Raw genomic sequence first — 57,671 nt, 5'->3', positions numbered from 1 at the left:
CAACAACAATCGAGTCCGATGCAAAGGCAAAACCAATTATAAGCGGTGGAATCGAAATTAAAAATTGGAAAAAATCGACAGTTGTCATTAACGGATTAAAAAAAGGTTCAGTTTGGGTAGCAGATGCTCCTAAAAAAGCAGGAATTTTAATTGATTTCAGACAATTGTGGGTCAACGATAAAAAGGCAGTTAGAGCTAAAAATACGACTGGAAATTTGATGGAAAGAATCTTATCGTGGAATCACGAAGAACAAACTTGTTGGATTCCGTTTAAAGATAAATCGGTTAAGTTTGAACCGGGAATGGAAATGTTTATTGTGCAATGGTGGTCGAATGCGAATCTTAGAATTAAAAATATTGAAGTTCAAAAAGACAGCGCCAGACTTTCGTTTGAAGAACCTGAAAGCCGAATCCAAAGCGAGCATCCTTGGCCAGCTCCGTGGATTTCTAAAAACAACGGAAATTCAGCTTATTTCTTAAACAATGCTTTTTCACTTTTAAATGAACCGGGCGAATGGTATTTAGATAAAAAAAATGCGAAAATCTATTATATTCCAAGAGCGGGAGAAGATATTAATACAGCAAAAGTTACCGCTCCGTTTTTAGAAAATCTTCTTGAAGTAAAAGGAACCATTGATTCGCCTGTTCATCATTTTCAATTTAAAGGAATTTCGTTTCAGTACAGCAACTGGCTTCGTCCTTCACAGCAAGGTCATGTGCCGTTGCAGTCAGGATTATATTTATTAGACGCTTATAAATTGAAACAGCCGGGAACGCCGAATCAGGCGAGTTTAGAGAATCAAGCTTGGGTTGGAAGACCTCGCGCTGCGGTTGAAGTAAATTATGCTAATAATATTCAGTTTGAATCTTGTCGTTTTGAGCATTTGGCTTCGACTGGTTTAGATTTAAATAAAGGAACAAATCACAATACCGTAAAAGGAAATTTATTTAAAGATATCGGCGGAAGTGCCATCAACGTTGGAATTTTCTCTGAAGAAGCTTTTGAAGCGCATTTGCCTTTAATCATAAAAGATGAAAGAGAAATGTGTTCGGATGAAGTAATCGCTGATAATTTAATTACAAACGTAACCAATGAGGATTGGGGAACTTTGGGAATAAGCGCTGGTTTTGTTCGAAATATTACGATTGAACACAACGAAATTTCGGATGTATCATACTCCGGAATGGCAATGGGCTGGGGTTGGACGCATACGCCTAATGTGATGCAGAACAATAAAATTCTAGGAAATAAGATTCATCATTATGCGAAACATTTACATGATGTTGCTGGAATTTATACGCTTTCGGCTCAGCCAAACAGCCGAATTGAAGAGAATTATATCGACAAAGTTTACAACAGTCCGTATGCGCACGATCCGTTTTTATGGCTGTATTTATACACGGATGAAGGAAGCGAAGGTTTTACGATTAAAAACAACTGGATTGCTGAAAAGAAAATCCTTAAAAATCATAACGGACCAAAAGGAAATATTTGGGAACATAATGATCCTTATGTAAGTTCAAAAATTAAAGATGCAGCCGGAATTAGAGCACCTTACAAAGATTTAGAAAAAGAGGTCGTAATCGATGAAAAATGGGGATTGCAGGAAATGCCAAAACCGTATGCAATCGAATTAATAGGTTCTGATTTTGATATTGAAAAAATCAAATCGACTTTAACTGGATTTAGAATTGTAGGTCAGGAATTGTACCAATGGAAAAATCATTTGGTGATTTATGGAAAAATGAATCAGCCGGAAAGAACGAAGCGAAAATTGGCGGGCGCTTTTCCATCATTACAAATTAAAATCTATGAAGATCTGGTTTACGATTTCCAAAACTTCGAAAGATGTAAAGATTCAAAACCAGCATCGGATTGGGAAAATGTAGTTTTAACAGCGAATCTTCCTGCTGATGAAAAGTTGCAAAAAGAATACGTGGAGTATCATAAAACGCAATTCGAGAAATGGCCAGAAGTTGCCAAAGGTTTCTGTAATGCCGATTTCCAGCAATTGCAAGTTTTCAAAAAAGACAGACAATTAATCTTGGTAATCAGTATTCCGAAAGGAGAAAATCTGGACAAACTAAATCCGAAAACAACACAAAATAATCCTCGTGTAGATGATTGGAACGCTTTAATGAAAAAATACCAATCTGGAATTGAAGGCGCAAAACCAGACGAAACTTGGATTTTCTTAGATAAGGTGAATGTGGAAGAGAAAAAATAGAAGAAAGAGACAAGAAGAAAGATTTTCTGGAGAATCAAGAAGAAAGAAAATCTGCCCAATCTGCTGAATCTGCGTCAAAAAATAAAACTAACCTCAGAGAAGATTTCGGAAATAATCTAAACTCAAAAATCTAAAATAATATACCCATGTTAAAAATAGCCATTCTAGGACTTGGAGAAGGACGAAGCACAATGTCGGCTGCAATAGAAAGTTCAAAACTAGAACTCGTTAAAATATGCGACCGAAACGAAGAATTGTGCAAACAGCGCGCAAAAGAATTCGATTTTCATTCGTACACCACCAATTACGACGATTTGTTAAACGATGCATCAATTGATATTATCGCGATTTACACGCCAGATCATCTACATGCGCAACACGTAAAACAAGCTTTATTGAGCGGAAAACATGTCGTTTGTACAAAACCTTTTATCGATGATCTTTCGGATGCAAAAGAATTGCTAGAATTAAGCAAATCAACTGGAAAAAAAGTTTTTATTGGTCAAAGTTCTCGTTTTTTCGAACCAGCCAAAAGACAAAAAGCAGATTACGAAGCAGGTTTAATAGGAGATTTAATTACGATTGAAGCACAATATCACGCCGATCACAGATGGTTTTTAAAGAAAGAATGGTCATTATTACAATCATTTAAATGGCTGTATGGAGGTTTGAGTCATCCTGTAGATTTTATTAGATGGTATTTGCCGAATATTCAGGAAGTAATGGGTTACGGAATGATCAGCAGTAACGGACAAAATGCAGGTTTAAAGAATGAAGATACGATGCACTTTATCTTTAAAGCAACTGACGGAAGAATTGCACGTGTAAGCGGTGTGTATACGTCTCCGACTCAGCCAGCACAACGCGACAGCGGAATGAGTACAATTCTGCGTGCTACGGAAGGAGCAAGTCAGGCCGATTATCATGAATTGCGTTATGCTATTACAGACAAAACTGGAGAAGAAAAAGTAATTACTTGGGGCGACAGTACGATAAAATATTATTTCCGTTTTGAAGGACAAAGTCATCATGGCGGAGAATATCAGAATTATTTAGAATATTTTGTAGACAGTATCGAACAAGGTTTTGAAGCGTATCCAAACATGGAAGAAGGAATTGGAACCGTAGCTTTATTACAAGCAATGGATAAATCGCTGCAAACTGGAATGCCGGTTAAAATTGCCGATATTCTTAATGAATACGGACTATGAACAGCATCTACGATAAATTAACCACGCTCGATTTTGTTATTGTTGCGGGTTATCTGGTGGCTTTATTAGTCATTGGATATGTGGTGAGTATGAAGCAGAGAAAGAAAAACGAAACGCTTTTTCTTGCCGGAAACTCCTTAAATTGGTACAGCATCGGGTTTAATATGTGGGGAACAAATGTTGGACCTTCGTCATTATTGGCTTTTGCAAGTATTGGTTATGCAACGGGAATTGTAGCTGGAAATTTCGAATGGTACGCTTTTGTGTTTTTACTGCTTTTGGCGATGGTTTTTGCACCAAGATATATTGCGAGTAAAGTAAGCACGATGCCCGAATATATGGGAAAACGTTACGGTGACAGTACACAGAACATCTTAGCTTGGTATGCTTTGGTAAAAATATTAGTAAGCTGGCTGTCTTTAGGATTATTCAGCGGAGGTGTTTTAGTGCGTCAGATTTTAGGAATTCCGATGTGGCAAAGTGTTACGGTTTTAGTGATTTTCTCTGGAATTTTCACTTTTGCAGGAGGATTAAAAGCTATTGCTAAAGTAAATGTTTTCCAAATGATTCTGCTGATTGTGGTTTCATTAACCCTTTCGTATTTAGGATTGCAGAAAGTGGGTGGCATCGAAGCTTTAGCAGCAAAAACGCCATCAAACTTTTGGAATTTAGTTCGCCCTTCTGATGATGCGAGTTATCCGTGGCCGGCTATTTTGTTGGGATATCCCGTTGCTGCAGTGGCGTTCTTTTGTACCGATCAATCAATGGTGCAGAGTGTTTTAGGAGCAAAAAACCTAGAGCAGGGACAACTTGGCGTGAACTTTATCGGATGGTTAAAAGTGATGGCGCTTCCGTTGTTTATTTTACCTGGGATTTTGTGTTATGCATTATACCCAGAATTAGGAAGCAATTCAGATTTGGCTTATATGACCATGGTTACAAATCTTTTTCCAAGCGGAATGAACGGTTTGGTAATCTGTGTGATGATTGCGGTTTTGGTAGGAACAATTGGTTCTTCATTAAATGCTTTGAGTACCGTTTTTACAAATGATATTTATGTAAAGAAAATCAATCCGACGGCGACGATTCAGGATCAGATTAAAATTGGTCGTTTAACGATTGCTGCTGGATGTGTTTTTGCGATTCTGATTGCAGTTGCGATTGATAATATCAAAGGACAGAATTTATTCAACATCTTTCAAGCGGTTTTAGGTTTCCTGGCACCTTCGTTATCTGTTGTTTTCCTTTTGAGTGTTTTCTGGAAACGCACAACCAAAAAAGCCGTAAATGCAACGCTTTCTTGGGGTTCTGCCTTTAGTTTGTTTGTTGGGGTTTTATACTTGTGGATTTTTCCTGCGGATAAATATCCAGTTTGGCCTCACTTTTTGTTGATTTCCTTTTACATTTTTGCTGTGCTTTTAATTACAGCAGTAATCATTTCTTTAACCGATAAAAATCCTGAAGTGAATGTTTCAGATGAAACGGATATTCCTAAAACTAGTAAAAAGGTTAAGCTTTTGTTTGGTTTGTTAGGGTTAACAATTTTCATTTTATATTTGGTTTTTAATGGGAATTAATAAACTCAAAGAACCTCAAATATAGCCCGTGGTTTCAACCACGGGAACGCAAAGAATATAACATTTCATTTGTCAAAATATGTTTCCTGTGGTTGAAACCACGGGCTATGTTTTGAAAAAGATTGTAAATAAAGCAAATCTATTTTATAAGTTGCCTCCAGTTTTAACTGGAGGTGTATTTAGTAAAAATAGAAAAGGCTTTAGCCAAATTGTAGATATTTTGGCTAAAGCCTTTTGAGCTTTGTATTTTGTTTACATCCCGATTTATCGGGACGCAATTGAAACTTTTTTAAAATAAACCTTTGTGTCTTAGCGTCTTTGTGGCATAAAAAAATTACTCAGCCTTTTTTCTCCCTTCAATATTAGGCAAGAACCCAGTAATTACCCCAATCAAAGGCAGGAACGCACAAATCTTAAATACATATTCAATACTCGTTGCATCGGCAATTTTTCCTAAAACAGCAGAACCCAATCCGCCCATTCCGAAGGCAAATCCGAAGAAAAGACCCGCTACAAGTCCGACTTTTCCTGGCATTAATTCAGTTGCGTAAACTAAGATTGCAGAGAAAGCCGAAGAAAGAATCAATCCGATAATTACAGATAAAGTTCCAACCCAGAAAAGAGAAACATAAGGAAGCATTAACGTAAACGGAGCAACGCCTAAAATAGAAACCCAGATTACATATTTGCGTCCGAAACGGTCTCCAATTGGCCCTCCTATTAAAGTTCCAGCAGCAACAGCTCCAGAGAACAAGAATAAATATACTTGCGACTGCTGAATCGAAATATGGAATTTATCAATCAAAAAGAAAGTATAATAACTCGTAATACTGCTCATGTAGAAGTATTTAGAGAAAATCAAAACCAATAAAATTACAAGAGAAGCAATCACGCGGTTTTTAGATAAATGATGCGTTTCAATTTTATGAGCCGATTTATTCGCATTTCTTTCAGATAGATGTTCTGTGTACCAAATCGCAATTTTGTACAAAGCAAAAACACCAACCAAAGCTATAATACAGAACCAAGCCACATAACTTTGCCCGTGCGGAATTACAATAAACGCTGCTAACAAAGGGCCAATGGCACTTCCGGCATTTCCGCCCAATTGAAAAATGGATTGCGCCAAACCTCTCTTTCCGCCCGAAGCCAAATGCGCCACACGAGAAGATTCAGGATGAAAAATCGAAGATCCGATTCCGATTAAACTCACTGATAATAATAAGTAAATAAAGTTAGAAGCGATTGAAACCATAAAAAGTCCGACCATTGTAAAACACATTCCAATAATTAGCGAATATGGTTTAGAATTTTTGTCGGTATACATTCCCACAAAAGGCTGAAGGATAGAGGCTACGATTTGATAAGTAAAAGTGATGATTCCGATTTGAGAGAAACTCAGGTTAAAGTTTTCTTTCAACAGCGGATAAATTGACGGCACTACAGCCTGTAAAAGGTCATTGACTAAATGAGAAAAACTGATAATAAAAAGTATCGAATACGTAGTTTTTTTAACTATGTCAGGATTTGCTTTAATAGTGTTCATGGGTTATTTTTTGATTCTTAATTTAGGTTTAAAAACAACAGCTGTATTATTTTTTACAAAATTGAAACAAATTACAATGTCAAAATTGCTATATTTGGACAATGAATAACCAGATTCGGACATATAGAATGGCGCAGGAGCATGGATACAGAGAAGATCCATCGATTCCTGTTATTGGTTATACCGAAATGGTAACCAATGAAATGTGTATTTCGCACTCGCACCCAAGAGGACAATTGATTTATGCGACCCGTGGCGTAATGAACGTTGTCGTGGGAAATCATATTTGGGTTGTGAATCCGCTGCAGGGATTGTGGCTTCCGGGTGGAGTGGAGCATCAGGTTACTTTTCAGAAAGACGTTAATTACTACAGCGTTTTTATCGATCCGTCTGCAATGGCAGGATTGCCAGAGAAAAGTTTTTCATTTGATATTCCGATGTTTTTAAAACAATTGGTTTTCAAAATTATTTCTTTTGGAGTTGAAGGAAATTTAACTCCTCCACAACACAGAATCATATCGGTTTTTCTGGACGAATTGGCTTTAATAGAACCAAGCGCCACTTTCTTGCCAACAACCAATCACGAAAGATTGCAAAAAGTAGTCGAACTGATAATGGAAGATATTGCCAGCAAAAACACCATCGATTATTACGCAGAGCTTTCGTTTATGAGCAGTAGAACTCTATCACGTTTATTCATCAAAGAACTCGGAATGAATTTCAGCGACTGGCGCACTCGTTTGAAATTACTCGAGGCCATAAAACGTTTGGGTGAAAAACAATCCATAAAAGAAATCGCTTTCAATTTGGGTTACGAAAACACCAGTGCTTTTATATATATGTTTAAAAAGCATTTAGGCAAAACGCCTTCTAATTATATTTTAGAAGATGAAAATGAGAATGATAAACTATCGGCTTAAATCGTAAACTTTAGAACTCGGATAAAACGGATTTACTTCGTAAAGACGCGGATTTACACGGATTTTTTCTTTTAGTTTTATCTAAGATTACCAGAATCATTTTCATTTCGACGAAGGAGAAATCTCCACGAGAAACTCGACAAAGATTGGACTTTCGTTGCGGAGTTACTTGCGAAGATTTCTCCTTCGTCGAAATGACAAAAATGCGGACAGCGCTTTCAAAATTAAGTGTTTATAAAAGCTCCTTAGATTTTTAGTTTCAAAGCTATGACAAAGTTATTGACGGTAAACAAAAGAAGAAATCCGTTTTCATCTGCGTCTTCGCGATAGCGAATCCGTATCATCTGTGTCCCATAAAATTGTAACATCATTTTTTTTAGTACTAAAAAAGTGATAACTCATAATTTTTCCCTTAAAAAATTGTCAAAAAGCACCCTTTTTTATGAAATAGCAGGATAGTACAGGGTGTCAAATGTGTAGATAACACTTATCTTTAGTCCCAAAATATACTAACTATGCTAAACCGCTTTTCCATTTTTAAGACCTTACTTCTTTTTGTTGCCTTTAATTTTTGTTCGCCATCATCGGCACAAGAAAAAACAAAAGAAGCGACATGGATCTGGTATCCAGGAGATTTTGAAGTTTGGTTAAGCAATAAAATGCAGGTAAGACGTACTGAACGTGAGGCAGTATTTCCTCCGCTTTGGCAATATTACAGCCCATATGCTTTGGTCACTTTTCAGACAGAAGTAGATATTCCACAACCAGACGACGTAAAAATTTACTCAGAAGGACCTTTTCAATTACTTTTAGACGGTGTTCAAATTTACGGACAGCCAAAATCAATTTCAGTTCCTGCGGGAAAACACAAAATTTCTTTTAAAGTGTATAATCAAGAAGTATTGCCAGCAATTTATATTAATGGTAAATATGTTAAATCTGATGACTCATGGAAAGTAACCAACGAAGATAAACTTTGGATTGATGAAACCGGAAAAGCACAGCAATCCGGCACGCCATGGGTTCCAGTTGGATCTTGGAATTTTAATTCGCCAGAGAGTAAACCATCAGGATTTAAACTAACAACGAAACCTTTAAGTGCCAAAAAAAGAGAAAAAATAGGTGCAGGTCAGTTGGTAGATTTCGGAAAAGAAACTTTTGGGTATATAAAAATTCATGGTTTAAAAGGAAAAGGGAAACTAGCGCTTTATTATGGAGAATCTCGTGAAGAAGCGTTGGATTCTGCCAAATGCGAAACTTTAGACCATTTATCTTTTGATGGAAAACAATCTGAAACTTATACACATGACGGTTCAAAAGCTTTCCGTTATGTTCAGGTTCAGGCAGATGCAGGAGTAAAATACGATTCGATTTCGATGCTTTATGAATATCTGCCATTAGATTATCGTGGTGCATTCAAATCCTCAGACGAACAATTGAATAAAATTTGGGATGTATCGGCTTATACGATGCATTTAACTTCTCGTGAATTTTTCATAGACGGAATTAAACGCGACCGTTGGGTTTGGTCTGGTGATGCTTATCAAAGTTATTTAATGAATTATTATTTATTCTTTGATTCGGCTTCTGTAGAAAGAACTTTGTTAGCGCTTCGCGGAAAAGATCCTGTAACGGCTCACGTAAATATTATAATGGATTATTCGCTGTATTGGTTTGTAGGTGTTTACGATTATTATTTGCACACAGGCGATACAAAATTCATCAAAACTTTTTATCCGAGAATGAAATCACTTATGGATTTCTGTTTAGAAAGAAGAAACAAAAACGGATTCCTTGAGCCATTAGAAGGCGACTGGGTTTTTATTGACTGGGCAGACGGATTGCCAAAAACAGGCGAAGTCAGTTTTGAACAAATGCTTTTAGCGAGAAGTTTAGAAGCTATGGCGGTAAGTGCTGAAATTGATGGAAAAACTGAAGACCAAAAACAATATCAAAAATTAGGAACTGATTTAAAAACCAAATTATTTGATGTTTTTTGGGATAAAAAAGAAAACGTGATGAAACACCAGCGTATCGATGGTAAAATGCAGGATATTGTAACGAGATACGCTAATATGTTCGGTATTTTCTTCAATTATTTTACTGAAGAGCAAAAACAAAGTGTAAAAAATAAAGTGTTGCTCAATAAAAATGTTCTTCAAATCACAACGCCATATATGCGTTTTTATGAGTTGGAAGCGTTGTGCGCGATGGGAGAACAGGATTATGTTTTAAAAGAAATGAAAGACTATTGGGGCGGCATGCTGAATGAAGGCGCAACCTCTTTCTGGGAAGAATACAATCCGAACAAAAAAGGAACGGAACATTTAACGATGTATGGTCGCCCTTACGGGAAAAGCCTTTGTCACGCTTGGGGTGCAAGTCCGATTTACTTATTAGGAAAATATTATTTGGGTGTAAAACCAACTGCTCCGGGATATTCTGAATACGAAATTAAACCTAGTTTAGGCGGTTTAAAATGGATGGAAGGAAAAGTGCCAACACCAAACGGAGAAGTTGCCGTGTATTGCAGTACCAAAGAAATCAAAGTAAAAGCAGGCGAAGGAGAAGGAAAATTGATTTTTGAAAGTGCATCAAAACCAAAAACAAACTCTGGAACGATTACAGAATTAGCCAAAAATAAATATCAATTGATTGTAAAACCGAATGTGGAGTATAAAGTGAGTTATAAGGCTTTGTGAGTTATGAATTATGAGTTATGAGTTATGAGTTATGAGTTATGAGTTATGAGTTCTTAGTGATTAGGCAATAGTTTACAACGTCCAGTTTGTCATTCCGACGAAGGAGGAATCACACTCGTAACCACAAAGATTGTCACGCTAGTTTTGTCATTTCGACGAAGGAGACTCGAGCGATAGCGAACAGGCGAAGCAAATCTTCGCGAGAAACTCTACAAAGATTGGGGAAATGCATTAAAAGAATAAAAGCCAAAAAATAAAACCAATGTTTTCAAAAAATACAAAATACAACATCAAATTTATAATTGCTTTCCTAATGTTATTTGCTGTCTGCATCCAAGCCACAGCACAAACAACTGCATGGAAACCAGCCTCATTTGAAATCGTAAAATCAAATTACAAAACGTTCAAAACGACACAATACGCTCATGTATTTTCAGGAAGTAAACACAATATTGTTCGTTTAGCTCCAGAATTGCAAGGTTTAACAGGTATTGAACTTCCTTTAGATAAATATAAAAACGGAACCAATTCTCCGTTGCAATTAAAGTTAAAAGAAAATGCAACTGTTTTAATTGGCGTTTTTCAGGAAAATAGTTCAGAATATCTTCAAACGGATAAATTTCCAAATGCCAAATTAGTTTTAGAAAACGGGGTTACTATAACAGGATTGCCTTCAGTAAATGTTTATGCGCTTTCTTTCTCAAAAGGAACTCAAACATTAAATTTTGGAAAAGGATTATTCTCCATTTTAGGAGTTGTAAAAGCCTCAGAAAAACTCGAACCGAGAAATGCCAATTTTCCAGACGGAAAACTTTGGAATCCAACTTTTATCGTTGAAGGATTTTCAGATGAAAAACCACTTTTCGAAATTATTGGCGGAGAAAATAAGCCTGTAATTGATGAAGGTATGTCTGGAACAGAAGGAATTCAGGGAGGTTTTGAAGGCGGACGAGTAGTAAAAGTTGGCGATATCTACCACATGTTTCCAACGGAAAGAGCTGGTGAAAAAGGAGTAGATTACTATTACGATCGTGTAAAAACCAAAATCGGACATTGGACAAGTAAAGATGCTATTCATTGGAAAAGAGAATCTACAATCTACCAAGCGAGTGGTGTTTATGCCGTTACAGAAGATGATAACCCAATGAATGATCGTCGTGCTGCAATTTGGTCTTATATGCCTGTTTTTAATGAAAAAGCAAACAAATGGTACGGCTATTATTTGGCGTATACTGTTAGTAAAGAAATAGAACCGAATCACTCTTTCGGAAGAATCTGGCGTTGTGAGTCGACAGTAGACGGAATCAATGGAATTGGCGGACCGTATAAAGATATGGGAATCATTATGGAACCAGGATTAGATTCTCAGCCTTGGGAAGGACGTCAGGGGGTTGCTTCATTTTTTCCGTATCAGGTTGGAGATAAATATTTCGGATTTTACAGCGGTGCCTATCCGTTCAATTCTTGGGCAGATTATCCGAAGAAATCGGGAAAAGGCTGGTTTGTCGCTTTAGCGGAATCCAAAAGTTTAGAAGGTCCTTGGTTGAGAATGAATAAAGGTTTAGAACCAATTAAAACCATGCATCCGTTATTCGTAGAAAACCCAATTGTAAGTCAATTACCAAACGGTCTGTACATTGCAATTTTCGACGGAGGCCCAGACGGCTGGGGTCATCATTTACCAAACATGATTGCGTATTCATTATCAGCTGATGGAATTAATTGGGCAGAAGCACATTATTTACCAATCGAAACAAAAGTTGATAAATGGTGGGATATTATGAGAACGCCATTGTGTTTAATTCCAGAAGGAAATGATGTTTACACAATAGTCTATAACGCCATCGACCTAAAAAGAAGATTTCATCCAACAGGAATGGTGAAAGTAAAATTAAACAAAGATGTGATGGAGTCTCGTTTGAAAGAATTGAAGAAATAGAAGAGAGTGGGGAAGAAGAAAGATGCAAGAAGCAAGATTTTTGAATGTAGAATATAGAATATAGAGCATAAAAAATAGAATTTTGCGACTCTGCGACTTTGCGAGAGCTAAAAAAACTTGAAAAAAAACTTAGTTCCGATAGCTATCGGGATAGAGCCTTCGTGGCAAACTAAACATAACCAAAATGAAAATTAAATATTTAATCGTAGCCATTTCTGCACTTGCCATAACCAGCTGTGCAACCAAATACAAGAAAAGAGAAATTACCGACAGCGTAATGCAGGAGATTTATGAAGAAATCAAAACGCCTTATAAATACGGTTTGGTGATGGTTCCTACTGACAACTCATACAAAATGGATTGTCCGAGTGTGTTTAGAAAAGACGGGAAATGGTATATGACGTATTTAATTTACGACGGAAGAGGTTACGAAACCTGGCTTGCGGAAAGCGACAATCTTTTAGATTGGAAACATCTAGGAAAAGTAATGTCATTTTCAGAAAATGAAAAACACTGGGATGTGAACCAAAAAGCAGGATATATTTCGTTGCAAGACATGACTTGGGGCGGAAGCTACGAATGGGAAAAGTACGATGATAAATACTGGATGAGCTATTTTGGCGGAGACAGTAAAGGTTACGAAGCAGGCGTTTTGTCAATCGGAATGGCATATACCAAAGAAGCACCGACAAAACCGCGCGAATTTCAAAGATTAGAAAATCCGGTTTTAACGCCAAAAGACAAAGACGCCAAATGGTGGGATAATAGTACGATGTACAAAAACAGCGTGATTCGTGACAAAGATAAATTGACTGGACATAATTTTATCATGTATTATAATGCTCGTGGAGATAGTATCAATCCTGCTAAAGGCGCGGAACGTATTGCAATGGCAGTATCAAACGATATGAAAACATGGAAACGTTATGGCGATAAACCTTTAATCAATCATCATAAAGGAATCTCTGGAGATGCTTATATTCAGCGTATTAATGATACTTGGGTAATGTTTTATTTCGGAGCTTTCTGGACGGGTTGGAATCAAGGTGCTTTTAACCGTTTTGCAGTTTCAAATGATTTAGTAAACTGGACGGATTGGAAAGGTGACGATTTAGTTAAATCATCAGAACCATATGATGATTTGTTTGCTCATAAATCTTTTGTAGTAAAACATGATGGCGTTGTGTATCATTTTTACTGCGCTGTAAACAAAGCAGAACAGAGAGGAATTGCCATTGCAACTTCTAAAGATTTAGGGAAAAGCAAATTGAGTTTTGTGGCTCCGCCTGAGAAAAAGAAGAAATAATTATGAGTTATGAGTTATGAAATACTTTGATACTCCCAACTGAAATGACTCCGTTAGGAGGCACTCGTCGGTAGAAAAAAAATAGCACATAGAAAATTTTGTCCCATAGGGACAATTGAATCAAAATAATAATGAACAATAATATAAAACCAATGTTTACATCAAAATCAAAATACAATAATCCATTTTTCAGATTACGATTTTTGACGTATACATTTTACATTTTACTATTCACAACTTACACGCAGGGACAATCCGTAACAGGAGAACCAGCTGGAGTTCCAGAATTACATAAAAAATACGAATTTGCTCCGTGGGAAGATCCAACAATTACAAGCATCAACAGACAGCCATCAAGAGCGACTGCCTATTCATATGCAAGTGTAGAAGACGCTCTAAAAGGCGACAGAACAAAAAGTCGAATCCAGATGTTAAACGGCGATTGGGATTTTAAATATGCTGTAAACCTAAAAGAAGCTTCTAAAGATTTCTATAAAAATACCGTTTCAGGATGGGATAAAATCGAAGTGCCTTCTAACTGGGAAATGAAAGGGTATGATAACCCAATTTATAAGAGTGCTGTATATCCTTTTCGACCAATAAATCCGCCTTATATTCCGAAAGATTATAACGGAGTAGGTTCTTATCAAAGAAGTTTTACCGTTCCCGAAAATTGGAAAGATATGACGGTTACCCTTCATTTTGGTGCCGTAAGTTCAGGTTTTGAAGTGTGGCTAAATGGAGAATTTTTAGGTTATGGTGAAGACAGTTTTCTGCCATCAGAATTTGATATTACACCTTATTTAAAAGCGGGAGAAAATGTAGTTTCAGTTCGTGTAATCCGTTGGACAGATGGTTCTTATTTAGAAGATCAGGATCATTGGCGTATGAGTGGAATCCAACGTGAAGTTTTCATTATGGCTGAGCCGAAACTGCGTATTCAGGATTTCTTTGTTCAAACCAAATTAGACAAACAATATACAGATGCGATTTTCAAATTGCGTCCGAAAGTGGAGAATTTAACGGGAGCAAAAATTAAAGATTATACGATGAATGTTCAATTATACGATGCCAATAATACGGCCATGTTCAAAGAACCGCTTCAAAGACCTGTAATTGATTTAATTAACGAAAGTTATCCTCGCTTGGATAATGTCCGTTTTGGATTCTTCCAAGAAACGATCAAAAATCCAAAAAAATGGAGTTCAGAAGAGCCGAATTTATACACGATGGTCATTTCCATAAAAGATAAAAACGGAAATGTTACCGAAGCCAAAAGCTGTAAAGTAGGTTTCCGTTCTATTGAATTTTCGAAAGAGAACGGAAAAATGCTCATCAACGGAAAAGAAACTTATGTTTATGGCGTAAACCGTCACGATCATCATCCGACAAGAGGAAAAGCCGTTACCAGAGAAGATATCAAACAAGATATTACCACGATTAAAAAGTTCAATTTCAATTTTATACGTACAAGCCATTATCCAAATGATCCTTATTTCTACGAATTATGCGATCAATACGGAATCATGGTTATGGATGAAGCCAATCAGGAAACACACGGAATTGGCGGTAAATTAAGCAACGATCCACTTTGGACAAACGCTTATATGGAAAGAATGATTCGAATGGTTGAAAGAGATAAAAATCATCCGTCTGTCGTAATGTGGAGTTTAGGAAACGAAGGCGGAAAAGGACCAAATCACTCGGCAATGTCGGGTTGGGTTCACGATTTCGATATTACACGTCCCGTACATTATGAACCAGCGCAGGGAAATGCGAAATTAGACGGATATGTTGATCCGCTTGATCCAAGATATCCAAAAACAATCGATCACGCTTATAGATTCGAAAACCCACAGGATGATTCGTATGTTGATATGGTCAGCCGTTTCTATCCGGGCGTTTTCACTCCGAAATTTTTGGTAGATCAAAAGAAAGATACACGTCCGATTATCTTCGTTGAATATTCTCATGCTATGGGGAATTCAGTTGGAAATTTAAAAGAATTATGGGATGAATTCCGTTCGCTTCCAAGAGTTATTGGAGGGTGTATTTGGGAATTTAAAGATCAGGGAATCTTGAAATTTGATTCGAGATCAGGGCAGAACTATTTTGCTCACGGAGGAGATTTTGGCGAGAAATACCATGATGGAAATTTCAATACAAAAGGAATTGTTGATTCTTACGGAAAACCAAAAGGTTCAATTTTTGAGAATAAATGGGTGTATCAGCCAGCGATTTCAACTTTAAACGGAAATCAGTTAGAAATAAAAAATCGTCAGGCAGTTAAATCTTTGGAAGGATATATTCCGGTTTTAAAAGTATTAAAAAACGGAAATTTGATTAAAACTCAGATTTTAAAACCGTTCAAAGTAGAAGCAGGACAGTCAACAACTTTAGATGTTAGTCCGTATCTTCCAAAAATGAAAGCCGATGCCGAATATATTTTAAATATAGAATTCCAGCTTTCAAAAGAGGAACTTTGGGCAGCAAAAGGTTACGCTGTCGCGGAAGATCAGTTTGTGTTGAAAAAGAAAGAAGCTTCAGTTGATTTTAGAAATGAAAAAGATGCAGCATATAAAACAACTGAAACAGATTTTGATTTCCAAGTTAAAGGAAAATCTTTTGAAGTAAAAATCAGCAAAGAAAATGGAGCTTTAAGTTCGTATATTTTTAAAGGGGAAGAACAAGTTTTTGCTCCTTTACTTCCAAACTTTGTTAGACCTTTAACTGATAATGATAAAAGAGGATGGAAGTCTCAAAAATTATTAAAACAATGGTATAAAGCAAAACCAAAAGTTTTAAGTACAACAATGGGAATTGGAATTGATGGTACTGTAATTACAAGTGAATATGAAATTATAAAAGACAGTGCGAAAGTGCAAGTTGCTTATAAAATCAATGAGAATGGAGTTATAAAAGTAGATTACAGTTTAAAAGCATCAGACAAATTGCCAAACATTCCAAAAATCGGAATGCAGATGGGAGTTAAAAGAAGTTTCGACCAGATTTCTTGGTACGGAAAAGGCGAATTGGAAAATTACGGTGACAGAAGTTTTGGTTCGTTTGTTGGGAAATATTCGCTTCCAATAAATGATTTTATCGAACATTATCCAAAACCACAGGAAAACGGAAACCGATGCGATGTAAGATGGATGGCACTTAATACTCCACAGAAAAACAACGGATTTTTAGTGGTAAATGATACTAAAGTTTTAAGCATGAGCGCATGGCCATACACACAGGAAAATCTTAGCGCATCTGGACATACGTATGATTTAAAAGATCCAGGATTTTTAACGCTGAACATCGATTTAATCCAAATGGGAGTAGGAGGAAACGACAGCTGGACGATTGTAGCACAGCCATTAGAACAATATCAGATTAAGTCTGGAAATTATGAATACAGTTTTTATTTGACGCCTTTCAGCGGTTCGAAAAATGAATTGGAAAATAGTTTAAAGAAGTTTAAATATTAGATTACGATTTATCCTAACAGGTTTCCAAAACCTGTTAGGTATTTTGTATTTCATAGATAAAGTATATTTTAAGTACAGTTTGTCATTCCGACGAAGGAGGAATCTCCACGAGTAACTCCGCAAAGAAAAGCCAATCTTTGTAGAGCATCTTACGAAGATTCCTCCTTCGTCGGAATGACAAACAAAACGGTTAAAGACAATAAAAATGTTTCAAAAAAAACACCTCGTTTTTATACTCTTTTTAGCAAGCATAGTCTCTGCACAGAAAGTCCATAAAAAAGAATCTTTTCAGCCAACATTAGAATCCTCAAGACCTTGGGTGTATTGGTATTGGATGAAATCGGCATATTCTAAACCCGGAATCACAGCCGATTTAGAAGCTATGAAACAAGCTGGAATTGCAGGCGCTTATCTAATGACCATAAAAGGGACAGCCAATCCACCATTAATAGATCCGCCCGTTTTACAGTTGACACCTGAATTTTGGGATATGATTCATTGGGCATTCAAAGAGGCAGATCGTTTAGGACTAAAATTAGCTTTTCACGGAGCTGACGGATTTGCAGTTGCAGGTGGGCCTTGGATTACACCAGAAATGTCGATGCAAAAAGTAGTTTGGTCAACAGCCGAAATTTTAGGCGGAAAAAAAGTGGTTTCAAAACTGCCAGTTCCAGCGCATTACAAAGACTATTATAAAGACATTGCCACTTTTGCTATTCCGATTAAAGAATACCAAATCACTTCGCAAATGCAATTGCCAAAAGTAACGACATCCAACAACACCGATGCCTCGTTTTTGGCAGATCCTAAAAAAGACGAAAACTTCAAGTTTGCAGATGCAGGTTGGATTCAGTACGAATTTGCACAGCCTTTTACTTGTAAATCAATAGTTATTGAAACTAAAGGAAGAGATTTTCAGGCACAGCGTCTAATTGTAGAAGTGAGCGATGACGGCGTTAATTTTAGATTCCACGAAAGAATGATTGCACCACGTCACGGCTGGCAGGATATGGATTTCCCAAACACACATACGATTACGCCTGTAACAGCAAAATATTTCCGATTTGTTTATGATCCAAAAGGAACAGAACCTGGAGCAGAAGATTTAGATTTTGCGAAGTGGAAACAGAATCTGAAAGTGAGTAAAATTACGCTTTCAAACCAATCGTTGATTAATAATTACGAAGGAAAATCGGGAGCAATCTGGCGTTTGACTGCGGAGACTACAGACAAAGAAATTCCGAATTCAGATGCATTCAAAAAATCAGAAATTATCAATATATCCAATTTTGTAGATGCTGATGGAAACTTAAACTGGAAAGTACCAAAAGGGAAGTGGAAAATTATCCGAATGGGACATACCTCTACAGGACATGAAAATGCAACAGGCGGAGCAGGAAAAGGGTTGGAAGTAGACAAATTCAATCCAGAATTAATTCGTTTTCAATTGGATCATTGGTTTGGAGAAGCCGTTCGTTCTGCTGGGCCAGAACTGGCTTCAAAAGTGCTAGAAATCCTTCATTTTGACAGTTGGGAATGCGGAAGCCAAAATTGGTCTTCGGTTTTTCAATCTGAATTTAAAAAGAGAAGAGGTTACGATATTGTAGAATATTTACCTGTAATGGCTGGAATTCCGATAGAAAGTGCCAATTTCTCAGAGAAAGTTTTATACGATGTTAGAAAAACAATTGCCGATTTAGTTGCCGATAATTTCTACGGAACTGTCGCTCAAATTGCCAAAGAATATAACGTTAAGTTAAGTTCAGAAAACGTTGCGCCAACGATGATGAGCGATGCTTTATTGCATTATAAATATGTTGACTATCCGGGTGGTGAATTTTGGCTGAAAAGCCCAACTCACGATAAACCTTTTGATATGGTCGATGCCATTTCTGGCGGACATATTTACGGGAAAGATATTATTCAGGCCGAATCTTTTACGGCTTTGCGAATGGATTGGGACGAACATCCCGGAAATCTAAAAACAACGGCAGATCGAAATTATGCTTTAGGGATTAATCGTTTATTCTATCACGTTTTTGTACACAATCCGTGGACGGATAGAAAACCGGGAATGACTTTAGACGATATCGGAATTTTTTTCCAAAGAGACCAAACTTGGTGGAAACCTGGAAAGGCTTGGTTTGATTATTGCCAAAGAGTGCAGTTTCAATTGCAAAAAGGAAAACCTGTGATTGATCTTGCAGTTTTTATCGGAGAAGATTTTCCTTCGCGTTCTTTTGTTCCGGATCGATTAGTGCCTTTTATTCCGAATGTGTTTGGTGCAGCAAGATTGGAAAGCGAGAAAATCCGTTTAGAAAATGAAGGTCAGCCAACGGCAAAAATGCCAAAAGAAGTGACCTATTCTAAAAATATCACTGATTTATCACAATGGATTAACCCGCTAAATGGGTATCAATATGATTCTTTCAATGCCGATGTTTTAATTAATAGAGCGAAAGTAGTAAACGGAAAAATTTCATTTGAAGGCGGAATAGAATATGGTGCTTTATTCTTCCCAGGAAGTCATAAAATGGCACCAAATAAGATGCTTTCTTTGGCTTCCGCCGAAAAAATATTACAATTGCTAAAAGACGGTGCAACCATTTTTGTAGATGAAAAACCAACTATTCAGCCAGGAATCCAATCAGAAGCAGATCACAAGAAATGGCAGAATGTAATTGATGAAATTTGGAATAACGCCAATTCATCTTCATGGAAAATCGGAAAAGGAACGGTTGTCAAATTACCGTATTTAGGAAATGATTTTGCATCAATTGGAATCACACAAGACGTTTATTTTCCAAATTTAAACCGAGCTGATTCAGAAACATTGGCTTGGGCGCATCGTAAATCGGATACAGAAGATATTTATTTCATTTCCAATCAAAAAGCAGAAAAAAGAACATTTGATGCTTCTTTCAGAATAGCTGGAAAAGTTCCGAAAAGGTATAATCCTGTAACAGATCAAACCTCGGCTTTAGCCAATTGGAAAATAGAAAACGGAAGAACAATTGTTTCGATAACATTAGATGCCAACGAATCTGGTTTTGTGATTTTTAAAGATGAAACGAAAGAAGTTTTATCACAAGGAAAATTACTAGAATTTGAGAAAGTGCAGACTTTGGATGAAAAATGGGAATTGCAGTTTGATCCAACTTTTAAAGGTCCAAAAGAAGTAATAAAAACAAACAAACTTTTTGATTGGAGTACTTCTGAAAATGATCAAATTAAATATTATTCAGGAACTGTGATTTACAAAAAAGATTTTGTTTGGAAAGGAAAAAGCACTGATGAAATTTGGCTGGATTTAGGCGAAATTGCCAATATCGCTGAAATTAAAATCAATGGAAAAGACTGTGGAACGCTTTGGACTTTCCCTTTCAAAACTGATATTTCAAAAGCTTTACAAAAAGGAAAAAATACGATAGAAATTAAAGTCACAAATACCTGGAGAAATAGATTAATTGGTGATCAAAAATTGCCAAAAGAAGAAAGATTAACATGGACAACGGCGCCGTTTCGTTTAGAAGGAGAACCGCTGTTGAAAGCTGGATTGTTAGGGCCGGTTACAATTTTACAGGAGAAGTAAATGTTAGCCACTCCCGATAGCTATCGGGATAAAAGGATTAAAAAGATTTCTTTTGGAAAAAGAAGGAAATAAATCAATTGCCTCCAGCTTTAGCTGGAGGTTTGAAAAGGATATTAAGATAAGGGCTTTAGCCAAACTATCGATTTGGCTAAAGCCTGTGAAGTTGAAATATTTGTAACCTCCAGCTAAAGCTGGAGGCAATTGAAAAAAGAGAATAACCATATATTAAAAGAGTATAGAATTGAGCAAAATAATTCGTGAATTCGTGGCGAAAAAAATCCTTCTAATCCTTTTAATCTGTGGCAATAAAAAATAAATTAAAATGAAAAAATCAATTATTGCTTTTTTAGTAGTTCTAACAAGTCTGCAAATCAATGCCAAAATCAAAATGCCAGCCTTGTTTACAGACAACATGATGTTGCAGCAAAAATCAAACGCACCAATTTGGGGCTGGGCAGAAAAGAATGCCAATGTCGTAATTAAAACTTCATGGGATTCCAAAACCTACAAAACAAAAGCAGATGCTTCTGGAAAATGGAAAACAGAATTACAAACTTCTACTTTTGGTGGACCATACACCATTGAAGTTTCAGAAGGAACAGAAAAAGTAACCATCAAAAATGTTTTGTTGGGAGAAGTTTGGCTTTGTTCTGGACAGTCGAATATGGAAATGCCATTAAAAGGATTTCAAGGTCAACCAGTTAAAAACGGAAATGAAATTATCGTAAGATCGACCAATAAAAATATTCGTTTAATTACGATTCCGCGTGCAACGGTTTTAGAACCTTTACAAGATTTCGAAGGAAAATGGGAAGAAGCTTCTCCAAAATCGACATCCAATTTTAGTGCAACAGCTTGGTATTTTGGATCGCTTTTGCAGGAAGTTTTAGATGTACCAGTAGGTTTGATTCATGTTTCGTATGGAGGTTCGAGCATGGAAGCGTGGATGAATCAGGAAATGCTGAAAGATTTTACCAGCGCTAAAATTCCAACCACAAAAGAAGAATTGGCAAAAGATCCAAATCGTGTTCCAACGACTTTGTTTAACGGAATGCTTTCGCCTGTAATTGGTTACGGAATCAAAGGATGTATCTGGTATCAGGGAGAATCAAATTATGAAAGAGCTTCTGAATATACCGCTTTAATGAAGAAAATGGTCAGCAGTTGGAGAATGCTATGGAAACAAGGAGATTTTCCGTTTTACTACGCGCAAATTGCCCCGTTCAATTATGCTTCTTTTCATCCAAAAGATTATTTAGAAAAATACAATTCTGCTTATTTGAGAGAAGCGCAGTTTAAGGCTTCTAAGGAAATCCCGAATTCGGCAATGGCGGTTTTGATGGATGTTGGTGAAGAAAATAACATTCATCCAATGGATAAAGAAAAAGGAGGAAATAGATTGGCTTTTCAGGCTTTGGCAAGAACGTACGGAATCGAAGGATTTGAATTTGAAAGTCCGAAATATAAATCGATGGAAATAAAAGATGGCGCTGTAACCGTTTCTTTTGATGATGTTGCGAACGGAATTACATCTTATGAAAAAGAAGTGACTGGTTTTGAAATCGCAGGAGAAGACAAAATTTTTTATCCAGCGAAGACAGTAGTAAGAAGAAAATCAGTAGTGTTGACTTCAGATAAAGTGAAAAATCCTGTTGAAATACGTTATTTATGGAAGGATTTCGCTAAAGCGGAATTGTTTAGCGCAGGAGGATTGCCAGTTTCTTCGTTTAGAACAGACGAATGGTAATTATGAATTGTAAATGATTAATGATGAGTTTAACGACTAGTTTGTCATTTCGACGAAGGAGAAATCTTCGCAAGTAGCTCCGCAATCTTTGTCGATCATGCAACGAAGATTTCTCCTTCGTCGAAATGACAAAAGAACTTTAAAAAGAGTAAAATTGAAATACATTAAATACATACTTCTCTTCACCACGCTTTGCCTCAAAGCGCAAATCCCTACGCTTGATAATTACAATCAGGTTTGGACAAAGCAGAGTCAGAATTCATCAGAATCGATGCCTTTGGGAGGTGGAGATATTGGCATGAATGTCTGGGTTGAGAAAGGGGATTTGTATTTCTATTTTTCACGAAGTGGGACTTTTGATGAACACAATACTTTATTGAAATTAGGTAGAGTAAAAGTGACTTTAACGCCGAATCCGTTTGAAGGGAAAGAAGGTTTTTATCAAGAATTAAAACTGAAAGATGGTTATGTTTTAGTTGGACAAAATGGTACTAAAATCAAACTTTGGGTAGATGTTTTTAAACCAATCATTCATGTTGATTTAGAAAGTAAAAATGCATTGCAAATGACGGCTTCGTACGAAAGCTGGCGTTATCAGAACCGTTATCCGAAAGGAAAAGAAAACAATGCGAATTCTTATAAATGGGCACCTCAGGGAGAACTTATTACGTATAAAGATTCTATTTCGTTTGAAAATAACGGAATTAAATTTTACCACAGAAACAGAGAAAATACGGTTTTTGACGTTGCGGTAAAACAACAGAAAATGGAATCGGTAAAAGATCAAATGATGAATCCGATTGCGAATTTAACTTTTGGAGGATTTATGAAAGGCGATAACTTAAAAGCAGACGGAACATATCTTGGAAAATATCAGTCAACAGATTTTAAAGGTTTTAATTTATCAAGCATAAAACCTTCCAAAAAGCATTCGCTAGAAATATATTTAAATACGAATCAATCTGATTTTTCGACTTGGAATAACGGACTAAAAAGTTTGATTGCTGCAAATAAAAACACAGCCAAACAAGCAGAAAAAATCACTCAAAAATGGTGGAATAATTTCTGGAATCGCAGTTTTATTTTCACTCAAAAAAATCAATCGACTGCCAAAGATTCGGTATATCAAATCGGACAGAATTATCAATTGTTTCGATATATGCTCGGATGCAATGCGTACGGAAAATATCCAACGAAATTCAACGGTGGGCTTTTTACGGTTGATCCTGTTTATACGAATAAAGATCTGGATTTTACACCTGATTTTAGAAATTGGGGTGGCGGAACAATGACGGCTCAAAATCAGCGATTGGTTTATTTTCCGATGGTAAAAAGCGGTGATTTTGATATGATGAAATCTCAATTGGATTATTATGTAAGTCTTCAAAAAAATGCTGAATTACGTAGTAAAGTTTATTGGAATCATAATGGAGCATCTTTCACCGAACAATTAGAAAATTTCGGACTTCCAAATCCAGCAGAATACGAATGGAAACGTCCCGCAGATTACGATCCAGGAATGGAATATAATGCTTGGTTAGAATACGAATGGGATACGGTTTTAGAATTTTGCCAAATGATGTTGCAACAAAAGGAATATGCTGGAGAAGATATTCAGAAATACAATTCATTCATAATCAGTTGTCTTCGTTTTTTTGATGAACATTATCAATATTTAGCCAAACAAAGAGGCAGGAAAGCTTTGGATGGAAACGGAAAATTAGTTTTATATCCGGGTTCTGGCGCTGAAACTTATAAAATGGCGAATAATTCTAATAGCACGATTTCGGCTTTGCAAGTTATTACAGAAAACCTTTTAAACCTTTCTGGAAATCAATTGTCAAAAGAAGAAGTTGAATATTTAAAAGCATTTCAGACTAGAATTCCGCCTTTAAATTTTGGGCAAATTGAAAATCATAAAGTTTTAGTTCCTGCAAAATCTTGGGAAAGAGTCAATAATTCAGAAGTTCCGCAATTGTATCCTGTTTATCCGTGGGGAATTTACGGCGTTGGAAAACCAGATTTAGAAACGGCTTTAAACACATGGAAATTTGATGCTGATGCTTTAAAATTTAGAAGTCACATTGGTTGGAAACAAGATAATATTTTCTCGGCTCGTTTGGGATTAACAGAGGAAGCGGCAAAATACAATACCATGAAAATGGCAAACTCAGAAAGACGTTTTCCAGCATTTTGGGGTCCGGGCTTTGACTGGGTTCCCGATCATAACTGGGGCGGTTCTGGAATGATTGGCATGCAGGAAATGCTTTTGCAGGAAACAGAAGGCAAGATTTATCTTTTTCTGGCGTGGCCAAAAGACTGGAATGTTCATTTTAAATTATATGCCAAACAAAATACTACAATTGAAGCCGAGCTCTTAAATGGAGAATTAAAGGTTTTAAAAGTTATTCCAGAAGAAAGAAAAAAAGACATTATAAATCTGCTCGGAAAATCTGAAGCGGAGAAAACGAAATTAAACTAACTATTACAATCAAAAATGATAAAGAAATTAATAAGTGGTGCTCTTTTGTCCATATTTTTAACCACAAACGGACAAGCACAATCAGTTCAAAATACTGATAAACAAATTGTAAAGGTCGATTTTGACTTTTTTCAAAGAAGATTAGAAGAAGTTCATGATCCAAGTTATGATTCGTGGGTGATTAATGAAGGAAAAGAAGCCGAAAAATCATTTAACAATGTGTCATTTAAACTAAAAGGAAACTTCACTTCAAAATGGTACAAAGTGGGCATGAATGCTCCGTTTTACAATAAATTAGGAAGTGACGGTTTAGTTACGGCAGAAAATTTGGAATTGAAAATCAGCGGATTGAAAGCAGGAAAACATACGCTCTTGACTTTTCATAACGCTTTTGATGTCATTACAGGAAAAACTTTTTCTCCAATTAAAATCTTCGTAAACGGAAAACTGCAGGAAACGGTAAATGCAAGTCAGAGAGCCAATGCTAAAATTGATGCTTCGATGGCATATATTACTTTTAATGCTGAAAAAGGCAAAGATGTAATCGTTCTTTTTGAAATTGATCCGACTTCAAATCCTGATATTGTAAAACAGATTGTGATTAATGGTTTCGAAATTGATACACCAAACTTGATGAATCAGGCAAGAACTCCAGAACCAAAAAATAGAGACGAACATGTTGAAGTAGGCAAAACTTTAATTTTAAAATGGGATGCTGTAAAAAACGTAGTATCGCATAAAATTTATTTTGGTGAAGATAAAAATGCTGTTGAAAATGCAACAGAAAGTTCAAAAGAGTTTAAAGGAAAATTAACCGATAAATCTTTTACAGTTTCTGATTTATACAGCGGAACAACCTATTACTGGAGAGTTGATGAAGTAGATAATAATGGGGAAGTGACATTAGGAAATGTTTGGTCGTTTAAACCTGCACAATTAGCATTTCCAGGCGCTGAAGGTTACGGACGTTATGCCGTTGGAGGACGTGGCGGAAAAGTAATTGAAGTAACAAATTTGAATGACGACGGACCAGGAAGTTTACGTGATGCGATTAATCAGGAAATTGGACCAAGAACAATTGTTTTTAATGTTTCGGGAAATATCAAGTTAGCTTCGAGATTAGTTGCAAATCAGCCTTATATTACTATTGCAGGACAAACGGCTCCTGGCGAAGGAATTACAATCAGCAGAGCGCCAATCGGATTAACAGGAAATGATGGTGTAATTCGATTCTTAAAAGTAAGAATTGGCGGTGGAACTACTTTTGACGGAATGGGATTAACAGGTGCCGATTATAGTATTATTGATCATTGCTCAATTAGCTGGACAATTGATGAATCTTTTAGTTCGCGAGGAGCGCATCATATTACATTACAAAGAACATTAATTTCAGAAGCTTTAAACGTGGCTGGCCATGATAAATACGAAGTCGGAAAAATGCATGGTTATGCTGCTACGATTGGCGGTGATATTGGTAGTTTTCATCACAATTTACTGGCTCATAATTATGGAAGAAACTGGAGTATTGGTGGTGGTCTAAGCGGTGACGGATTTTACACAGGAAGACTTGATATTACAAATAACGTAGTTTACAACTGGGGAAAAAGAACGACAGACGGAGGAGCAAATGAGGTAAATTTTGTGAATAATTATTATAAACCCGGAGCTTCAACTGGAATTTTTGTAGCGTTAAATGCACAGCACGAAGGCGTTGGAAAAGGAATGCAACGTTATTATTTTAATGGAAATGTTATGCCAGGTTATTTTGATGAAAAATCTCAAGATAAAGGAAGAAAATCTACGGTAACAAATAAAGAAAAAGTAGAATATGAAACATTCGTTGATAAACCATTTTTTCCTTCTTACGTAGAAACGCAATCAGCGAAAGCGGCTTATAAAAATGTACTTTCAGATGTTGGAGCAAATCAGCCATTTTTTGATAAACACGATAACCGAATTGTAGATGAAACTTTAAAAGGAACTTTCACATATAAAGGAACTAAAAGTGGTTTGGGCGGAATGATTGATAACGAACAAGATGCAGGCGGATGGCCGAATTTTGTTTCAGAAACTCGTCCAGCAGATTGGGATACAGATCATGATGGTTTGCCAAATTGGTGGGAAAAAGCTTTTGGTTTAAATGAAAATTCAGCATTAGGAGATTTCTCAGATGCAAATCAAGATACTGACAAAGACGGATTTACACAATTAGATAATTATTTAGATTGGTTGGCTCATCCTCATTATTTTATCAATGTAAAAGATAAAAAAGCTTTGAATGCAGCAGATTATTTCAAAGGTTTTGAAAACAAGCCAGTTTATAGTTTTTCTGATGTTAAAAACGGAAAAGTAAGTTTAAAAGGGAAAGAAATTCAGTTTACGGCTTCAGATAAAGGTTTTGCTTCTTTCGTAGTAACGGTAAAAGATGCTGACGGAGATTCTATGAGCAGAACTATTAATTTCTTTGTTAAGTAAAAAGTATTAAACCATATAAGTGATATAAGATATTATAAGTTTGATTTCAATCTGTATTGCTAAAGTTTAAAAGTTTAGTTTAACTGAACTTATATTTCTTATATGGTTCAAAATTATAAAAGAATGAAAAAAATATTAAATGTTTCCTTAAGCTTATTTTTTGCTAGCACTGGATTGTTTGCGCAAAACAAAGGTTTGGTAGCGAATTCAGAAAGTCCGTATTCTAAATTACAAAGTGTAGGCCTGCAAGACGTAAAATGGACGAACGGATTTTGGAAAGAACAATTTGATGTAGAAACCAAAAATACTTTACCGTATATGTGGGATTTGTATCATAACGATGAAGTTTCGCATGCTTACAAAAACTTCGAAATTGCGGCTGGATTAAGCAAAGGAGCTTTTAAAGGGCCTTCGTTTCATGATGGTGATTTCTACAAGATTTTTGAAGGAATGGCAGCAACGTATGCCGTTACAAAAGATAAAAAACTCGATGCCGAAATGGATAAAGCTATTGCGCTTTTTGCGAAAGTACAGCGCAAAGACGGTTATATCCATACACCAGTTTTAATCGATGAACGCTGGGGAACTTTAGGTCCAGAAGAAGTGAAAAAACAATTGGGTTTTGAGAAATACAATATGGGACATTTAATGACTGCGGCTTGTATTCATTATCGTGCCACAGGAAAAACGAACTTTTTGAATATAGCCAAAGGAGTTGCCGATTTCTTGTATGATTTCTATAAAAAAGCTTCACCAGAATTGGCTCGAAATGCCATTTGTCCGTCTCATTACATGGGAATTGTCGAAATGTACAGAACGACAAAAAATCCGAAATACTTAGAATTGGCTAATAATCTAATTGATATTAGAGGAACTACAAATGACGGAACTGATGATAATCAGGACAGAGTTCCGTTTAGACAGCAAACAACTGCAATGGGGCACGCTGTAAGAGCAAATTATCTTTATGCCGGAGTTGCCGATTTGTATGCCGAAACGGGAGAAAAGAAATTACTAGATAATTTAGAATCGATTTGGGATGATGTAACGTATCGTAAAATGTACATTACAGGAGGCTGTGGCTCTTTATACGATGGAGTTTCTCCAGACGGAACTTCTTATGATCCATCTGTCGTTCAGAAAATTCATCAAGCTTATGGAAGACCTTTTCAATTGCCAAATGCAACGGCTCATACCGAAACTTGTGCCAATATTGGAAATGTTTTATGGAATTGGAGAATGCTCCAAATCACGGGAGATGCCAAATATGCTGATATTGTAGAATTGGCACTTTACAACAGTGTACTTTCAGGAATGGATTTAGAGGGAGAAAAATTCCTTTATAATAATCCATTGAATGTTTCAAATGATTTGCCGTTTCATCAAAGATGGGGAAATGTGCGTGAAGGTTATATCGCTTTATCCAACTGCTGTGCGCCAAACGTAACCAGAACAGTTGCCGAGATTGGAAATTACGCTTATAATCTTTCAAAAGAAGGTTTGTATGTAAATTTATACGGGAGCAATACTTTGAATACAAAAACATTAAACGGAGAATCTTTAGAGATTGAACAGCAAACCAATTATCCGTGGGACGGAAAAATAGCGTTGAAAATCATAAAAACTCCAAAAGATCTGCAGGCTTTCTTTTTGAGAATTCCGGGTTGGAGTCAAAATGCGGAAGTTTCGATAAATAATGCAAAGATTACCGATAAAATCGTTTCTGGAAGTTATCTCAAATTGAATCAGAAATGGAAAAAAGGAGATGTAATTGAATTGAATATTCCGATGCCAGTTGAATTGATGGAAGCGAATCCGTTAGTAGAAGAAGTTAAAAATCAAGTTGCTGTAAAAAGAGGACCTTTGGTGTATTGTTTAGAATCTGATCAATTGCCAGCTAAAATTAGTGTGAATGATGTGGCTTTAAAATTGAATTCGAAATTTACAACGAATCCGTTTACATTAAACAATAGAAGTTTAATGAGCATTGATGCTGATGCCGTTATAAATGCTAATAATTCATGGGACAAAACGTTGTACAAACCGCTTTCTGCTAAAAATGAAAATACCGTACAAGTAAAATTGATTCCGTATTTTGCATGGGGAAACAAAGGGCAGGGAGAGATGACGGTTTGGATGTCGCATTAAATTTTGGACACGGATGAAACGGATTGCCCTTGGCAAAACACGGATTAAAACGGATTTTTTAATTTTTGTCAAAGATATTAATCGTTCAGTTTTTCATTTCGACGAAGGAGAAATCTTCACAAGTAACTCCGCAACGAAAAGCCAATCTTTGTAGAGCTACTTGCGGAGATTTCTCTCTACGTTCGAAATGACAAAAAGAAGACGAGTAAACAAAAAACATATGAAATATATTGTAACTCTATTTTTAATAACAACACTTTCTTTATCAGCACAAACGCTCGATAACAAACTTGTATTAACCGTTGCTCAAGATGGTTCAGGAGATTTTAAAACCATTCAGGGAGCGATAAATAATGTCAAAGACAATTCAGAAAAACGAGTTGTAATTACTATAAAACCAGGAAAGTATGTCGAGAAATTAGAAATTCCTGCTTCAAAATCTTTCATTACTTTAAAAGGAACAGATCGCAATAAAACGATAATTTCATTTGATGATTATTCAGGAAAACCGCTTCGCGAACCAGATCCATCAAGAAAAAAGGAATTTGGAACATCAACTTCGTATTCTTTTTTAATTAAAGGAAATGATTGTACGCTTGAAAATCTAACTGTAGAAAATACGGCGGGACGAGTAGGGCAGGCGGTTGCGCTTCATATTAAAGGTGATAAAGTTATGGTCAAAAACTGCAATCTGCTAGGAAATCAGGACACGCTTTATTTATCAGAAGGAAATACTCGTACGTATTTTGAAAACTGTTTTATCAACGGTACAACCGATTTTATTTTTGGAGCTGCAACAGCTTATTTTTATAGATGCACCATCGAAAGTTTAGTGAATTCGTACATCACAGCAGCTTCAACTCCGCAAGGGCAGGCTTATGGTTTTGTTTTTGTGGATTGTAAACTTACTGCGAAAGACAAATCGGTTGATAAAGTTTTTTTGGGAAGACCTTGGAGACCTTATGCGCAAACTGTTTTTATTAATACAGATTTAGGTTCCCATATTATTCCTGAAGGTTGGAATGCCTGGATTGATACTAGATTTCCTGACAAAGATAAAACAGCTTATTATGCTGAATATGGAAGCAAAGGAACGAGTGCTAAATATGTGTCTCAACGAGTTTCATGGTCGTATCAATTAAAGAAAGAGGATACTAAGAAATATAATAGAGATTTAGTTTTAAATGGATGGAATCTCATTCAATAGTTAATGCTGAATTAAAATGGATCAACGGAAAGCCCACTAATGTCAATATTAGTGGGCTTTCCGTTTAATTTTTTCTATAACTATAGATAGAAAAAGAACGTTTAAATTTTGTTGGTCAGAATTTACTTTTAAAAATTATTTTTTTTACTAAAATTTATTTAATGTTTTTTTAAGTAATCCTGCTGGTATCCTGTATTATAATTTGTAGGTTTTTTATCGTGAAATAAGTGCAATTGCCACAATTATCTCTATCGTTTTCGTAAAAATTAGAGTTTTCTAAGCGCTTAAATATCAGATAGGATATTGTTAAGTTTTGAAAAATACACAGCAGATGCTTGTTTTTAATAATAATCTTGTTGTTTTTTAATCAAAATGGGTTTTTAAATTTTGTTTTAATCAAACATTTGTCTTAAATATTTTGGTTCATCTATTTTTTCCATTCGTTTTTTATTAATATTGTTTTTTTAGTCGCTTTTTTTTCGAGATTATACGATTAAAACAGGATAGAGCAGGACGGTTCTAATGTGTCATCATCATATTTTTGGAATATTAAAATAAATGTGTTTTAAACATTTAATAAAATTAATTTAAGATTCCATTAAGAAAATTTTGTTATAGACGAGACACATTAAACATGACTAACTAACATTAATAACCTAACCAAAAAAACATTTATGAAACAAGCACTTATAAAAAGATGTAGTTTTCTTTTGTTTACACTGATGAGTGTATTGAGTTATGCTCAAAGTAATCAAGTTACTGTAACGGGAGCTGTTACCGATAATTTATCTGGTCTTCTTCCTGGAGTAAACGTAACTGAGAAATCTACAAAGAATACAGTTACAACAGATTTTAATGGTAAGTATCAAATTAAAGTGAAACCAGGCGCTACTTTGGTGTTTTCATTTATAGGAATGAAAAAATTAGAAATTGCTATTAATGGACGTACTATAGTTGATGCTAAGTTATCTGAAGATTCAAACGAACTTCAAAATATAGTTGTAGTAGGTTACGGTACTCAGAAAAAAGAAAAACTTACAGGGGCAATTGCGACGATTAATGCTGCAGATGTTCAGGATTTGCCAGTTTCTAATTTATCAGACGCATTGAAAGGATTAGTTCCTGGATTAGCTGTTATAGATGGAGGTGGACGCCCTGGTGATGCTGCTTCGTTACAGATTCGTCAAACTTTTAGTTTCTCTAAAGATGGAGGATTTAATACACCATTAATTGTTATTGATGATATGGTACAGGTAGATCCAGTATCGGGTTTCCCTACTTTAGATGCTTTTAACCGTTTAGATCCTTCAGAAATAGAAAGTATTACAGTATTAAAAGATGCTTCGGCTGCTATTTATGGTTCTCGTGCTTCTCAAGGTGCAATTGTTGTGAAAACAAAAAGAGGTAAAGCGGGAGTTACCAAATTTTCATACTATAGCCAATTTGCAGTAAATGACGCTGTTAGCCATAGTAAAACTATGAGCGCTTATGAGTATGGGGTTTGGTCTAATAGATTTTTATCAGTTAAAAATTTAAGTAATAATGGAGTAGGTTATTTTTCAGATTCTGAATTAGAGCAAATGAAAGGCCTAAATTATGATTGGTTAAAAGAAGCTTGGCGACCTGCTACTCAAGATAAGCATACTTTAACTGTTACTGGAGGTAATGAAAAAATGACATATTTTGCAGGTCTTAACTATTTTACGCAAGGAGCAAACTTAGGATCTCAAGATTACCAGAAATGGAATTTTAGAACGGGTATTAATGCTAAGATCTCGAACTCATTAGATTTCTCAGCAGCAATTTCTACTAATTCAGGCGATATAGAAAAATCATTTACAAAAGCGTCAGCTAACATTAATGATAGCAGTTATGGAAGTATTGCTGGTGGAGGTGAGCAAGCCGATTACGGATATTTATTGCACATGCCAAAATATATTCCTTGGGAAACGGTAGTCGATGGCAAAGAGTATTATATGTCTCCTTTTCCTAAAACAACAAGGACTTTAGGAAGCGCAAATGCTAACACTACAATTGCAGGTTGGAATTATTTTGCAACTTTAAACAATGGTTCTAAGCAAGTTTCAGATGATTTCTCATACAATGTGAATATGTCTTTAAACTATAAAGTTCCTTTTGTGAAAGGATTGTCTCTTAAAGGTACTTTTGCAAGAACCGAAAGCACAGGATATACCGAACAAGTTCAGCTGCCATTTGATTTGGCTAGAATTGTTGGATATGAAAAAGCTGATATGCACTTAGCAAGTGCTGCAGTTCCATCTACTACAAACAATGGCGTTGATCCTTACTACCAAATTGACACCAATGTTCGCAACTCTCGTGTATATTATAATACTTCTCTTAGCAGAAATAATCAAGCTAACTTTTTTGCGAACTATGCAAGAGTTTTTGGTAATCATGATGTTGGCGCTATGTTTGGTATGGAGCGTACAGAAGCTGAGTACAGAACTACACGCTTAGCATATGAACAAACTGGAAAAGATTATGGAGGGACATATCAAACAGCTGGTGTAATTTCTTCTAACTCTATTAATACAAAAGGAGAATCAGGAACACTTTCATATTTAGGAAGATTTAATTACAGTTTTAAGTCTAGATATCTATTAGAATTTCTTTTCCGTAGTGATGCTTCAACAAAATTCGCTCCTGAAAACTATTGGGGATTTTTCCCATCACTTCAAGCAGGTTGGATTATGTCTAAAGAAGACTGGTTTACTAAAGCATTACCAGGCATAGACTTTTTGAAACTGCGATATTCTATAGGTAAAACAGGAAAAGATAACGTACAGGCTTGGAGATGGATGCAATATTATGATGTTATTGTAGATAAAGGTGCTGTATTTGGAACAGGTAATACAGGAGGATCTCTAGGAGGAGGAGTTACTCCAAAAGTAAACCCAAATAGAAATGTTGGTTGGGATACAACAATCAAAAATAACATTGGACTTGATATTAATGTATTGAAAAATAGATTACAAATGAGTACTGATTTCTATTACGATAGAACAACAGATATGTTAACTAACATGGCAGGTGCTGTTGGTGTGCCAATTTCAGTTGGTGGTGGTTTTGCTGAACAAAACTACGCTGCTGTTGATGCATGGGGACTTGAGGTAAGTTTGAACTGGAGTGATAAAATCAAAGATGATTTTAGTTATAATGTTGGAGTAAACTTTGGATACTCAGATAACAAAGTAAAAAAATATCCAGATCAAGCTTTGCAACATCCGTCATTTAATGTAACTCAAACAGGCTCTTCTTCTTTCTTCCCATACTGGGGGTTCAAAACTTGGAACGGAACTTCTACAGGAGACGGAATTTTACGTACAGATGAAGATATCGCAAACTACTGGGCCTATTTATCAGAAAGAGCTGCAGCAGCTGGTACAACACCTAGTTTTAATAAAATTACTAGCGTATCAGGCATGGTTAAAGGTATGTTAGCATATGAAGATGTTGGAGGTGCATTTGATCCTACAACTGGAGAACAAGCTGGACCTGATGGAAGAATTGATAAAAATTTAGATTATCAGAAATTAGTCAATGTAAACAGAACTTATGGTTTTACAACCAATTTAGGTATGAAATACAAAGGATTTTATGCAAGAACTCAGATCTCTACTTCTTGGGGAGGATTCCGTGAACTTGATGTTGTAAAACAAGGTACATCTTCTGCGCACAATATGTGGGCTCATGAAAGCTACTGGACAGACATGTATGGACCAGATAATGTAAATGGTAAATACCCAAATTTAGCGCTTTATGACGACGAATTGGTTGGTGCTCCTTCAAACTTCTGGCAGTTAGATACTTTCCGTTGTTTTGTTAGAAACTTAACAGTAGGTTATGGTTTGCCAAAAGACGTTTTAAATAAATTAAACATTAGTAGTTTAGCGATCGGTGTAACTGGAAATAATCTTTGGGATTTCTACAACCCATATCCTAATCACTATCGTAATATGTATGATTCATCGTATGATACTTATCCAACTTTGAGAACTTGGTCTGTTAACTTAAGTGTGTCATTCTAATAAAAAATAAGTAATTATGAAACTAAGAATAAACTCAATATTAACTCTTGCGGTATTACTTATAGTTAGTGCTTCATGTAGTGATAATTTTCTTGAAGACAAGAAAAATTTTGGACAAGTTGACGATTCATTTTATGAAAGTCAAGAGCGTACAAATTGGTATATAAACAATTTATATTATGACTTTTTCTATGCGTATAAGTCGCCTTTAGCAACCTTGGTAGGTCAGTACAATGATTCATACTCTAGATTAACAGAAGAGATTGGCGGAATTCAGGATCTTGTCAATCCAACCAAAACGTTAGTAAATTCAGATGATGCGACTAATTATTTTGGAACAAAATTGGAAGATAAAATTAAAAATGAACCTTATAATCGTATCAGAGACTGTAATAGTTTTTTAGAGGATATTGATGTAAAAGGATCTACATTAGACAAAACATTCCGTGATCGTGCAAAAGGGCAAGTGTATTATCTAAGAGCCGTTCAATATTTTGATTTAATGCGCATCTATGGAGGTATACCTCTTGTGACAACTGTACAAGCCGCGTCTTCAGCTAATGAGGCAATAAAACTGCCAAGAGCTTCAGTTACTGAAGTGGTAAATCAAATTGTAGCAGACTTAGATATGGCGGCTTCATTATTGCCAGGTAACTGGCCAGATGCTGGTGCTGATTATGGTCGTTTTACAAAGGGAGCTGCAATGGCACAAAAAGCTAGAGTATTGTTAACTTATGCTAGTCCATTATTTAATAAAAACTGGGATGGTTCTACAGAAAGATGGGAAGCAGCACTACAAGCTGGATTGGCAGCAGAAGCTCAATTGACAGCTGATGGCTATGGATTATATGGTAGCAATGCCAAACAATGGGATGAGATGTTTAAAGTTGAAGGTTTTAATAAAGAAGCAATTGTGGTTCAATTGTTAGGAAACGGATCAACTGTTGCAGTAAGTAACAACAATTCTTGGGAAAAAGCTATGCGTTTGGTTAGCCAAGGTGGTACTGGGGCTTTTGAAGCTCCTAAGGAAATGATTGATTTGTTTCCAATGTCTGACGGATCAAAACCGACAGCTGCAAATGGTTACGATCCTTTCTTATTCTTTAAAAAACGTGACCCTAGATTTTATAGAACATTTGCCTTTTCCGGAATGAAATGGGGATATGCTGAAGATGCAAACAGTGTAGCCTGGTCTTACCGTTGGTTAGACGGATCTGATAAAGACAAACCATATTTTAGTGATAACAATCAGGAAAATAGCCCGGCATTTGTAAGAAAAATGTCAAATGTAACAGCATCAAATGCTAGTAGTTTTCAGTATTCTGTTACTAATATCATGGAATATCGTTATGCAGAATTATTGCTAAATATTGCTGAATGCTATGCTGCAAAAGGTGACATTGGTAATGCAATCAGTTATTTAGGAAAAATTAGAGCTCGTGTTGGAATTCCTGCAACCAATAATTACGGAATAGGTATTTTGGCGGATAAATATGCAGCTATTGCCGCTTGTCTATATGAACGAAGAGTAGAATTAGCATACGAAGGAAAACGTTTCTGGGATGTACAACGTTGGATGCTTTATAGTAACGAAGCTCTTGCAGGAACTAGTGGTGGTACTGTAACTAAATTAGGTTTAACACCTATCAATGGAACACAACGCACAGGATTCTACCTGCAATATAAAAATACTGCCACAAAGAACGATCCTTTAAAAAGTGTTCGCGGATCAATCAGTGTTGATCCAGATTCGGCTAATTTTAGTACTCAACTAGATGATTTGGCAGCTTTTTATACAAATAACTTTGTATTCACTAATTTATTGACCCCAATGGATAATGTAAATAACGTTGCAGTACAAATTAAATTTAATCCGAATTATTATATAATGGGATTACATACTAGTATCCTAACTCAGAATCCTTGGTTACAACAAACTATTGGATGGAATGGAGGATCTAATGGAACTTTCAACTACCAAGAATAATTTAACTATTAAGAAACAGAATTTTATATCAAGCTTTTCACCTGTATTCGTCAAAAGATACAGGTGATTTGTTTAAAAAGAATTACCACAACTAGAAATTAACATGAAAAATTCCGCATTATTTATCGCATCATCTCTGCTTTTTTTGGGAAGCGCAAAATGTTTTGCTCAATATCCGAAGATAAGTCCAGAAGTTCAGGCTCAGGAAAAAGCAATTAAAGAAGAAGCTCAAAGACTTTCTGATGAAGCTTGGGCAAAAGCTTTAGTAGTTATCGAAGAAGAAGCTAAACATGGAAAGCCATACATTCCATGGGCATCACGTCCAACTGATTTGCCTCAGGCTGAAATTCCAGCTTTCCCAGGTGCCGAAGGTGGCGGAATGTACACATTTGGAGGCCGTGGCGGAAAAGTGTACACCGTAACAAGTTTGGAAGATCGTGGACCGGGAACTTTGCGTGAAGCCTGCGAACAAGGAGGAGCGAGAATAGTGGTATTTAATGTTGCTGGAATTATCAGATTGAAAAGTCCGTTGATTATTCGTGCGCCATACATTACAATTGCTGGACAAACAGCTCCTGGCGACGGTATTTGTATAGCAGGAGAATCAACTTGGATTGATACGCATGATGTAATTATCAGACACGTACGTTTCCGTCGTGGAGAAACTTTCGTAGGACGTCGTGATGATGCAATCGGAGGAAATCCTGTTGGAAATATTATGATTGACCACGTTTCTGCAACTTGGGGATTAGACGAAAACATGTCAATCTACAGACACATGTACAATCCAGGACCAGGTTATCCAGATATTAAAGTGGGAACGGTAAACATTACAATTCAAAACAGTTTATTCGGAGAAGCTTTAGATACTTACAATCATGCTTTCGGAAGTACTTTAGGTGGAGAAAATTGCTCTTTCATGAGAAATATGTGGGCTAATAATGCTGGAAGAAACCCTTCTATTGGTTGGAATGGAATTTTCAATTTTGTGAATAACGTAGTTTTTAACTGGTACAACAGATCTACTGATGGTGGAGATTATACAGCAAACTATAACATCATCAACAACTTCTACAAACCAGGTCCAGTAACCGATTTAACTCAGCCAATTAGCTACAGAATCTTAAAACCAGAATCGGGAAGAAGTAAATTGCCTTATATGGTTTTTGGTAGAGCTTATGTAAACGGAAACGTGGTTAACGGAAACGAAAAAGTGACTAAAGACAACTGGGACGGTGGAATTCAGTTAGAGAATAAGAAAGGTGAATTAATGACGTATGACGAAGCAAAAGAGTATTTTGCTAAAATGAAAGCAGCTAAACCTTTCCCAATGCCATGGTTCAACAAATTTATGACTGCTGAAGACGCTTATGAATTTGTTCTTAAAAATGTTGGAGCGACTCTTCCAATAAGAGATAAAGTAGATGAAAGAATCGTAAGAACTGTAAAAACTGGAGTTCCAGAATATGCAAAGGGATTAGAGAAAAAGACTTTCTACCAATTTGAACACAGACGTTTGCCGATGGATTCTTATAAAAAAGGAATTATCACCGATATTTCGCAAGTTGGAGGATATCCGGAATACAAAGGAAAACCTTATGTAGATACAGACAAAGATGGAATGCCTGATGCATGGGAGAAAAAATATGGTTTAAACCCAAATGATCCATCTGATGCACAAGGAGATCTAAACGGAGATGGATACACTAATATCGAAGATTATATCAACGGTGTAAATCCTGCGATAAAAGTGGACTGGAAAGATTTAGCTAATAATAAAGAAACATTAGTTAGACCTTTATTAGACTTAAAATAAGGAATATTTTGAAGAAGAGCCTGAAAGGCTCAAAGCACTAACATAGGACAAAGTCCTATGTATTAGAGAATAAAGAAAAAAGCCCTGAAAGGGCGAAAGCAATTAATGAAATATGGGCAAAGGCTTACGCCCTTTCAGGGCTTTGCTATATGATTTGTAATTTGTAATTCATAGGGTTTTATCCTATGGTACTGCTTAAAGGCCGTTGGCCTTATGATTGAGCTAAAAAAAATATTAAAAAAAGAAAGACAATGGCACTAAATAAAATAAATGCTGGTTTATTATCGCTGGTTTTCGCATTTTCAAGTTTAAATGCACAACAGCATTTAGATCCTGAATATGTAAAAGTTACCAACGAAAGAGCCGCAAAAATCGTTACCAAATTAGATTTGAAAAACGAAGCAAAAGAAAAAGCAGTTTCAAACATCATCGCTCAGCAGTTTAGAGATTTAACTGAAATTCAGGACGGAAGAGATGCTGAAATCAAAAAAGTAAAAGAAGATACTTCTTTAGCTAAAGAAAAACAAAACGAAAAGATTGATAAATTAAAAGCAAAAGCAGACGAATCAATTGCGAAACTGCACAAATCTTATATCAAAAAATTAAGCAAAGAATTGTCTGAAGATAAAATCACTGAAGTGAAAGACGGAATGACTTATGGTGTGCTTCCAATCACAGTGGCAGGTTATAATGATATGCTTCCAAATTTAACAGCAGAACAAAAAGACTATATCTACAAAGCTTTAGTTGAAGCCAGAGAACATGCAATGGATGCTGGTTCATCTAAAGAAAAACACGGCTGGTTTGGTAAGTACAAAGGAAGAATCAACAACTATTTATCAAAACAAGGTTACGATTTAAATAAAGAAAGTGCTGATTGGCACAAACGTATTGAAGAAAGAGAGAAAGCAAAAGATACTACTTCAAAAGAGTAAAACCTCTCAAAAACTAACTACTATTAACTACACCACAATTTAATGCAAAATATTTTTCCCAACCGTACTTTAAAGAGAACATTAATAGCTTTTTCATTTTGTTCGCTTGTTTCGTCGGCTTATGCCCAATATCCTGTAATTCCAAAAGATGTTCAAGCAAAAGCTGATGCTATCTTAGCTGACGAAGAAAAAAGGCTGAGTGAAATCTGGAACGCTAATCTGTACATAATCAAAGAAGAAGCAAAACAAGGAAAACCCTATTTACCTTGGGCATCTTATCCAAAAGATTTTGTTTTTGCTGACATTCCTGCATTCCCGGGTGCTGAAGGTGGCGGAGCTTACACACAAGGCGGACGTGGCGGAAAAATATTTGTGGTTACTAGTTTAGAAGACAGCGGAAAAGGAACTTTCCGTGAAGCCTGCGAAGCAGTTGGAGCGAGAACAATCGTTTTCAACGTTTCAGGAATCATTCAGTTGAAAAAAAGAATCAGCATGCGTGCGCCTTACGTTACAATTGCTGGACAAACGGCTCCTGGTGATGGAATTTGCATTGCAGGAGAAACTTTAGAAATCGATACGCACGATGTTATTATCAGACACATGCGTTTCCGTCGTGGCGCTACCGAAGTTACCAGAAGGGATGATGCACTTGGCGGAAATCCAATGGGAAATATCATTGTTGATCACTGCTCGGTAAGCTGGGGATTAGACGAAAATATTTCTTTATACAGACATCAATTTGCAGCAAATGCTAAGTCAAAATTAGAAAAACTTCCTGCTTGTAATATCACAATTCAAAACACTATTTCATCAGAAGGTTTAGACACTTATAATCACGCTTTCGGAAGTACAATCGGCGGATTAAATAGTACTTTTATGCGCAATTTATGGGCAGACAACATTTCTAGAAATGCTTCTATCGGAATGTATGGTGACTTTAATTTTGTGAATAACGTAGTATTCAATTGGTGGAATCGTACGCTAGACGGAGGTGATTATCGTTCGATGTTGAACATTATCAACAATTATTTTAAACCAGGGCCAATTACGCCACAAAACGAGCCAATTTCACATAGAATCGTAAAACCAGAATCTGGTTATATTGAACCAAAACAATACGGAAGAGCTTATGTTTCAGGAAATTTTATTGTAGGTTCTCCAGAGGTTACAGCGGATAACTGGAATGGTGGAGTACAATTGGAAAACCTTCCAGAAGCTGAAACAAAGGAATTTTTAGCAGCAATCAAACAGCCAAAACCTTTCTCAATGCCAAAATTTAATATCATGTCGGCTGAGGAAGCTTATGATTTTGTTTTGGCTAATGTTGGAGCGACAATTCCGAAAAGAGATGCGGTTGATGAAAGAATCCTAAAACAAGTTCGTACAGGAAAAATCGAAGTTAAAGACGGTTTAGAAAACTCAATTGGAAAAGAATTTATTAAAAGAAGATTACCTGCAGATTCTTATAAAAAAGGAATTATAACGCATCCTGACCAAGTTGGAGGTTATCCAACTTATAAAGGAAAAGCGTATAAAGATTCTGATAATGATGGAATTCCAGATGCTTGGGAAAAGAAATATGGTTTAAATCCAAATGATGCTTCAGATGCCAATAAAGATGCAAATGGAGACGGTTATACTAATATCGAAAAGTATTTTAACGGAATCGATCCAAACAGCAAAACAGATTGGACGAAAATCGAAAATAATACGGATACTTTAGCGAAGCTGAAATCATTGTTGCAATAGTTAAGTATTCTCAACGCAAACCTGACAGGTTTTTTAAAACTTGTCAGGTTTAATTACACAAAGAATATCCATCTAGTTTGTCATTTCGACGAAGGAGAAATCTTCGCAAGAAACTAACACAAAGTTTATCAAGCATGCGGAGCTACTAACGAAGATTTCTCCTTCGTCGAAATGACAAGATTGTGGAAAAAGACAAACCTAAAAATTATATGAGCTTATATTACTTATATGGTTTAATTTTAAAGTCTAAAAAAATAATAAGGTGAATTTTATCCAATTTATAAATACAATCTCCCTTCAAAAAGATAAAATAATTTTGTCTGGTTTGGCGATGCTTTTCAGTATAAACATCACAGCCCAAAACAATTTCCCAGACATTATCAAAACCAAAGAAGACAAACTTTCTTTCACAACTGATAATCAAGGAAATCAAATCCCAGATTTTTCTTTTGCAGGATATAAAAACTCAGAAGTTGCCATTCCGAATGTAGACAACAAGATTTTTGTTTCCAAACAAGAAGAAGATGCCACTCAAAAAATCCAAAATGCGATTGATTATGTAAGTTCCTTAAAACCGGACAAATCAGGTTTTCGTGGAGCAGTTTTGTTAGATAAAGGAACTTTCAAAATCAGCGGAACATTATACATCAGAAAATCGGGAGTTGTTTTAAGAGGAAGCGGAAATTCCGAAAACGGTACCGTACTTTTAGGAACGGGATTAGAAAGAGAAGCTTTAATTAGAGTTTTAGGTGAAAGTGATAAAGTGTATAAAGATTCATTTGAATTCGCCAATACTTATACACCACTTGGGACGCAGAAAATCCAATTAAAAAACACTTCAAAATTAAAAGTTGGAGACGAAATCGAAATCAGCAAACCTTTAACAGATAATTTCATTAAAGAAGTTAACATGCAGGATTTCGGTGGAGAAACTTCTTGGATTGGATGGAAAAAAGGAGATTGGACAACAACATGGAATCGTGTTGTAACCAAAATCAACGGAAACGAAGTAACGATAAACGCACCAGTTACAATGTCTTTGGATGATGTTTTCGGAACTTCAAAAGTAACTGTTTATATTTGGCAGGGAAGAATAGAGAATAACGGAATTGAAAATATCTTAATAAAATCAACTTACAATCCTTCAAATTTAAAAGACGAAGAACATCGTTGGCAGGCAATCAGTATTGAAAACGCAAGAAATGCTTGGGTGAAACAGGTTAATTTCAAACATTTTGCAGGCGGAGCCGTTACGGTTTTAAAAACAAGTCAACAAGTAACTGTTGAAGATTGTATTGCAACTGAACCGATTTCAGAGATTGCTTCATTTAGAAGACATACTTTTTATACAGAAGGTCAGCAGACTTTATTCCAACGCTGTTATTCAGAATTTGGATATCATGATTTCGCTGTGGGCGGATTTGGAACAACAGGTCCAAATGCTTTCGTACAATGCGAATCGCATTTACCATTCGAAAATAGTGGCGCAATTGGAAGCTGGGCAACTGGAGTTTTATTTGACATTGCCAATATCGATGGGAAATCTTTAAGTTATAATAACAGAGAACAAGGTGGAAGAGGCGCTGGATGGACAGCAGCCAATTCTGTAATCTGGGAATCGTCAGCTTCAAAAGTAGAATGTTATAGTCCGCCAACAGCACAAAACTGGGCTTTTGGAGTTTGGGGACAATTTGGAGGAAATGGACATTGGAAAAACGTAAACGAACATATCAGTCCAAGAAGTTTATTCTACACACAATTAGAAGCGAGATTAGGAAAACTTCCTGTTCAGCCTTTTATTTATGATTTAGGTTCAGAAGCTTCTTCAAGTCCGAGTATAGAAGTAGCTGCGGAATTGACTAAAAACTCGGCAACGACAGCAAAAAGTTTACAAGAATTGATTGTAGAAGCTTCAAAAGCAAATCCGATAAACACAGACAGTAAAGGTTTAAAAAATGCAAACGATTTAAAAGTTGTTCCAAATAAAACAGAAAAATCAACTTCGAAAGTAACAACAGAAAACGGTTGGTTAACTTTTGAAGGAAAAGTAATTGCAGGAAAACAAACCAACGTAGCTTGGTGGCGAGGTGATTTAACCGATGATTTCGTAAACAAATCTACACCACACATCACTCGTTTCGTTCCAGGAAGAACAGGAAACGGATTGACTGATAAAGTACAAGAAACAGTAGATTATTTGACTAAAAATAATATCGTTGCTTTAGAACATAATTACGGGTTATGGTACGACAGAAGAATGGACGATCACGAACGCGTTCGCAGAGTCGATGATGATGTTTGGCCTCCGTTTTACGAACAGCCATTTGCCAGAAGTGGAAAAGATTTCGCTTGGGATCATTTGAGTAAATACGATTTAACAAAATTCAACGATTGGTATTGGAGTCGTTTAGCTCAGTTTGCAACTTTGGCAGAACCAAACGGGCAATTGTTAATCAATCAGCAATATTTTCAGCATAATATTTTAGAAGCTGGAGCACACTGGGCAAGTTCGCCTTGGCGTTCTGCAAACAACATTAACAGTACAGGATTTCCAGAACCGCCACCTTATGCAGGAGATAAACGTATTTTCATGGCGGAGCAGTTTTACGATATTACGAATGCTCAAAGAAGAAAATTACACGAAGGGTTCATCAGAAAATCATTCGAAAACTTTCAGGAAAACAGCAACGTAATTCAGTTAACGAGCGCCGAATATACAGGTCCGTTACATTTTATGGAATTTTGGATTGACCAAGCACAAAAATGGAAAGACGAAACTGGCAAAAAAGGTTTAATCGGTTTAAGTGCTACTAAAGACGTTCAGGATGCTATTTTAAATGATGCCAAAAGAGTAAAAACGGTTGATGTAATCGACATTCGTTATTGGTATTACAAAGAAGACGGTTCTGCTTATGCACCGCAGGGAGGTGTAAATTTAGCACCAAGACAGCACGCCAGAAAACTAAAAACCGGAAAAGAAACCGACAATCAGGTATATCGTGCAGTTCGTGAATACAGAGAAAAATATCCTGAAAAAGTCATTTTATATTCAACAGACGGTTCTTCAAGATTTGGATGGCCGGCTTTAATGGCTGGAGCTTCATTGCCTAATATTCCGAAAATTGAATTGCCTCAATTTTATGCCGCTTTAAGCGAAATGAAATTAGTTGACGGCAATACGTTTTCAGATAATCTTTGGAAATTAGAAAACAAAGGAAAAAGCTATCTTTTTTATCTGAAAGCTGATCAAGATATCACAATCGATTTATCAAATGAAAAAGGAACATTTGAAGTATTTGCAATTAATGCAACGACAGGAAATACAACAAAAAAGGCCAACATCAGCGGAGGAAAACAATTCACAATTCCACAAGCCGAAATAAAAGAAAAAGTGCTTTTTGTAGTAAGAAAGTAAAAGTTAATAGCCATGAATTCACGAATTAATTAAAAAAATAAATCTGTTTAATTTGCCAAATCTGCGAGAGTAAAAAAAATTTCACGCAGATTTAAAAAGATTAAAGCAGATTAAGCAGATTTTTTAAAATTTAGATCTGCGCAAATCTGCCAAAATCGGCCGAATCTGCGTGAAATAAAAACACAATGATTATAAAAGAAAAATTCGTGAATTCGTGGCTAAAAACCAAAAAACATAAATTCAAAAACAACCCAAAATGAATCTGAAAATTAAATCTTTATACGCTCTTTGTATAAGCTTTATGTTTACAGCACAAAGCGGATTTTCGCAATCTGCTAGAACAAAAGCATCTCTGCCTGAAATCAAAGTATCTAAAAATCAGCATTATTTTGTTACCGAAAACGAAAAACCATTTTTCTGGCTAGGCGACACAGGCTGGCTAGCATTTGGAAAACTGGACAGAGCAGGTGTTGAGAAATATTTCAAAGACAGAAAAGACAAAGGATTTAATGTCGTTCAAGTAATGGTTTTACACAATATAAATGCCGTTAACGTTTATGGCGACGCTGCTTTAATCAACGAAGATGTTTCAAAACCCTTGATTACGGCAGGAAATGATTTCAAAGATGCAAAACAATACGATTACTGGGATCACGTAGATTATACTTTAGATGTAGCTCAGAAAAACGGAATTTATGTAGCAATGGTTCCAGTTTGGGGAACTAATGTTTCAAAAGGAAATAAAGTAAGCAAAGAACAAGCAACTGAATATGCTAAGTTCTTAGCTAATAGATATAAAAACAGAACCAACGTAATTTGGTTAAACGGTGGAGATACTCACGGAAATGAATTTCAGGATATTTGGAATGCGATCGGGAATACTTTAAAAAGCAACAATCGAAACCAGTTAGTGACTTTTCACCCGTTTGGAAGAACCGATTCTTCAGAGAATTTTCATAATGAAAAATGGCTGGATTTCAATATGTTTCAATCAGGACATAGAAGATACGATCAGGATTCATCAAAAACGAATTTCAAAGAAGACAATTACAAGTTTGTCCTTAGAGATTTCGAATTAAAACCAACAAAACCTACACTTGATGGAGAACCATCTTACGAAGGAATTCCACACGGTTTGCACGATACTTTACAACCAAAATGGACAGCAAACGACGTTCGCCGTTACGGATATTGGTCGGTTTTATCAGGTGGGGCAGGTTACACATACGGACACAATGCCGTAATGCAAATGTTCAGAAAAGGTGATAAACCAGCGTACGGAAACAAAGAATTATGGACATCAGCCATCAATGCTCCCGGAGCAAAACAAATGGTTTATATTAAGAAATTAATGGAAGAAGTACCATTTTTAGAAGGAGTGCCAGATGTTTCTTTAGTAGTAAACCAAGGCGAGAAATATGATTATATTCCAGCCATAAGAGGAGAAAAATACGCTTTATTATACACGTACAACGGAAGAATAATAGAAGTAAAACTTGGAAAAATTGCTGGGGATAAATTCGAAGCAAGTTGGTACAATCCAAGAAATGGTAAGAAAACTAAAATCGGAACATTTGATAACAAAGGGACTCAGAATTTTCAACCAGAAGGCAAAAAAGAAGATGGTAATGACTGGGTTTTGATTTTGAAGTCAAAGTAACCACTCAGTTTGTCATTCCGAGGAACGAGGAATCACACTCGAGAATCGACAAAGATTGGAGAATTACTTTACGTAATTTCTAGTGAGATTTCCCCTTCGTCGAAATGACAAAAAATAAGAATAAAATATTTCACGCAGATTTAAAAAGATTTAAGCAGATTCTGCAGATATTTTTAAAATATAAATCAGCGTTGATCTGCCAAAATCTGCAAGATCTGCGTGAAACCAAAAATACAACTATGAAAAATATACTAATAATACTCTGCTTCATAACAGGATTAAACACCACTTTTGCACAAGACGGTTGGATAAACATCCTAAAAGAAGGCGGGAACAACAAAGGAATAAAATGCACTCAAGCCATTCAGAATGCTATCGAAAAAGCATCTAAAAACGGCGGAGGAACCATCTTTTTCCCTGCAGGAGAATATTTAACGGGAGCTTTAACACTAAAAAGCAACATTACAATTCACTTAGATTCTGGAGCACTTTTAAAGTTTTCAGAGAACTTCGATGATTTTCTTCCTTATGTAGAAATGCGTTACGAAGGAATTGTAATGAAAAGTTTCCAACCCTTGTTTTATGCAAAAGACGTAGAAAATATCACCATTACAGGAAGAGGCGTAATCGACGGACAAGGAAAAGCATGGTGGAACGAAGTTTATCGAATAGAAACAGCAAAAGAACCCCTTCCTCCAACCAAATATCAAACGATGTGGGAAGAGCAAAATAAAGGTCTTTACACTGAACCATATTATAAAAGAACAGTCGATAAGAAATTTTTTAGACCCTCTTTCTTTCAGGCTTACAACTGCAAAAACATTTTAATTGAAGGTGTTACGTTTCAAAATTCGCCTTTCTGGACAATCAATCCTGAATTCTGTGATAATGTAACGGTTACAGGAATTTCTATTTTCAATCCGCATTCGCCAAATACAGACGGAATCAATCCTTCTTCATGCACCAATGTTCATATCTCAAACTGCCATATTAGCGTTGGCGACGATTGTATTACTATCAAATCAGGAAGAGACGGAGACGGACGTAAATATGGAAAAGCGACAGAAAATGTAACAATCACAAATTGTACGATGTTAAGCGGTCATGGCGGAGTGGTTATCGGTAGCGAAATGTCGGGTGGAATCAAAAAAATCACGATTTCAAACTGTGTTTTTGACGGAACAGATCGTGGAATCCGTATTAAGTCGGCTCGTGGAAGAGGTGGCGTTGTAGAAGATATTCGTGTCGATAATATTGTCATGAAAAACATCAAAGAAGAAGCCATCGTTTTAAGTCTTTTCTACGATAAGGGAACTACAGTTGAACCTGTAACCGAGAAAACGCCGATTTTCAGAAACATCCACATGAGCAATATTACGGCTTCAAACGTAAACAAAGCCGGACAGATTTTAGGAATTACTGAAATGCCAATTCAAAATATCACTTTCTCTAACATCAATATGGATGGAAAAGAAGGATTTACGGTAAGCACAGCAACAGATGTTGAATTTCACGATGTAAAAGTAAACGCAACCGTTGGTTCGTCTTTCAAAATCTCAGATTCAAAAAATGTAATTTTAGACAATGTAGGATCTTCAACAGCGATAAAAGGAGTTCCAGTTATCAAATTAGATAATGTTTCGAATGCGTTAATCAACAATAATTTTCCATTCAATCTAACTGATATTTTTATTGAAGCTGATGGAAAAGAAACTAAAAACATTTTTTTAAAAAACAATGTTTTAAACAACGTAACAACGAAAATCAAAAAAGGAGCTTCTTTAGATAAAAAAGCAATTACAGAATAGAGTATAATAACACAGATTTCATGAATTTACATCAATTTTTATTCGTGATAATTAGTGAAATTAGTGTTCAATTTTATATCATGAAAAAAATATTCATCATAGTAACCCTTTCACTTTTTGCGATTAGTTATTCGCAAAAAAAGAAAGATTTATATCTTTTTACGTCGTTTAGAGAACCTGCAACAGAAGGTTTGTATTTGGCATACAGCGAAGACGGTTACAATTGGAAAGGATTGGAAGGATCGTTTTTAAAACCCGAAATCGGAGCCAGTAAAATCATGCGTGACCCGTCCATCACAAAAGGAGCAGACGGAACCTATCACATGGTTTGGACAACCGATTGGAAAGGCGGAAATGGTTTTGGCTATGCAAGTTCAAAAGACTTAATTCATTGGTCTGAACAGCAATATATTCCAGTCATGAAGAATGAGCCAGAAGTAGTAAACGTTTGGGCGCCGGAGATTTTTTATGATGATGTGAAAAAAGAATACATTATTATTTGGGCATCTACAATTCCGTTTAGATATCCAAAAGGTGTTGAAGAGGAGAAAAACAACCATAGAATGTATTATGTAACGACTAAGGATTTCAAAATGTTTTCAGATACAAAATTATATTACGATCCAGGTTTCAGCGTAATAGACTGCGTGATTCTCAAGAAAAGCAAAAAAGATTATGTTTTAGTTTTGAAAGACAATACAAGACCCATGCGAAACATAAAAGTAGCTTTCGGAAAATCACCTTTAGGACCGTTTCAAAAAAGTTCAGCGCCTTTGACAGAATATTTATCTGAAGGTCCAACAGTAGTGAAAGTCGATAAAAACTGGCTGTTGTATTATGATAATTACGGTTCAAAAAATTATAAAGCGTTAAGCACAACAGATTTTGTTCATTTTGAAGATATATCATCCAAAATAAGCCTCCCCGAAGGACACAAACACGGAACGATTACAACAATCTCAGCGGACGTTTTAAAGGGATTAATTGAAAAGAAATAGAAAAAAAAATTTCACGCAGATTTAAAATGATTTAAGCAGATCAAGCAGATTTTTTAATCTGTATAAAATCAGAAAGATTAAAATTAAATCAGCTAAAATCTGCCTAATCTGCGTGAAACAAAAAAAGTATAAAATGATTACTTTCCAAAACATAAAAACCAACATCATCACAGCCACAATCCTTTTGGCTTGCACCGTTGTAAATGCACAGAAAGACACAGTCCGTTATGTTGGCAAAACACTTTCAAACATCGATTATCATCACGGACAATTAAGTCCTGCGGTTGGAGTTCACGCCACACAAATCATGCGTGCCAGCCGTGAACATCCAGAAAAAGCAGATGGTTTTGGATGGACGTACAACCATCAGCCGATGATGGCGTATTGGAACAATACTTTTTATCTGCATTATTTAAGCGATCCTTCGGGCGAACATATTCCGCCGAGTCAGACTTTATTAATGACTTCTAAAGACGGCGTAACGTGGACAAAACCAGAAGTGATTTTCCCAATTTACCGTATTCCTGACGGATGGAAAAAAGAAGGCGTTGAAGGTGTTGCCAAAAATTTGGATGCGATTATGCACCAGAGAATGGGTTTTTATACCTCAAAAGACAACCGCCTTTTTGCTTTAGCGTATTACGGAATTGCAATGGATGAAAAAGACGATCCAAACGACGGAAAAGGAATTGGTCGTGTGATTCGTGAAATCAAGAAAGACGGAAGTTTTGGCGAAATCTATTTCATCAGATATAACAAAACTTGGGATAAAACGAAATCGAAATTCCCATTTTATACCGCATCAAAAGACAAAGGTTTGAAGAAAGCCTGCGAAGAAATTTTATCAGAGCCGTTAGTTTTACAGCAATGGGTGGAAGAAGCCGATCGTGACGATGAATTGATTCCGTTACAGAAACCATATAAAGCGTTTAGTTATTACCATTTGCCAAACGGAAATGTAGTGGGATTATGGAAACACGCTTTAACTTCGATTAGTAAAGATGGCGGAAAATCATGGGATTATATGCCATTGCGTGCTCCTGGATTTGTAAACAGCAATGCTAAAATCTGGGGACAAAAAACATCAGACAATCGTTATGCAACACTTTATAATCCGTCAGAATACCGTTGGCCTTTGGCAATTTCTACAAGTGACGATGGTTTAAATTATAAAGATCTTTTATTGGTTCATGGCGAAGTAAGTCCGATGCGTTATGGTGGAAACTATAAATCGGCTGGTCCACAATACGTGCGTGGCATCACAGAAAAAAACGGAACTCCGCCAGACGGAAAAATCTGGGTGGGCTACAGTATGAACAAAGAAGATATTTGGGTGGCATCGATTCCGGTTCCAGTTACTTCGGTTGTGACAGAAAATGCAAATGATGTTTTTAATAATCTTCCTGACGGAGACGAATTAAAATTATGGAACACTTACGATCTTTCTTGGGCATCAACCAAAATCGAAAAGAAAGCTGATGGTAAAAAATGGCTGACGTTGAGAGATCAGGATTATTTTGATTATTCTCGTGCGGAAAGGGTAATTCCTTTCGCCTCAAAAATGGAAGCCGTTTTCACAGTAAAACCAGAACAAAACAATCATGGTTTATTACAGATTGAATTTCAAAACAAACAAGGATTGCCTTCTGTAAGATTGATTTTTGATTCGGATGGAGAATTAAAAGTGAAAAATGGTGCGCGTTTGAGTTCGGTTACAAAATACGAAGCAAACAAAGCCTATACAATCACAGTTAAATTAGATGCTAAAAACCGTCAGTACACTATAAAAGTAAACGATGGAAAAGAATCAACAAAGATATTTTATGCGCCAACAGATGGTTTTGAGCGAATTATGTTCCGCACGGGAGAGCAGAGACATATTCCAAATCCGGACACAGCGCCGGACACAGACGATTACGATGACCTGCCTCAAACCGGAAAACAAATCCCAGAAGCAGTATTCAATATCGAATCGTTGATTACTAGAAAATTGTAAAAGTTGAAATAGCCACGACCCGAGCGATAGCGAACAGACGAAGTAATTCACGAATTGTTTTATAAACGTTGCGTAATTTTTGCTACAGATTAAAATGATTAACACAGATTATAATCCAATTAATCCTTTAATCTGTGGCAGAAAAAATTAGAGAAATTAAACGCAAAGTAAAAATTTGAGTTAATTCGTGAATTCGTGGCGAAAAAAAAATACACAAAGTGAAGTTTTTTAAAAGCATATTATTATCCGTTTGTCTTCTAGTAACTGTAGTTACTAAAGGACAAATTCTGCCTGTACGTTTAACAACAGAAATGGCTGAAAACCCATTAGCAGTTGTGGAGAATAAGCCGAGATTGGGTTGGCAGTTGGTTTCAAAAGAATCTGATGCTTCTCAGTTAGCCTATCTTATTTTGGTTGCTTCTTCAGAAGAAAAGCTAAATAATGATGACGGAGATATTTGGAATACAGGAAGAGTTAATACAGACAAAAACCTACATATAGTTTATAACGGAAAACCATTAAAAAGCGAAACCAAATACTTCTGGAAAGTTAAAGTTTGGAATCAATCGGGAAAAGTTTCAAAATGGAGCAAAACAGCTTCGTTCAGAACAGCTCCATTAGAATCCGATTTAAATCCAACTTGGATTGGTGCTATTACCAAAGCAGACAGTCATTTGCCGGAAGGTAGAAACTACCACACAGCCACTTTCAACAGAGAAAAAAAGATGTCCTTTATCAATGCTTCCGATTCTTTGGCAAGAAGAAGTATTATGTTGCGCAAACCTTTCGAAGTTGAAAAAGCAGTAAAAGAAGCCATTGTCTATATTTCAGGTTTAGGGCATTACGAATTGACTATCAATGGAAAAAAAGTGGGTTACAGCCAATTTGCTCCTTTGTGGACAGATTACGATAAGACGGTTAATTACAATGTTTACGAATTAAGTGCAAAAGAATTTCAAAAAGGCGATAACGTAATTGGTGTTTTGTTAGGAAACGGAATGTACAATACACTTGCCGAAAGATATACCAAATTCTTTGTGAGTTTTGGTCCGCCAACATTATTCTTTAAAATGAAAATCAAGTATAATGACGGTTCAGAAGAAATTATAAAGTCTGATAGAACTTGGAAATACAACAAGAGCCCTATTACGTACAATAGTATTTTTGGAGGAGAAGATTGTAATGCCAATTTAGAGCAAAAAGACTGGAACCGTAAAGGTTTCAAAGATAGAGATTGGAAAAAAGTCGTTATTCAGGAAGCACCAAAAGGAGTTTTAAGACCACAGACTGCTCCGCCTGTTACGATTCAGAAACAATACGAAGTGAAATCCGTAAAAGAACTGAAACCCAATTTCTACGTTTTTGATATGGGACAAAATCTTTCTGGATTTCCAACTATCAAAGTAAAAGGAAAGAGGGGACAAACGATTCGTGTCTGGGTTGCAGAAGGATTAAATGAAGAAGGTACAATTGCGCAAGGAAGATCTGGAAAACCATATTATTACGATTACACTTTAAAAGGTGATGGAGTTGAAGAGTGGACACCAAAATTCAGTTATTACGGTTATCAGTATGTTCAAATTGAAAACATTAATTATAAAGAAGATAAAAATAAAGAACTTCCCACTTTAGTTGATTTAAAATCGAATTTCATTTACAATTCGGCTGGAGAAGCGGGAAGTTTTGCTTGTTCGAACGAGATTTTCAACAAAACTCATGAACTGATAAATAACTCGATAAAAAGCAATTTCCAAAGTGTTTTTACCGATTGTCCGCAACGTGAAAAATTAGGCTGGTTGGAAGAAATTCAGTTGAATGGTCCAGGTTTGATGTTCAATTACAACTTGCAGACTTTCCTTCCTGCAACGATGCAAAATATTTCTGATTCACAACGTGATAATGGATTAATTCCGACAATCGTTCCAGAATATGTAATCTTTGAAGGCGATTTTACCGATTCTCCAGAATGGGGCGTAACAGGCGTAATCCTGCCTTGGATGTATTACGAATATTATGGAGATGTTTCATTAATAGAGAAATATTATCCCGTAATGAAAAAGTATATCGATTATTTAGGAACTAAAGCGACAGACAATATTGTTTCGCACGGATTAGGCGATTGGTACGATTACGGAACACATCCTGCTGGATATTCTAAAAATAGTCCGATTGCACTTTCTGCAACTTCTCACTATTATTATGGAGCGTATTTGACGGCAAAAGCAGGGAAATTATTAGGTAAAACCGAAGATTTCGAGAAATACAATGCTTTAGCTTTAGAGATTAAAACGGCTTTCAACAAGGAGTTTTTCAACGAAGAAACCAAGCAATACGGAACGAATAGTCAGTTTAGCAATGCTGTTCCGATTTTTATGGATATTGTAGAACCGCAATTTAAAGAAGCGGTAATGCAAAATCTTTTAGCCGATATCAAAGAAAAAGGCGATCGTTTGACAACGGGAGATGTTGGAAATCGTTATTTATTTCAAACTCTGGCACAAAATGGAGAAAACGAAACCATGTTTAGAATGCATAATCATTACGATGCGCCGGGTTATGGTTTTCAGATTAAATTTGGCTTGACCACTTTAACCGAACAATGGGATCCAAGAAAAGGAAATTCTTGGAATCACTTTATGTTGGGGCAAATTGAAGAATGGTTTTACCAAAGTTTAGCCGGAATCAAATCGGATCCTGAAAAACCGGGATTCAAACATTTCTTTATTCAGCCAGAAGTAGTTGGCGATATGACTTTCGCGAAAGCGGACTATAAATCGGTTTACGGAAAAATTGCTTCTTCTTGGGAAAAGAAAGATGGTAAATTTATTTTGACAGTTCAGATTCCGGTAAATACAACAGCAACAGTAAAATTGCCGGTTGCTAAAAATTCAGAGATAAAAATGGATGGTAAAAGATTTAGGGCAGGTTTTGATGAAAAGGCACAAAAGCCTGTTTTAGAATTAGGATCGGGAATTTATACAATAGAATGTCAATTGTAGTTATGAGTTATGAGTTATAAGTTATGAGTTATAAGTTATGAGTTATAAGTTATAAGTTATGAGTTATGAGTTATGAGTTATGAGTTATGAGTTATGAGTTATGAGTTATGAGTTATGAGTTATGAGTTATGAGTTATGAGTTATGAATTGCAATTAAGCTCGAAAAAAATAGAGAAATCAATTACCTCCAGCTAAAGCAGGAGGCAATTCAAAAAATGCGTTGAATTATATCAAAATGAAAAAAATAAAATACATCTTCTTAGTTTCCATTTTTGCTTTGACATTTGCCAATGCGCAAAGTACTTCTGATACTAATTCTAGAAAACCAGTATCAGAAACGCTAAAAAAAATCGAGACTATTTTTAACGTAACCATCAGCGATGACAGAGGATTACTGAAAGGAAAAGAACTGGACTATGCCGATTGGAGAATTGAACCGGGAAATCTGCCACTTTCGCTGACTAATATTTTGGCGCCGTTTGAATTGATGTATTTTAAACAACCCGATGGAACCTACATTATACGCAAGTATGAAAACCATAAAGTTTCGGTAGATAAAGGAAAAGAACGCTTGTTTTATTTAGAAAGCCTTTATTCGACCAAAGAAGAATGGGAGAAACGCAAAACGGAGTTAAAAGCTTGTATGATAACCTCATTTGGTTTAGACAAGGCACCCCCAACACCAAAGTCTAAACCACTTTTGACTCCAAAAAGAATTTACAAAGACTATAGTGTAGAAAATATTGCTTTGGAAATTCTTCCGGGAGTTTATGCCACAGGATCGATTTACAAACCGTATCCGCTAAATAAAAAGTCGGCTGTAATTATCACGCCAGACGGGCATTTCGGAGACGGAAGATACAGAAAAGACGAGCAATACCGTTGTGCCATGATGGCAAAAATGGGCGCAATTGTAGTCGGGTATGATTTATTTGCTTGGGGAGAATCGTTATTGCAGTTTCCTGAAGAAACGCATAGAAATAGTATTGCATCGACAGTCCAATTGTTGACAGGAATTCGTTTATTGGATTATTTAGCAACCGTAAAAAATGCTGATATGTCTAGAGTTGGTGTTACAGGTGGTTCTGGCGGAGGTTCACATACGATGTTTTTGGCAGCAATTGATGATAGAGTAAAAGTTTCAGCTCCGGTCGTGATGGTTTCCTCGCACTTTTCAGGCGGTTGTCCATGCGAAAGCGGACGTGGAATTCACCTTTGCGGAAACGGAACAAATAATGCCGAAATCTCAGCGATGATGGCACCAAAACCGCAATTGATTGTTTCGGATGGAAAAGACTGGACATTGGCGGTTCCTGAACTGGAATTTCCTTTTATCCAAAGAACATACGAATTGTACGGAAAGAAAGATTTAGTAGAGAATGCCCATTTTGCAAAAGAAGGACATGATTTCGGAATCTCAAAACGTATGGCTTTGTATCCGTTTATGGCGAAATATTTAAATTTAGATTTGAATAAAGTGAGGAACGAAAAAGGCGAAATTGACGAATCGACTTGCGTAATTGAACCTTATGATAAATTATATGTTTTTGGTAATAAAGCAGAAAATTTACCAAAAAATGCATTGAAAGACATTAACAAATTATACGAAATGTTCGGAGAAAAAAATCTGAAAGTTTACGAGGTTAAAAAATAAAAGAGATAGCCACGAATTCACGAATTATTTTTATATACGAAACGTAATTTTTACTTAGAATTACTCGAATTAGCACTTTCGGTAAAAATTTGAGAAATAAAGCGCAAAGAATAATTAGAGAAAATTCGTGAATTCGTGGCGAAAAAAAAATATACTATGAAGTTAAAAATTAAAATAACGGCAATCTGTCTTGGAATTTTTTCCTTAACCGCAAGAGCTCAAAACGACCTAAAATTATGGTACGATAAACCTGCATCCATCTGGAATGAAGCTCTGCCTTTGGGTAATGGACGTTTGGGCGCAATGGTTTTTGGCGATCCAGCAGTTGAACGTTTGCAATTGAACGAAGAAACCATCTGGGCAGGTTCTCCAAACAGCAATGCACATTCTAAATCGATAAAAGCATTGCCAATTGTTCGTCAGTTAATTTTTGACGGAAAATTTGATGAAGCGCAGGATTTGGCTACTCAAGATATTATGTCGCAGACGAATGACGGAATGCCGTATCAGACTTTTGGAAGCGTTTATATTTCATTCAACGGACATCAAAAATATACTGATTATTATCGTGATTTAGACATCAGCAATGCGACGGCGAAAGTAAAATACAAAGTAAATGGTGTTGAATTTACGAGAGAAATTCTAACCGCATTTTCAGATCAAGTTATTGTAGTAAAACTTACTGCAAGTCAGCCAGGGCAGATTACTTGCAACGTTTTCATGAACAGCCCGATTGATAAAACAGTTGCTTCAACTGAAGGAAACCAGATTATACTTTCGGGAGTTGGAACTAACTTTGAAGGTGTAAAAGGAAAAGTAAAATTTCAAGGCCGATTAACAGCTAAAAATAAAGGTGGGGAAATTGATGCTAGTAACGGCGTTTTAAGTATCAACAAAGCCGATGAAGTAACTTTATACATTTCGATTGCAACCAACTTTAAAAACTATCAGGATATTTCTGGCGATGAAATTGCGAAAAGCAAAGATTATTTAGCGAAAGCAGAAACAAAGGATTTTGAAACCATAAAGAAATCCCATGTTGATTATTATCAAAAATTCTTCAACAGAGTTGCTTTAGATTTAGGTTCAAATGATTTCGTTAAAAAGCCAACAAATGAAAGAATCCGAGATTTTTCGAAACAATTTGATCCACAATTGGCTTCGTTATATTTCCAATTCGGACGTTATCTTTTAATTTCAAGTTCTCAACCAGGCGGACAGCCAGCAAATTTACAGGGAATTTGGAACGATATGGTGACTCCGCCTTGGGACAGTAAATACACGACAAACATTAATGCCGAAATGAATTACTGGCCGGCACAAGTAACCAATTTGCAGGAAATGCATGAACCTTTTGTACAAATGGCAAAAGAGTTGGCTGTAACGGGTGCAGAAACGGCCAAAACAATGTACAATGCTAGTGGTTGGGTTTTACACCACAACACCGATATTTGGCGTGTTACCGCTCCAGTAGATTCAGCTGCTTCGGGAATGTGGCCGACGGGAGGTGCTTGGGTTTGTCAGGATTTATGGGAAAGATATTTGTATACTGGTGATAAAAAATATTTAGCCGAAATTTATCCAATCATGAAAGGCGCTGCCGATTTCTTTTTGGATTTCATGGTAATAGATCCTAACACAAAATATTTAGTTGTTGTTCCGTCAAGTTCACCTGAAAATACACACGCAGGAGGGACTGGAAAGGCAACAATTGCGTCAGGAACCACAATGGATAATCAGCTGATTTTTGATTTGTTTACGTATGTTATCGAAGCTTCTGCATTGGTTTCTCCAGATGCTGTTTATGTGAAAAAAGTAAGCGATGCTTTAGCAAAAATGCCTCCAATGAAAGTGGGAAAACACAGTCAGTTACAAGAATGGCAGGACGATTGGGACAATCCGAAAGATAATCACAGACACGTTTCGCATTTATACGGATTGTATCCAAGTAATCAGATTTCGCCAATAAAAACGCCTGAATTATTTGAAGCGGCCAAACAATCTTTGATTTATAGAACTGACGAATCTACAGGCTGGTCAATG

28 protein-coding genes (2 of these 28 running past the window's edge) are annotated in these 57,671 nt (G+C 36.1%); 27 read left to right on the top strand and 1 reads right to left on the bottom strand.

All coding sequences use genetic code 11. From position 1 onward, the window contains the following. The 3 genes from ACNRYB_RS18720 to ACNRYB_RS18710 form a co-directional block, all read left to right on the top strand. A protein-coding gene (locus ACNRYB_RS18720; RefSeq protein WP_473728310.1) for a right-handed parallel beta-helix repeat-containing protein crosses the window boundary here: on the top strand, positions 1–2,228 show its 3' portion. 289 nt of this gene lie to the left of the window's left edge; the window shows 2,228 of its 2,517 coding nt (coding positions 290–2,517); its start codon lies off the left edge, out of view; the stop codon is at positions 2,226–2,228. Between the two features lie 146 nt (positions 2,229–2,374). Beyond that, positions 2,375–3,439 carry a Gfo/Idh/MocA family protein gene (locus tag ACNRYB_RS18715; RefSeq protein ID WP_129748124.1) on the top strand — a complete coding sequence of 355 codons (1,065 nt, stop codon included), beginning with the start codon at positions 2,375–2,377 and terminating at the stop codon, positions 3,437–3,439. Continuing rightward, complete coding sequence (locus tag ACNRYB_RS18710) at positions 3,436–5,016, top strand: sodium:solute symporter (protein ID WP_473728309.1); 1,581 nt, start codon at positions 3,436–3,438, stop codon at positions 5,014–5,016. The genes ACNRYB_RS18715 and ACNRYB_RS18710 overlap by 4 nt, the downstream gene beginning before the upstream one ends. A gap of 334 nt (positions 5,017–5,350) precedes the next feature. Here the strand turns inward: ACNRYB_RS18710 and ACNRYB_RS18705 are convergent, their stop codons facing one another. Continuing rightward, complete coding sequence (locus ACNRYB_RS18705) at positions 5,351–6,562, bottom strand: MFS transporter (protein WP_343706799.1); 1,212 nt, start codon at positions 6,560–6,562, stop codon at positions 5,351–5,353. Between the two features lie 101 nt (positions 6,563–6,663). Between ACNRYB_RS18705 and ACNRYB_RS18700 the strand changes: the two genes are divergently transcribed. The 24 genes from ACNRYB_RS18700 to ACNRYB_RS18585 form a co-directional block, all read left to right on the top strand. Beyond that, positions 6,664–7,482, top strand: coding sequence for an AraC family transcriptional regulator (locus ACNRYB_RS18700; protein WP_473728308.1), 819 nt, complete (start codon positions 6,664–6,666; stop codon positions 7,480–7,482). A 515-nt stretch (positions 7,483–7,997) separates the two neighbouring features. Continuing rightward, the gene (locus tag ACNRYB_RS18695) at positions 7,998–10,184 is read left to right on the top strand and encodes an alpha-L-rhamnosidase-related protein (protein WP_473728307.1); all 2,187 of its coding nucleotides are present in this window, start codon (positions 7,998–8,000) and stop codon (positions 10,182–10,184) included. A gap of 262 nt (positions 10,185–10,446) precedes the next feature. Beyond that, positions 10,447–12,123, top strand: coding sequence for a glycoside hydrolase family protein (locus ACNRYB_RS18690; protein WP_473728306.1), 1,677 nt, complete (start codon positions 10,447–10,449; stop codon positions 12,121–12,123). Positions 12,124–12,307: 184 nt separating this feature from the next. Further along, a complete protein-coding gene (locus ACNRYB_RS18685; RefSeq protein WP_473728305.1) occupies positions 12,308–13,429 on the top strand; it encodes a glycoside hydrolase family protein in 1,122 nt (373 codons plus the stop codon). Between the two features lie 131 nt (positions 13,430–13,560). Continuing rightward, entirely contained in the window at positions 13,561–16,908 is a 3,348-nt protein-coding gene (locus ACNRYB_RS18680; RefSeq protein WP_473728304.1) for a glycoside hydrolase family 2 TIM barrel-domain containing protein, read from the top strand. Positions 16,909–17,113: 205 nt separating this feature from the next. After that, on the top strand, positions 17,114–20,500 hold the full coding sequence (locus ACNRYB_RS18675) for a glycosyl hydrolase (protein WP_473728303.1): 3,387 nt from the start codon (positions 17,114–17,116) through the stop codon (positions 20,498–20,500). A gap of 322 nt (positions 20,501–20,822) precedes the next feature. Continuing rightward, the gene (locus tag ACNRYB_RS18670; protein ID WP_473728302.1) at positions 20,823–22,247 is read left to right on the top strand and encodes a sialate O-acetylesterase; all 1,425 of its coding nucleotides are present in this window, start codon (positions 20,823–20,825) and stop codon (positions 22,245–22,247) included. A gap of 154 nt (positions 22,248–22,401) precedes the next feature. Next, positions 22,402–24,729 carry a DUF5703 domain-containing protein gene (locus ACNRYB_RS18665; protein WP_473728301.1) on the top strand — a complete coding sequence of 776 codons (2,328 nt, stop codon included), beginning with the start codon at positions 22,402–22,404 and terminating at the stop codon, positions 24,727–24,729. 15 nt (positions 24,730–24,744) lie between these two features. Then, entirely contained in the window at positions 24,745–27,204 is a 2,460-nt protein-coding gene (locus ACNRYB_RS18660) for a pectate lyase family protein (protein WP_473728300.1), read from the top strand. Between the two features lie 123 nt (positions 27,205–27,327). Next, on the top strand, positions 27,328–29,352 hold the full coding sequence (locus tag ACNRYB_RS18655) for an aceric acid hydrolase (protein WP_473728299.1): 2,025 nt from the start codon (positions 27,328–27,330) through the stop codon (positions 29,350–29,352). Between the two features lie 220 nt (positions 29,353–29,572). After that, positions 29,573–30,559, top strand: a complete 987-nt coding sequence (locus ACNRYB_RS18650) for a pectinesterase family protein (RefSeq protein WP_473728298.1) — start codon at positions 29,573–29,575, stop codon at positions 30,557–30,559. 674 nt (positions 30,560–31,233) lie between these two features. Beyond that, positions 31,234–34,611 carry a SusC/RagA family TonB-linked outer membrane protein gene (locus ACNRYB_RS18645; RefSeq protein ID WP_129746942.1) on the top strand — a complete coding sequence of 1,126 codons (3,378 nt, stop codon included), beginning with the start codon at positions 31,234–31,236 and terminating at the stop codon, positions 34,609–34,611. Between the two features lie 16 nt (positions 34,612–34,627). Beyond that, on the top strand, positions 34,628–36,598 hold the full coding sequence (locus tag ACNRYB_RS18640; RefSeq protein WP_129746943.1) for a RagB/SusD family nutrient uptake outer membrane protein: 1,971 nt from the start codon (positions 34,628–34,630) through the stop codon (positions 36,596–36,598). Between the two features lie 103 nt (positions 36,599–36,701). Next, the gene (locus ACNRYB_RS18635) at positions 36,702–38,414 is read left to right on the top strand and encodes a polysaccharide lyase (protein WP_129746944.1); all 1,713 of its coding nucleotides are present in this window, start codon (positions 36,702–36,704) and stop codon (positions 38,412–38,414) included. A gap of 251 nt (positions 38,415–38,665) precedes the next feature. Further along, positions 38,666–39,349, top strand: a complete 684-nt coding sequence (locus ACNRYB_RS18630) for a DUF3826 domain-containing protein (RefSeq protein ID WP_473728297.1) — start codon at positions 38,666–38,668, stop codon at positions 39,347–39,349. A gap of 42 nt (positions 39,350–39,391) precedes the next feature. After that, positions 39,392–41,098, top strand: a complete 1,707-nt coding sequence (locus tag ACNRYB_RS18625; RefSeq protein WP_473728296.1) for a polysaccharide lyase — start codon at positions 39,392–39,394, stop codon at positions 41,096–41,098. Between the two features lie 262 nt (positions 41,099–41,360). After that, positions 41,361–44,513 carry a DUF6298 domain-containing protein gene (locus tag ACNRYB_RS18620; protein ID WP_473728295.1) on the top strand — a complete coding sequence of 1,051 codons (3,153 nt, stop codon included), beginning with the start codon at positions 41,361–41,363 and terminating at the stop codon, positions 44,511–44,513. Between the two features lie 256 nt (positions 44,514–44,769). Continuing rightward, the gene (locus tag ACNRYB_RS18615; RefSeq protein WP_473728294.1) at positions 44,770–46,173 is read left to right on the top strand and encodes a glycoside hydrolase family 140 protein; all 1,404 of its coding nucleotides are present in this window, start codon (positions 44,770–44,772) and stop codon (positions 46,171–46,173) included. 239 nt (positions 46,174–46,412) lie between these two features. Then, positions 46,413–47,981, top strand: coding sequence for a glycoside hydrolase family 28 protein (locus tag ACNRYB_RS18610; RefSeq protein WP_129746948.1), 1,569 nt, complete (start codon positions 46,413–46,415; stop codon positions 47,979–47,981). Between the two features lie 80 nt (positions 47,982–48,061). Then, on the top strand, positions 48,062–48,979 hold the full coding sequence (locus tag ACNRYB_RS18605; RefSeq protein ID WP_473728293.1) for a glycoside hydrolase family 43 protein: 918 nt from the start codon (positions 48,062–48,064) through the stop codon (positions 48,977–48,979). A 133-nt stretch (positions 48,980–49,112) separates the two neighbouring features. Continuing rightward, positions 49,113–50,975, top strand: a complete 1,863-nt coding sequence (locus ACNRYB_RS18600; RefSeq protein WP_473728292.1) for a six-hairpin glycosidase — start codon at positions 49,113–49,115, stop codon at positions 50,973–50,975. Positions 50,976–51,193: 218 nt separating this feature from the next. Further along, positions 51,194–53,974 (top strand): glycoside hydrolase family 78 protein, encoded by a 2,781-nt coding sequence (locus ACNRYB_RS18595; RefSeq protein WP_473728291.1) that lies wholly within the window; start codon positions 51,194–51,196, stop codon positions 53,972–53,974. Between the two features lie 235 nt (positions 53,975–54,209). Further along, positions 54,210–55,628 carry an acetylxylan esterase gene (locus tag ACNRYB_RS18590; RefSeq protein WP_473728290.1) on the top strand — a complete coding sequence of 473 codons (1,419 nt, stop codon included), beginning with the start codon at positions 54,210–54,212 and terminating at the stop codon, positions 55,626–55,628. A gap of 156 nt (positions 55,629–55,784) precedes the next feature. Beyond that, on the top strand, positions 55,785–57,671 hold the 5' portion of the coding sequence (locus ACNRYB_RS18585) for a glycoside hydrolase family 95 protein (protein WP_473728289.1). The gene runs 564 nt beyond the window's last position; only the first 1,887 of its 2,451 coding nucleotides appear in the window; it begins with the start codon at positions 55,785–55,787; its stop codon lies beyond the right edge, outside the window.

Source organism: Flavobacterium sp. CR10, from assembly GCF_055814415.1.
The sequence above is the reverse complement of the archived record's forward strand: the minus strand, read 5'-3'. Positions and strand labels throughout refer to the sequence as shown.

Bases quoted from the DNA above. Each gene is read 5' to 3' on its own strand.
- ACNRYB_RS18715 (WP_129748124.1), top strand. From the start codon at position 2,375: ATGTTAAAAATAGCCATTCTAGGACTTGGAGAAGGACGAAGCACAATG.
- ACNRYB_RS18710 (WP_473728309.1), top strand. From the start codon at position 3,436: ATGAACAGCATCTACGATAAATTAACCACGCTCGATTTTGTTATTGTT.
- ACNRYB_RS18705 (WP_343706799.1), bottom strand. From the start codon at position 6,562: ATGAACACTATTAAAGCAAATCCTGACATAGTTAAAAAAACTACGTAT.
- ACNRYB_RS18700 (WP_473728308.1), top strand. From the start codon at position 6,664: ATGAATAACCAGATTCGGACATATAGAATGGCGCAGGAGCATGGATAC.
- ACNRYB_RS18695 (WP_473728307.1), top strand. From the start codon at position 7,998: ATGCTAAACCGCTTTTCCATTTTTAAGACCTTACTTCTTTTTGTTGCC.
- ACNRYB_RS18690 (WP_473728306.1), top strand. From the start codon at position 10,447: ATGTTTTCAAAAAATACAAAATACAACATCAAATTTATAATTGCTTTC.
- ACNRYB_RS18685 (WP_473728305.1), top strand. From the start codon at position 12,308: ATGAAAATTAAATATTTAATCGTAGCCATTTCTGCACTTGCCATAACC.
- ACNRYB_RS18680 (WP_473728304.1), top strand. From the start codon at position 13,561: ATGAACAATAATATAAAACCAATGTTTACATCAAAATCAAAATACAAT.
- ACNRYB_RS18675 (WP_473728303.1), top strand. From the start codon at position 17,114: ATGTTTCAAAAAAAACACCTCGTTTTTATACTCTTTTTAGCAAGCATA.
- ACNRYB_RS18670 (WP_473728302.1), top strand. From the start codon at position 20,823: ATGAAAAAATCAATTATTGCTTTTTTAGTAGTTCTAACAAGTCTGCAA.
- ACNRYB_RS18660 (WP_473728300.1), top strand. From the start codon at position 24,745: ATGATAAAGAAATTAATAAGTGGTGCTCTTTTGTCCATATTTTTAACC.
- ACNRYB_RS18655 (WP_473728299.1), top strand. From the start codon at position 27,328: ATGAAAAAAATATTAAATGTTTCCTTAAGCTTATTTTTTGCTAGCACT.
- ACNRYB_RS18650 (WP_473728298.1), top strand. From the start codon at position 29,573: ATGAAATATATTGTAACTCTATTTTTAATAACAACACTTTCTTTATCA.
- ACNRYB_RS18645 (WP_129746942.1), top strand. From the start codon at position 31,234: ATGAAACAAGCACTTATAAAAAGATGTAGTTTTCTTTTGTTTACACTG.
- ACNRYB_RS18640 (WP_129746943.1), top strand. From the start codon at position 34,628: ATGAAACTAAGAATAAACTCAATATTAACTCTTGCGGTATTACTTATA.
- ACNRYB_RS18635 (WP_129746944.1), top strand. From the start codon at position 36,702: ATGAAAAATTCCGCATTATTTATCGCATCATCTCTGCTTTTTTTGGGA.
- ACNRYB_RS18630 (WP_473728297.1), top strand. From the start codon at position 38,666: ATGGCACTAAATAAAATAAATGCTGGTTTATTATCGCTGGTTTTCGCA.
- ACNRYB_RS18625 (WP_473728296.1), top strand. From the start codon at position 39,392: ATGCAAAATATTTTTCCCAACCGTACTTTAAAGAGAACATTAATAGCT.
- ACNRYB_RS18615 (WP_473728294.1), top strand. From the start codon at position 44,770: ATGAATCTGAAAATTAAATCTTTATACGCTCTTTGTATAAGCTTTATG.
- ACNRYB_RS18610 (WP_129746948.1), top strand. From the start codon at position 46,413: ATGAAAAATATACTAATAATACTCTGCTTCATAACAGGATTAAACACC.
- ACNRYB_RS18605 (WP_473728293.1), top strand. From the start codon at position 48,062: ATGAAAAAAATATTCATCATAGTAACCCTTTCACTTTTTGCGATTAGT.
- ACNRYB_RS18600 (WP_473728292.1), top strand. From the start codon at position 49,113: ATGATTACTTTCCAAAACATAAAAACCAACATCATCACAGCCACAATC.
- ACNRYB_RS18590 (WP_473728290.1), top strand. From the start codon at position 54,210: ATGAAAAAAATAAAATACATCTTCTTAGTTTCCATTTTTGCTTTGACA.